51 protein-coding genes, 1 tRNA gene, 2 pseudogenes and 1 riboswitch (1 of these 55 only partly in view) are annotated in these 55,886 nt (G+C 65.5%); of the genes and pseudogenes, 22 read left to right on the forward strand and 32 right to left on the reverse strand.

Translation table 11 applies throughout. The features are described from left to right. Window positions 1–41: 41 nt before the first annotated feature. The 10 genes from ABFX29_RS06580 to ABFX29_RS06625 all read right to left on the reverse strand — a co-directional run bounded on the left by ABFX29_RS06580 (window position 42) and on the right by ABFX29_RS06625 (window position 8,346). Window positions 42–1,025, reverse strand: coding sequence for a nuclear transport factor 2 family protein (locus ABFX29_RS06580; RefSeq protein ID WP_152225932.1), 984 nt, complete (start codon window positions 1,023–1,025; stop codon window positions 42–44). A 78-nt stretch (window positions 1,026–1,103) separates the two neighbouring features. After that, window positions 1,104–2,381, reverse strand: coding sequence for an ABC transporter ATP-binding protein (locus ABFX29_RS06585; RefSeq protein ID WP_152227244.1), 1,278 nt, complete (start codon window positions 2,379–2,381; stop codon window positions 1,104–1,106). Window positions 2,382–2,417: 36 nt separating this feature from the next. After that, a complete protein-coding gene (locus ABFX29_RS06590; protein WP_152225935.1) occupies window positions 2,418–3,260 on the reverse strand; it encodes a carbohydrate ABC transporter permease in 843 nt (280 codons plus the stop codon). After that, on the reverse strand, window positions 3,261–4,223 hold the full coding sequence (locus ABFX29_RS06595) for a carbohydrate ABC transporter permease (protein ID WP_152225937.1): 963 nt from the start codon (window positions 4,221–4,223) through the stop codon (window positions 3,261–3,263). It abuts the gene before it with no gap. Continuing rightward, window positions 4,220–5,506: an extracellular solute-binding protein gene (locus ABFX29_RS06600; protein ID WP_152225939.1), complete on the reverse strand. Its 1,287-nt coding sequence runs from the start codon at window positions 5,504–5,506 to the stop codon at window positions 4,220–4,222. Before ABFX29_RS06600 ends, ABFX29_RS06595 begins: the two co-directional genes overlap by 4 nt. A 191-nt stretch (window positions 5,507–5,697) precedes the next feature. Beyond that, the gene (gene panD / locus ABFX29_RS06605) at window positions 5,698–6,117 is read right to left on the reverse strand and encodes an aspartate 1-decarboxylase (protein ID WP_211372334.1); all 420 of its coding nucleotides are present in this window, start codon (window positions 6,115–6,117) and stop codon (window positions 5,698–5,700) included. A 92-nt stretch (window positions 6,118–6,209) separates the two neighbouring features. Continuing rightward, window positions 6,210–6,283: transfer RNA gene (locus ABFX29_RS06610), tRNA-Gly, on the reverse strand. Window positions 6,284–6,388: 105 nt separating this feature from the next. Continuing rightward, window positions 6,389–6,652: a protealysin inhibitor emfourin gene (locus ABFX29_RS06615; RefSeq protein ID WP_152225941.1), complete on the reverse strand. Its 264-nt coding sequence runs from the start codon at window positions 6,650–6,652 to the stop codon at window positions 6,389–6,391. Beyond that, window positions 6,649–7,689: a M4 family metallopeptidase gene (locus tag ABFX29_RS06620; RefSeq protein WP_152225944.1), complete on the reverse strand. Its 1,041-nt coding sequence runs from the start codon at window positions 7,687–7,689 to the stop codon at window positions 6,649–6,651. The genes ABFX29_RS06615 and ABFX29_RS06620 overlap by 4 nt, the downstream gene beginning before the upstream one ends. A gap of 153 nt (window positions 7,690–7,842) precedes the next feature. Then, window positions 7,843–8,346 carry an SseB family protein gene (locus tag ABFX29_RS06625; RefSeq protein ID WP_152225946.1) on the reverse strand — a complete coding sequence of 168 codons (504 nt, stop codon included), beginning with the start codon at window positions 8,344–8,346 and terminating at the stop codon, window positions 7,843–7,845. 157 nt (window positions 8,347–8,503) lie between these two features. Here ABFX29_RS06625 and kynA point away from each other — a divergent pair, with 157 nt between their 5' ends. From kynA to ABFX29_RS06640, 3 genes are all read left to right on the forward strand, one after another. Continuing rightward, complete coding sequence (gene kynA, locus ABFX29_RS06630; RefSeq protein WP_152225948.1) at window positions 8,504–9,355, forward strand: tryptophan 2,3-dioxygenase; 852 nt, start codon at window positions 8,504–8,506, stop codon at window positions 9,353–9,355. 20 nt (window positions 9,356–9,375) lie between these two features. Then, window positions 9,376–9,951: a dCTP deaminase gene (gene dcd / locus ABFX29_RS06635; protein ID WP_152225951.1), complete on the forward strand. Its 576-nt coding sequence runs from the start codon at window positions 9,376–9,378 to the stop codon at window positions 9,949–9,951. Between the two features lie 66 nt (window positions 9,952–10,017). After that, the gene (locus tag ABFX29_RS06640) at window positions 10,018–10,407 is read left to right on the forward strand and encodes a DUF1801 domain-containing protein (RefSeq protein WP_152225953.1); all 390 of its coding nucleotides are present in this window, start codon (window positions 10,018–10,020) and stop codon (window positions 10,405–10,407) included. A 3-nt stretch (window positions 10,408–10,410) separates the two neighbouring features. Here ABFX29_RS06640 and ABFX29_RS06645 read toward each other — a convergent pair whose 3' ends face one another. Next, entirely contained in the window at window positions 10,411–11,766 is a 1,356-nt protein-coding gene (locus tag ABFX29_RS06645; protein WP_246167359.1) for an MFS transporter, read from the reverse strand. 191 nt (window positions 11,767–11,957) lie between these two features. Here ABFX29_RS06645 and ABFX29_RS06650 point away from each other — a divergent pair, with 191 nt between their 5' ends. From ABFX29_RS06650 to mnhG, 6 genes and pseudogenes are all read left to right on the forward strand, one after another. Continuing rightward, the gene (locus ABFX29_RS06650) at window positions 11,958–14,960 is read left to right on the forward strand and encodes a Na+/H+ antiporter subunit A (RefSeq protein WP_152225957.1); all 3,003 of its coding nucleotides are present in this window, start codon (window positions 11,958–11,960) and stop codon (window positions 14,958–14,960) included. Continuing rightward, window positions 14,957–15,445: a Na(+)/H(+) antiporter subunit C gene (locus ABFX29_RS06655; protein WP_152225959.1), complete on the forward strand. Its 489-nt coding sequence runs from the start codon at window positions 14,957–14,959 to the stop codon at window positions 15,443–15,445. Before ABFX29_RS06650 ends, ABFX29_RS06655 begins: the two co-directional genes overlap by 4 nt. After that, window positions 15,442–17,052 carry a Na+/H+ antiporter subunit D gene (locus tag ABFX29_RS06660; RefSeq protein ID WP_152225961.1) on the forward strand — a complete coding sequence of 537 codons (1,611 nt, stop codon included), beginning with the start codon at window positions 15,442–15,444 and terminating at the stop codon, window positions 17,050–17,052. Before ABFX29_RS06655 ends, ABFX29_RS06660 begins: the two co-directional genes overlap by 4 nt. 14 nt (window positions 17,053–17,066) lie before the next feature. Continuing rightward, window positions 17,067–17,648, forward strand: coding sequence for a Na+/H+ antiporter subunit E (locus ABFX29_RS06665; RefSeq protein WP_152227248.1), 582 nt, complete (start codon window positions 17,067–17,069; stop codon window positions 17,646–17,648). Window positions 17,649–17,674: 26 nt separating this feature from the next. After that, window positions 17,675–17,902 carry an MrpF/PhaF family protein gene (locus ABFX29_RS06670; protein WP_152227250.1) on the forward strand — a complete coding sequence of 76 codons (228 nt, stop codon included), beginning with the start codon at window positions 17,675–17,677 and terminating at the stop codon, window positions 17,900–17,902. 2 nt (window positions 17,903–17,904) lie between these two features. Continuing rightward, window positions 17,905–18,246: pseudogene (mnhG, locus tag ABFX29_RS06675) on the forward strand (monovalent cation/H(+) antiporter subunit G); the annotation flags it as partial. A gap of 290 nt (window positions 18,247–18,536) precedes the next feature. Here mnhG and ABFX29_RS06680 read toward each other — a convergent pair. Further along, window positions 18,537–18,800 (reverse strand): DUF4235 domain-containing protein, encoded by a 264-nt coding sequence (locus ABFX29_RS06680; RefSeq protein WP_152225966.1) that lies wholly within the window; start codon window positions 18,798–18,800, stop codon window positions 18,537–18,539. Between the two features lie 93 nt (window positions 18,801–18,893). Then, window positions 18,894–19,035, forward strand: a riboswitch (TPP riboswitch). Between the two features lie 52 nt (window positions 19,036–19,087). Between ABFX29_RS06680 and ABFX29_RS06685 the strand changes: the two genes are divergently transcribed. Genes ABFX29_RS06685 through ABFX29_RS06695 form a run of 3 tightly spaced genes read left to right on the forward strand, consistent with a single transcriptional unit; the run spans window position 19,088 to window position 22,020 of the window. Beyond that, entirely contained in the window at window positions 19,088–19,690 is a 603-nt protein-coding gene (locus ABFX29_RS06685) for an ECF transporter S component (RefSeq protein ID WP_152225969.1), read from the forward strand. 3 nt (window positions 19,691–19,693) lie between these two features. Beyond that, entirely contained in the window at window positions 19,694–21,205 is a 1,512-nt protein-coding gene (locus ABFX29_RS06690; protein WP_152225971.1) for an ABC transporter ATP-binding protein, read from the forward strand. Next, entirely contained in the window at window positions 21,202–22,020 is an 819-nt protein-coding gene (locus ABFX29_RS06695) for an energy-coupling factor transporter transmembrane component T family protein (RefSeq protein WP_152225973.1), read from the forward strand. Before ABFX29_RS06690 ends, ABFX29_RS06695 begins: the two co-directional genes overlap by 4 nt. A 61-nt stretch (window positions 22,021–22,081) precedes the next feature. Here the strand turns inward: ABFX29_RS06695 and ABFX29_RS06700 are convergent, their stop codons facing one another. Further along, window positions 22,082–22,957 carry an aminodeoxychorismate lyase gene (locus ABFX29_RS06700; RefSeq protein ID WP_152225975.1) on the reverse strand — a complete coding sequence of 292 codons (876 nt, stop codon included), beginning with the start codon at window positions 22,955–22,957 and terminating at the stop codon, window positions 22,082–22,084. Between the two features lie 81 nt (window positions 22,958–23,038). Here ABFX29_RS06700 and cls point away from each other — a divergent pair, with 81 nt between their 5' ends. Next, window positions 23,039–24,505: a cardiolipin synthase gene (gene cls / locus ABFX29_RS06705; protein ID WP_387013517.1), complete on the forward strand. Its 1,467-nt coding sequence runs from the start codon at window positions 23,039–23,041 to the stop codon at window positions 24,503–24,505. A 6-nt stretch (window positions 24,506–24,511) separates the two neighbouring features. Here the strand turns inward: cls and ABFX29_RS06710 are convergent, their stop codons facing one another. From ABFX29_RS06710 to ABFX29_RS06720, 3 genes are read right to left on the reverse strand one after another with little or no spacing between them, the layout of a single operon-like run. After that, entirely contained in the window at window positions 24,512–26,653 is a 2,142-nt protein-coding gene (locus ABFX29_RS06710) for a chorismate-binding protein (RefSeq protein WP_152225977.1), read from the reverse strand. Then, the gene (locus ABFX29_RS06715; RefSeq protein WP_152225980.1) at window positions 26,650–27,159 is read right to left on the reverse strand and encodes a low molecular weight protein-tyrosine-phosphatase; all 510 of its coding nucleotides are present in this window, start codon (window positions 27,157–27,159) and stop codon (window positions 26,650–26,652) included. The genes ABFX29_RS06710 and ABFX29_RS06715 overlap by 4 nt, the downstream gene beginning before the upstream one ends. A gap of 51 nt (window positions 27,160–27,210) precedes the next feature. Then, the gene (locus ABFX29_RS06720; RefSeq protein ID WP_152225982.1) at window positions 27,211–28,014 is read right to left on the reverse strand and encodes a methyltransferase domain-containing protein; all 804 of its coding nucleotides are present in this window, start codon (window positions 28,012–28,014) and stop codon (window positions 27,211–27,213) included. Between the two features lie 174 nt (window positions 28,015–28,188). Between ABFX29_RS06720 and ABFX29_RS06725 the strand changes: the two genes are divergently transcribed. The 5 genes and pseudogenes from ABFX29_RS06725 to ABFX29_RS06745 form a co-directional block, all read left to right on the forward strand. Beyond that, window positions 28,189–28,635 carry a flavodoxin family protein gene (locus tag ABFX29_RS06725; protein WP_152225984.1) on the forward strand — a complete coding sequence of 149 codons (447 nt, stop codon included), beginning with the start codon at window positions 28,189–28,191 and terminating at the stop codon, window positions 28,633–28,635. 190 nt (window positions 28,636–28,825) lie between these two features. Then, entirely contained in the window at window positions 28,826–30,706 is a 1,881-nt protein-coding gene (gene dnaK, locus ABFX29_RS06730) for a molecular chaperone DnaK (protein ID WP_152225986.1), read from the forward strand. Window positions 30,707–30,708: 2 nt separating this feature from the next. Continuing rightward, entirely contained in the window at window positions 30,709–31,326 is a 618-nt protein-coding gene (locus ABFX29_RS06735) for a nucleotide exchange factor GrpE (RefSeq protein WP_152225988.1), read from the forward strand. 98 nt (window positions 31,327–31,424) lie between these two features. Beyond that, complete coding sequence (locus ABFX29_RS06740; RefSeq protein ID WP_211372335.1) at window positions 31,425–32,414, forward strand: DnaJ C-terminal domain-containing protein; 990 nt, start codon at window positions 31,425–31,427, stop codon at window positions 32,412–32,414. A 75-nt stretch (window positions 32,415–32,489) separates the two neighbouring features. Then, a pseudogene (locus ABFX29_RS06745) lies at window positions 32,490–32,876 on the forward strand (heat shock protein transcriptional repressor HspR); the annotation flags it as partial. Window positions 32,877–33,016: 140 nt separating this feature from the next. Here the strand turns inward: ABFX29_RS06745 and ABFX29_RS06750 are convergent. The 6 genes from ABFX29_RS06750 to trmB all read right to left on the reverse strand — a co-directional run bounded on the left by ABFX29_RS06750 (window position 33,017) and on the right by trmB (window position 37,348). Continuing rightward, a complete protein-coding gene (locus ABFX29_RS06750; RefSeq protein WP_152225992.1) occupies window positions 33,017–33,838 on the reverse strand; it encodes an ABC transporter permease in 822 nt (273 codons plus the stop codon). Then, complete coding sequence (locus tag ABFX29_RS06755) at window positions 33,835–34,797, reverse strand: ABC transporter ATP-binding protein (protein ID WP_152225994.1); 963 nt, start codon at window positions 34,795–34,797, stop codon at window positions 33,835–33,837. The genes ABFX29_RS06750 and ABFX29_RS06755 overlap by 4 nt, the downstream gene beginning before the upstream one ends. Window positions 34,798–34,825: 28 nt before the next feature. Beyond that, complete coding sequence (locus tag ABFX29_RS06760) at window positions 34,826–35,122, reverse strand: transcriptional regulator (RefSeq protein ID WP_152225996.1); 297 nt, start codon at window positions 35,120–35,122, stop codon at window positions 34,826–34,828. Next, the gene (locus tag ABFX29_RS06765) at window positions 35,115–35,825 is read right to left on the reverse strand and encodes a hypothetical protein (RefSeq protein WP_246167243.1); all 711 of its coding nucleotides are present in this window, start codon (window positions 35,823–35,825) and stop codon (window positions 35,115–35,117) included. The genes ABFX29_RS06760 and ABFX29_RS06765 overlap by 8 nt, the downstream gene beginning before the upstream one ends. Before the next feature lie 100 nt (window positions 35,826–35,925). Beyond that, window positions 35,926–36,387: a GatB/YqeY domain-containing protein gene (locus tag ABFX29_RS06770; RefSeq protein WP_152225998.1), complete on the reverse strand. Its 462-nt coding sequence runs from the start codon at window positions 36,385–36,387 to the stop codon at window positions 35,926–35,928. 106 nt (window positions 36,388–36,493) lie between these two features. Continuing rightward, window positions 36,494–37,348 (reverse strand): tRNA (guanosine(46)-N7)-methyltransferase TrmB, encoded by an 855-nt coding sequence (gene trmB, locus ABFX29_RS06775; protein ID WP_152226000.1) that lies wholly within the window; start codon window positions 37,346–37,348, stop codon window positions 36,494–36,496. A 275-nt stretch (window positions 37,349–37,623) separates the two neighbouring features. On the opposite strand from trmB, the gene ABFX29_RS06780 reads away from it, so the two are divergent. Continuing rightward, window positions 37,624–39,225, forward strand: a complete 1,602-nt coding sequence (locus ABFX29_RS06780; RefSeq protein ID WP_152226002.1) for a DEAD/DEAH box helicase — start codon at window positions 37,624–37,626, stop codon at window positions 39,223–39,225. Window positions 39,226–39,304: 79 nt separating this feature from the next. On the opposite strand, the gene ABFX29_RS06785 is transcribed toward ABFX29_RS06780, so the two are convergent. From ABFX29_RS06785 to ABFX29_RS06800, 4 genes are read right to left on the reverse strand one after another with little or no spacing between them, the layout of a single operon-like run. After that, window positions 39,305–40,570, reverse strand: a complete 1,266-nt coding sequence (locus ABFX29_RS06785; RefSeq protein ID WP_152226004.1) for a DUF4232 domain-containing protein — start codon at window positions 40,568–40,570, stop codon at window positions 39,305–39,307. Between the two features lie 20 nt (window positions 40,571–40,590). Continuing rightward, the gene (locus tag ABFX29_RS06790; protein ID WP_152226006.1) at window positions 40,591–40,794 is read right to left on the reverse strand and encodes a helix-hairpin-helix domain-containing protein; all 204 of its coding nucleotides are present in this window, start codon (window positions 40,792–40,794) and stop codon (window positions 40,591–40,593) included. Between the two features lie 54 nt (window positions 40,795–40,848). Beyond that, entirely contained in the window at window positions 40,849–41,418 is a 570-nt protein-coding gene (locus tag ABFX29_RS06795; protein WP_152226008.1) for a HutD/Ves family protein, read from the reverse strand. Window positions 41,419–41,420: 2 nt separating this feature from the next. Further along, window positions 41,421–41,891 carry a pyridoxamine 5'-phosphate oxidase family protein gene (locus ABFX29_RS06800; protein WP_152226010.1) on the reverse strand — a complete coding sequence of 157 codons (471 nt, stop codon included), beginning with the start codon at window positions 41,889–41,891 and terminating at the stop codon, window positions 41,421–41,423. 82 nt (window positions 41,892–41,973) lie between these two features. Here ABFX29_RS06800 and ABFX29_RS06805 point away from each other — a divergent pair, with 82 nt between their 5' ends. Beyond that, the gene (locus ABFX29_RS06805) at window positions 41,974–42,417 is read left to right on the forward strand and encodes a YccF domain-containing protein (protein WP_152226012.1); all 444 of its coding nucleotides are present in this window, start codon (window positions 41,974–41,976) and stop codon (window positions 42,415–42,417) included. Here the strand turns inward: ABFX29_RS06805 and ABFX29_RS06810 are convergent. The 5 genes from ABFX29_RS06810 to betT all read right to left on the reverse strand — a co-directional run bounded on the left by ABFX29_RS06810 (window position 42,414) and on the right by betT (window position 51,503). Then, a complete protein-coding gene (locus ABFX29_RS06810; RefSeq protein ID WP_152226014.1) occupies window positions 42,414–44,189 on the reverse strand; it encodes a penicillin-binding transpeptidase domain-containing protein in 1,776 nt (591 codons plus the stop codon). The two genes, ABFX29_RS06805 and ABFX29_RS06810, sit on opposite strands and share 4 nt — an antisense overlap. Window positions 44,190–44,257: 68 nt before the next feature. Then, window positions 44,258–46,213, reverse strand: a complete 1,956-nt coding sequence (locus ABFX29_RS06815) for a penicillin-binding transpeptidase domain-containing protein (RefSeq protein WP_152226016.1) — start codon at window positions 46,211–46,213, stop codon at window positions 44,258–44,260. Window positions 46,214–46,288: 75 nt separating this feature from the next. Then, window positions 46,289–47,902 (reverse strand): GMC family oxidoreductase, encoded by a 1,614-nt coding sequence (locus ABFX29_RS06820; RefSeq protein ID WP_152226018.1) that lies wholly within the window; start codon window positions 47,900–47,902, stop codon window positions 46,289–46,291. 5 nt (window positions 47,903–47,907) lie between these two features. Further along, a complete protein-coding gene (locus tag ABFX29_RS06825) occupies window positions 47,908–49,398 on the reverse strand; it encodes an aldehyde dehydrogenase family protein (protein ID WP_152226020.1) in 1,491 nt (496 codons plus the stop codon). After that, window positions 49,395–51,503 (reverse strand): choline BCCT transporter BetT, encoded by a 2,109-nt coding sequence (gene betT / locus ABFX29_RS06830; protein WP_152226022.1) that lies wholly within the window; start codon window positions 51,501–51,503, stop codon window positions 49,395–49,397. Before betT ends, ABFX29_RS06825 begins: the two co-directional genes overlap by 4 nt. Window positions 51,504–51,826: 323 nt before the next feature. On the opposite strand from betT, the gene ABFX29_RS06835 reads away from it, so the two are divergent. Both ABFX29_RS06835 and clpB read left to right on the forward strand, forming a co-directional pair. Beyond that, a complete protein-coding gene (locus ABFX29_RS06835) occupies window positions 51,827–52,429 on the forward strand; it encodes an SRPBCC domain-containing protein (RefSeq protein ID WP_152226024.1) in 603 nt (200 codons plus the stop codon). A 211-nt stretch (window positions 52,430–52,640) separates the two neighbouring features. Next, window positions 52,641–55,265, forward strand: coding sequence for an ATP-dependent chaperone ClpB (gene clpB / locus ABFX29_RS06840; protein WP_152226026.1), 2,625 nt, complete (start codon window positions 52,641–52,643; stop codon window positions 55,263–55,265). 91 nt (window positions 55,266–55,356) lie between these two features. On the opposite strand, the gene ABFX29_RS06845 is transcribed toward clpB, so the two are convergent. After that, on the reverse strand, window positions 55,357–55,886 hold the final stretch of the coding sequence (locus ABFX29_RS06845) for a septum formation family protein (protein ID WP_152226028.1). 1,447 nt of this gene lie beyond the right edge of the window; the window shows 530 of its 1,977 coding nt (coding positions 1,448–1,977); its start codon lies off the right edge, out of view — the gene reads right to left on this strand; its stop codon occupies window positions 55,357–55,359.

A 55,886-nucleotide genomic window follows, 5' to 3' on the forward strand; every position in this document is an offset into this window, starting at 1 on the left:
GGATACGGGCAGTTTCTGTAATCTCGTTCGTTTGAAGGCAGTTAGTCGATGACCGCGGTCAGCGATACTCCGGTGTCCGTCACGGAGAGCCGGGCGCCAAAGGTGAAGTCCTTCTCCTCGACCAGCGGGCTCTGCGCGCCGGAGAAGAGATCGGTCTGGGTGGCGCTGACGCGGGCCTTGCCTTCCAGCGGTGCCAGCACCCAGTGGCCGTCCGCGGGGGAGATTTCGACCGTGGGGTACTCGAGGATTTCCCAGGTGATCGGGGGTTCCACGCGGTTATTCGTGAGGTGGTAGAACGGGCAGCCCGGGGGCGCAAGGCGGTTCTGTTCGCCGGCACAGTTGTCCAGGAACTCTCGTACACGTGCATCCACGGTCTCCACCAGGTCCTTCGTGGCCTGGCTGCGCAGCGTCAGGTCCACCGACTCCCCGGGCGCAGCAAGGACACCGGACTGCTCAGGCGCCTCAAAGTAGCCGCTGGTGTAGGAGGCGGCCACACGCGAGGGGTAGAACGCGGCGAAGGTGTTAGTGCCCTCAGGCAGCAGGACACGGGTGCCGTTCAGCTGGGCTTCATTCTGGTTGGGTGCGTTGACGCGCACCGTTGGCAGGCTCTGCGGGCGGAAAGTCCACTCGTCAAAGAACATCCAGCGGGAACCGGTCTGCTCCAGTTCGAACGTGGACTGCTGCTCGGCGCCGTCCAGCCGGTAGCTGACTACAACGTTGGTGCGTCCGTCCACGGACGTGGCGACCTCTTCCATGCCCAGCACCTCAAGGCCTTCGGTGGAAGCCCGCAGCGCGTCGGAATCCAGAAGCGCCGCGTTGGCCTGGGGGACCTCCGCGTTGAGGATGCCCAGGGCAAGGGCCCCGTTGCCGTCCTGGAGGGCCTGGAAGTAGTTCTCCACCTGCTTGGCCGGACCGTAGACCTTGGCATTCACAAGCCAGATAACGACGACGGCGGCCGCGACGGAGAGCATGAGGGCAGTGAGCCAGATGGTGACTGCCTTGATTACCGGTGATGATGCCTGCACGCTCTTACGTTACCTGCCGTTGCCGTGCACAACCGACCGAAGGCCCCGGCATGGGGGCCCTTCGGCCAGCTGACCAGCTTAGGAATCGGCGGCGGTGGCTGCCGTCTCCTTGACTTCCTCGCGTGCCATGGCGATCTCTTCGGCCCGCCGTTCGTTGGCTTCTTCCGTGAGTTCCGCCCCCGCTTCGGGGTCCCGTGTGAGGTTCTCACCGGATTCGGGATCGAAGAGGTGGATCTTGCGGGTGTCCAGCCACAACTCGGCCTCGCGTCCGCCGCGCACCCGGCTGGCGGCGTCGAGCGTCACCACGATCTGGGGGCGCAGCTCGTCCGCATCCATATCCTTGGCCAGGTTGTCCAGGAGCTCCCGGACCTCCGGCGTGGGATCGAAGTGGATGTAGCCGTACTGTTCGTTCCCCAGCCATTCGGTGTGGGAGATGTGCGCCTTGAAGGTGGAGCCGTGGGCTTTCTTGTCCCCTTCGACCAGGGACGCGTCCTCGAAGAACTCGGGCCGGATACCCACCATCACGACTTTCTTCCCTGCGGCCTTGGCAGCCTTTGCCTCGGGGACCGTGATGTCTCCCACAGCGGTCTCCAGGACGTTGCCGTCCTTGATAGTGGCAGGAAGGAAGTTCATTGACGGAGAGCCGATGAACCCGGCAACAAAGAGATTGATGGGCTGCTCGTAGAGCTCCCGCGGCGAGGCAACCTGCTGCAGGATTCCCTTCTTCAGCACGGCTACCCGGTCGCCCAGGGTCATGGCTTCGGTCTGGTCATGGGTTACGTAGACGCTGGTGACGCCGAGGCGGCGCTGCATCTGCGAGATCTCCGAGCGCATCTGTCCGCGCAGCTTTGCGTCCAGGTTGGAGAGCGGCTCATCGAAGAGGAAGGCGTCAGCCTGGCGGACGATTGCCCGTCCCATGGCCACCCGCTGCCGCTGCCCGCCGGAAAGGTTGGCAGGCTTGCGGTCCAGGTGCTCGGTCAGCTCCAGCGTGGCAGCGGCCTCATTCACCAGCCGCTTCACCTCGCCGTCGCTGTACTTGCCTTTGTTCAGCCGAAGCGGGAAGGCAATGTTCTCGAACACGGTGAGGTGCGGATACAGGGCATAGTTCTGGAATACCATGGCCAGGTTCCGGTCCCGGGGAGCCTTGTCATTGACTCGCTCCCCGTTGATCAGCAGGTCACCGGAGGTGATGTCCTCCAAGCCCACGATCATTCGAAGCAGGGTCGACTTGCCGCAGCCGGAGGGCCCCACCAGGATGATGAACTCACCGTCGGCAATGTCCAGGCTGACGTCGTTGACGGCCGGGAAACCGTCCCCGTACTTCTTCACGAGATTCTTGAGCGTAATAGATGCCATGCTCATGGCTCCTTTTCTAGTACCGTGCGTCTCGGGCTAGCCCTTGACGGCGCCCTGGGTTAGTCCGGATACGATCTGTCGCTGGAACAGCAGTACGAGTACAACGACCGGGATGGTCACAATGATCGCTGCTGCGGAAATTGCTCCGGTTGGCGCCTCGAACTGTGATGCACCGGTGAAGAATGCCAGCGCAGCCGGAACCGGCCGCGCCGCGGAGGTCGAAGTGAGGGAGATCCCGTACACGAAGTCGTTCCAGGCGATGAAGAACGCAATGATCGCCGTCGTAAAGACGCCGGGTGCGGCAAGCGGAACGATGGCCTTGCGGAACGCCTGCCACGTGGTGGCGCCGTCCACCTGTGCTGCCTGTTCCAGCTCCCACGGAATCTGGCGGAAGAAGGCGGCCAGGGTCCAGATGGAGATGGGCAGGGTGAGGGAGAGGTAGGGGATGATCAGGCCCAGCCAGGTGTCGTAGAGACCGATGTTCCGCCAGAGGTTGAAGAGCGGGGTCACGATGGAGATGACCGGGAAGATCGAGACCCCAAGGGCGGTGGTCAGCACGAGCTTCTTGCCCGGGAAGTCCAGCCGGGCGATTGCGTAGGCGCACAACGTCGCCAGCACGACGGCGATGAACGTGGCGATCAGCGAGATGCCGATGGAGTTCCGCAGCGCGGACAGGAAGAGTTCCTGGGCGTCTCCGACCAGGATCTGTTCGTAGTTCACAGTGGACCAGTTGGTCGGCAGGAAAGTGCCGGACGTCAGGTCGCTGGGAAGCTTGAAGGACGTCGCGAAAATCGATGCGACAGGGAACAGCGCATAGACGATCACCAGGATGGAGATGATGGTCCAGGTTATGCGCCTGCGTATCGGTGACGATTCCATTTAGTTGCCCCCTCGTGCGCCGGTCAGGTCCACCTTGAAGAGTTTGATCGCGATGAAGCAGATCAGGATGACGCAGAGGAACAGCAGGACGGAAACCGCCGAACCCATGCCGATCTCCAGCCTGGTAATGGATGTGCGGTAGGCCAGCAGGGACAGCGTTTCAGTGCCGTACGCACCCTTGGTCATGATGTAGACGTTGTCGAAGATGCGGAACGCGTCGAGTGCGCGGAACAGGACGGCCACCATGATGGCAGCCTTCATGTTCGGCACGATCACCCGGGAGAACCGCTGCCACCAGGTGGCGCCGTCGACTTCGGCCGCTTCCGTGAGCTCACCGGGGACCTGTGCGAGGCCGGCCAGCAGGAGGAGGGAGATGAACGGCGTCGTCTTCCAGATCTCCGAGGCCATGATGACGGTGATGGCGGTGCCGAAGTCAGCGAACCAGTTCAGGTCGGTGCTGATGCCCGGAACCCAGCTGAACCAGTGGTTCACGTACCCGGAGTTGATGTCGAAGGCATAGAACCAGGCAAACGCGGACACCACGGTGATGATGCCGTAGGGCACCAGGATCGCCGTGCGCAGCCAGCCGCGGACGGCCTTCAGTGCGCTGTTCATGACCATGGCCAGGGCGAAGCCGAGGACCAGCTCGATGACCACGGTGACCACCGTGATCAGCAGCGTCACGCCCAGGTCCCGCCAGAAGACTTCATCCGTGAGGATGGTGGCGTAGTTGCTGAGGAAGACGAACTCCCGGTCATCCGGCGCAGTCAGGCGGTACTTGAAGAGCGAGTCCCACAGGGCCAGGAGGATTGGATAGGCGGTCACGGCCAGCATGATGATGAACGCCGGCCCGGCCAGCCAAAAACCCAGACGCCGTTCAGCCTTGGCCCGGTCGCTTAACCCGGGTTTGCGTCCTTTGGGACTGCCGCCGGCGGCGGCACGTGTCTCGACTGACGTACTCATAGCAGCCTCTCTCCCTTCAGGACCTCAAGAATGAACTGCTGGCTGGTTTCCGGGGTGGTGTCCGGATTGACGTCCTGCGGAGGAGTCCAGGTCTGCTGGATACCCGTGGAGATTTCGTTGTAGTACGGAGTCTGCGGCCGGGGTTTGGCCAGATCCAGCGATTCGCGGATCGTCCCTGCCATGGGGAACGTATCCACCACTTCCGGATCGTTGTACGCGTCCGGGTTGGATGGAGGATTGCCGTTCGTTGCGAAGTAGAAGGCCTGGTTCTCCGGGCTGACAATGCACTCGATTGCCTCAAACGCCAGGTCCGGATGCTTGCTCTTGGATCCAACGCCCAGATTGATACCGCCCAGCGGGGGAGCGGTTTCCTCGCCCTCGTTGACCTGCGGGTAGAGGGCCCACCCGATGTCGTCGATCAGGGAAGCAGGCAGGGCGCCTTCCTCGACGGCCGCGTTGGTCGCGGGCCAGACGAAGGGATAGTTGACCATAAAGGCGCCCTGGTCACCCTGGAACTGGATCATCGAGAAGTTCTCGGTCTGGGTCGGAAGACCCGGGCCGCCGAGGCCTTCCTTGCCGATGGTGGAGACGATTTCGGCGGCCTTCTTCCCGGCGTCGGAGTCGATGCCCAGCCGGATCTCATCGGCAGAGGCGTCCGGGTTTTCCACGATCTGCCCGCCGGCTGATTCGATCAAGGCGTTCACCCATACGGTCATGGACTCGGCCCGGGCGCCCTGGACGCTGAGGTACTTGTCCTGGCTGGCAACCGCTTCGATCAGCTGGTCCCAGGTGACTGGCTGGGTCATGTCCAGGCCGGCTGCCTCGGCTACGGACTTGCGGTACCAGAGGATTTGGGTGTTGGCCCAGAACGGGACGGCAACAACCTCGTCCTTCCACGTGGCACCGGCAAGGGCACCTTCAAGGACATTCGCGGTGGTGCGTTCGCGCACATCGTCAGGAATCGGTGCCAGGTAGCCCGGTTCTGCGTATTCAGGGACGTTAGGCGGGTCCAGGCTCATGATGTCCATGCTGGTGTCACCGGCTGCGAGCCGCCGCGCCAGCTGCTCCCGCTGCGACGGGGCGTCGTTGGGAAGCAGCGAAGTCTCAATGGTGTACGCCCCGTTCGAAGCGTCAGTGCACCGCTTCGCGAGTTCGGCCTGGCCGCCGTCGTCCGGGTTGATGTACCACGTCAGGGTCGGCGCAGAACCGGAATCCGAACTGCAGCCTGCCAGCAGAGTGGCACCGACGGCGAGGGCGAACCCCGCAGCTGCAGACTTCCTCATCCGGTGTCTGCCGTGATGTTTTGCACCTTGTGGCATGGGTATATGCCTCCACCTCGTCGTAGGCACGGACTTCAGTGATGTTCCGCGAAAGGAAGCTCAGCAACCTTTCGATCGACCATATGCCCTGCAAGGTGCATTGCGCCACAGTTGTTGCGGGTAAACCCGTGAAACCTCAGGTGGCAAGGGTGAAGCTAGGTGTTCGAAGCCGCGAACGGCGGGCGCTGGGTGCCCGGAGTAAGTGCCTCGGCAGGATCGGTGCCGAGCTCGATAATGCGGTTGCTGCCGTCTACATGGACCACGGCAGGAACATAGGCGCGGGCTTCTTCGGTGCTCATGTCCGCGTAGGTGATCAGGATTACCTTGTCCCCAACGTTGACCAGGTGCGCTGCGGCCCCGTTGATGCCGATGACGCCGGATCCGCGTTCACCGGCGATGGTGTACGTTTCCAGCCGGGATCCGTTGTCTACGTCCACGATGGCAACCAGCTCGCCGGGAAGGATGTCCGCTGCGTCGAGCAGGTCCTCATCCACGGTCACTGAGCCTACGTAGTGGAGATTTGAATGGGTGACGGTGGCCCGGTGGATCTTGGACTTAAACATTTTGCGGTTCATAGCGTGTTCAAGTGTACGCCCGGCCCGGGGCAGCCTTCCGGCAAAGAAAAGCACCTCCGGCGCGGGGCCGGAGGTGCCGCCAAACATCAGATTGGAGCGGGCGACGGGAATCGAACCCGCGTATCGAGCTTGGGAAGCTAGCGCTCTACCATTGAGCTACGCCCGCACTGTGCCGGTGAAGCACCGGCACAACAAACCACTTTACATGTCTTTGGCATCAGCAGCCTAAAGCCGTATCCCGGTACGCCTCGAGTGCCGGGCGCCGGTAATGCTAGGCCCGGCGGGCCTCTTCGCCGTCCCTCGCCCGATCCACCAGTTCCCGCCAGCGCCCCTTGAGGGAAGTTTCAGGAATGGTGACTGCCTGCTGGCCCACGCGGATCTCATACGTGAAGCGGTCTGGACCGTCGGCAGCTTCCTGCGGCGGCTCCTGGAGCAGGGGAAGCCAGCGTTCCTCAGCTTCCTCGGAACTCACCTCGCTGCTCCAGGTGCGCCGCATTCCAGCCATGCCTCCGGTACGCACCACAACCAGTCTCATACCATGACATTAACCTCTTGCCATGCGGCCTGCACAGCGGAACTTTCTTCGCTCCCGGCCCCGTAGCGCTTTTCAGCCGCCGTGATGGTAGCGGCGGCGAAGACCGAAAAGGTGCAGTCCGCCGGGAAATTGGGCTCCGTGATGGTGTCATACCAGACCTGGCCTGCGCGTTCCCAGGCGTAGCCGCCCAGCCGCATCGAGGCGAGGTAGAAGGCATGGTTCGGGATTCCGGAGTTCAGGTGCACGCCGCCGTTGTCCGAGGTGGTTTCCACATAACCGGACATGTCCGCGGGCTGGGGGTCCTTGCCCAGCACGTCGTCGTCGTATGCGGTTCCGGGAGCTGCCAGCGACCTGAGTGCAGAGCCGCTGACCTCCGGCGTGAACAGGCCCTCACCCACTAGCCAGGAGGCTTCGCCGGCGGTTTGTCCCAGCAGTTTCTGCTCCACCAGGCTGCCGAAGACGTCGGAGACGGACTCGTTCAGTGCCCCCGCCTGGTCCTGGTAGACCAGCTTGGCGGTGTACTGGATGACGCCGTGGGTAAGTTCGTGGCCGATCACGGTAAGGGACTTGCTGAACCGTTCAAAGACTTCACCGTCGCCGTCGCCCAGGACCATCTGCGCACCGTCCCAGAAGGCGTTGTCATAGTCGCGGCCGTAGTGCACGGTAGCGAGGAGCGGCTGACCTGCCCCGTCAACGGAGGACCGCCCGTAGGCCTCCTCATACAGGGCGTAGGTGGCACCCAGCCCGTCATAGGTTTCATCCACGGCAGGGTCCCCGCTTGGTCCGGAGCCCTCAGCGCGCACTTCCCTGCCTGGCAGTTCCTGCCGCTGCATGGCATCGAAGACGGTGCGGCGGAGCTTGGGACTGAAGGCGGTCCCGGATGACGGGGCCTTGGCGGTGCGGCCGAGCTGCCTGGTTTCAGCCACGGAGGTGAACTCCATGAGTGTGCGCCGGGCAGCGTCGGCAGCAGCAGCGAGCCGGTCGGGACGTTCAGCGATCCGGGAGAGCAGATACGGCGGAACGATCGAGCAGTTCATTGGGGAAGCTGGGAAACAGGTCACTTTACAGCCCTCCATCTGTAGTGAGTTTCCCCAGAGTAGACGCCGCCACCCCCACGGCAAGGCCGGGGCCGGCAAAACCGGGCCGTCTTGGCCAAAGGGCAACCTAAATGAGCCTGCTGTCCGCCGGAACTAGCCTTCGGAGGGATCCGTTCCTGCCGGCGCCCCACCGCCGAAAGCGGCGACGACGGCCTGGACGCCTTCAGGGCCAAGCTCCAGTCCCAGCGAATTTCCGGGGTTGATGGCCAGGCCGTAGCCCGGAGCGATGCTGCGCAGCGTCGCCTCGCCGGATGCCTTCACCATGATGGGAGCAGTGTCGCGGATGCGCTGCGGAATCCGCTGTGCATCGGTGAAGGTGGCAGCGACGGGGGACGCGCCTTCGGGGGACTTCAGGACCAGTGCCTGGAAACTTGCCGGGTCGTCCTCGACCGTCAGCCGGCCGACGCTGAGCAGTTCGGAATTCCAGATGGCCGTGATGACGTCCTGGTTGCTGATTGTCCCGGCCTGCCCGGAGACGATGGCTTCCTCCAGTGCGGTGGCGGGCTCGGGGGCGCTGGGCCGCGAACCTCCAGCAGTGCCGGTTTCCTGTGTGGTGCCGTCCATGCCGGCGTTGCTGTTCTCGGTGCCGTTGTCCAAGGGGACCTCCTCTGGAGGGTCGGATGCATAAACCGCCAGTCTTCCACAGCCCGGCCGTGGCGCAGAAGCCGTTGGCACGGTGCTGCGGTTACCGTGAAAGCCAGCACGGCAGTACACGGGGCCTGGGCCCCCACGACCAGCCACATATGGAGCAGCGATGAGCGTAGACCGGAATACAAGGGATCTGGAACCGGAAATCGAGCGCGATTTCAGCCGGAAAATGAGCTATGGCTCCTACCTGGGGCTCGATGAGCTGCTCTCCGCCCAGCACCCGGTCAGCGGCCACCATGACGAGATGCTGTTCATCATCCAGCACCAGACCTCGGAACTCTGGCTGAAGCTGGTGCTGCACGAACTGAGGGGCGTCCGTTCGCGGCTGATGGCTGATGACCTGCGCTCGGCCATGAAAGGCATTGCCCGGATCAAGCACATCCAGCGCTCGCTGACCGAGCAGTGGTCCGTGCTGGCAACGCTGACGCCGTCGGAGTACGCCGAGTTCAGGGGCGAACTTGGCGCTTCCTCCGGCTTCCAGTCCTACCAGTACCGTGCGGTGGAGTTCCTGCTCGGAAACAAGAACGCAGCCATGCTGGAGGTGTTCCGTTCAGACCCGCAGGCACAGGCGCTACTCGCGGAGCTGCTTTCGGCCACCAGTGTGTACGACGAGTTCATCGCGGCCCTGTCCCGCCGCGGCTACCGGGTGCCGCAGGACCTGCTGGAGCGGGACGTCACGCAGGCACACGTCTTCAACGCATCCCTGATGGACATATTCCGCCACGTGTATGAGAACCCGGCCGAGAACTGGGACATCTACGAGGCCTGCGAGGAGCTGGTGGACCTGGAGGACAATTTCCAGCTGTGGCGCTTCCGCCACCTGCTGACCGTGCAGCGCACCATCGGCATGAAGCGGGGCACCGGGGGATCCTCCGGTGCGCACTTCCTGCGCAGTGCGCTGGACCTGACGTTTTTCCCCGAGCTCTATGCGGTCCGCACCGAAATCAAGCAGGCATGAGGATGCGCTATTTTTAGAAGGTGCTGATATCTGACCGCGACATTCGAGCCGAAATTGCCGACGAGCGGATCGTCCTTGATCCCTACGACCCGGCCATGGTCCAGCCCTCCAGCGTTGACGTGCGGATCGACCGCTACTTCCGTCTTTTCGACAACCACAAGTACGCGCACATCGATCCCTCCCTGGACCAGCCGGACCTCACCCGACTGGTAGAGGTGGCTCCGGACGAGCCCTTCATCCTGCACCCGGGAGAGTTCGTCCTTGGCTCGACGTATGAGCAGGTCACCCTTCCCGATGACATCGCCGCCCGGCTTGAGGGCAAGTCCTCGCTGGGCCGGCTCGGGCTGCTCACCCACTCGACTGCAGGGTTTATCGACCCCGGCTTCTCCGGCCACGTGACCCTTGAGCTCTCCAACATGGCCACCCTGCCCATCAAACTGTGGCCGGGCTCGAAGATCGGCCAGCTGTGCTTCTTCCGGCTTACCTCCCCGGCTGAGCACGCCTACGGCTCCGGAGCCTACGGAAACCGCTACCAGGGCCAGCGCGGCCCGACGGCGTCGCGCAGCTACCAGAACTTCCACCGCACCAGCATCTAGGGGCCGGAGCGCCGCCGGTGCTCCAATACTGTGGACACCGGCACGGCACGGTGCCAGATTGTGCGCATGGAACCCGCAGAACCAGAAGAGCTGACGGATTACCTCGCAGCCCTGGACCACCCGATGTCCTCCGTGGTGCGGCACCTTCGTGCGGCCATTCTCTCCGTGGATCCCCGGATCCACGAGAACATCAAGTGGGGCGCCCCGAACTTCGCCCTGCGTGATGACTTTGCCACGTTCAGCCTGCGCCGGCCGGAGAACATCCAGGTTGTCCTCCACACCGGCGCCAGGCCGAAGCCCGACCACCGAGAAATCACCGTCACCGACCCGCGCAAAGTGCTTCGGATGGCGGGCCGGAACAGGGGAGTGGTGACCTTCTCCAGCCGGGCGGCCGCCGAAGCGGCCATGGACGACTTCACCGACGTAGTCCGCCAGTGGGTCGCGCAGCTGGAATAGGCGCTAGACCTCCGGCACCACGGCCTTCGGTGTCTTTCCCGGGGCCCGGACCGGCAGCAGGGCCAGCAGTCCCAGCAGCAGCACGAGCAGGATGCCGATGATGCCGTAGCGCTGCGCCCCGAAGATGGCAATGAAGGCAGCGAACAGCGACGGCGCCAGGAAACTCACGGCGCGGCCGGTGGTTGCGTAGAGCCCAAAGAGTTCCGACTCCTCGCCGTCCGGCGCGAGCCGCGCCAGGAACGCCCGGGAAGCGGACTGGGCCGGCCCGACGAAGAGGCACAGTGAGAGGCCAAAGACCCAGAACGTCGTATCCCCGGTCCATTCAAGGCCAAACAGGCTCACATCCTCCGCGCCAAGGACAGCGATGACCGTTCCTGCCAGCAGCAGGCCGGTCAGCGCCCCGACAATCACGGGCTTGGGGCCGATCCGGTCATCGAGGAAGCCGCCGGCGAAGGAGCCTGCTGCGGCAATGACGTTTCCGAAGATGGCGAACATGATCACCTGGGGCAGCTCCCAGCCGAACGTTCCGCCCGCAATGATGCCGCCGAAGGTAAAGACTGCCGCCAAACCGTCGCGGAATACCGCACTCGCCAGCAGGAAAAAGATGGTGTGTGGGCTGGTCTTGTAGATGGCCCTAATCCGGCGGAACAGCAGCCCGTAGGAGGCGAAGAAGCCGATCTTGGCGGCCTTCGTCCGCGGGACCTCTGGGACCGTGAAAAAGATGGGCAGTGAAAAGACCAGGAACCAGGCGGCGGAGAAGAGCGCCACGGCACGGATGTTCTGGCCGTTCTCCGACGTGACGCCGAACCAGCCGACGTCCGGATTGATGAATCCCACCAGCACCAGCGCCAGGGCAGCGATACCGCCCACGTATCCCATGGCCCAGCCGAAGCCGCTGACCCTGCCGATCGTGCCGGGCGTGGAGACCTGCTTGAGCATCGCGAAGTAGTTCACGTTGGCAAACTCGAAGAACACGTTGGCCAGGGCGATCAGCGCAACGCCAAGGAGCAGGAAGTTCTCACTCGGATAGACGAAGAAGCACAGGCCGGTTGCCACGCATACCGCCACTGTGTTCACGCCCAGCCAGAGTTTGCGCCGCCCGCCGGCATCAGAGCGCTGTCCGGCAACCGGAGCCAGCACGGCCACCAGTACGCCGGCAATCGCCAGACCTGCGCCAAGCACCGCCGAAGCGTGATCTTCGCCACCGAACGAATCGGATGTGAGGTAGACGGTGAACACGAAAGTCGTCATGACGGCGTTGAACGCAGCCGACCCCCAGTCCCAGGAAGCCCATGCCCAAACCTCCCGCCGTCGCGCCTTAGCAGGGGCGCCGGAGTGCCCGGGGGTTGCGTGCGTCATCGAAGCCATGCTCCAGATGCTAGCGGGCCAAAGCGCACGGAAGGTGAACGGACGCGGCCCGGTTTGTTCATGAACCGAATGTGACCGGCGCTTATGCCTCCGTTAGAATAAACAAAGCCCCTCGACCCGACGTTGATAACTAAAGCTGTGTTCTGACCTGTAAGGCCCATTAGAGAACCCGGGAGATCTACGTGCTGTTTGTGCTTACCGTTCTATTTGCGGTGGCACTAGTGGCGCCCTTATTCTTCCGCCGAATGGGCAGGTCGGCCTTCTACCTCCTGGCTGCGGTTCCTGCCGGAGCGTTCGTCTGGCTCATGGCTACCTATCCCCGGTACATCGACTCGGACCAGTCCCTGGCATCAGGCGCTCCGAATGCACCGCCGTCGGTCATCATCGGCTGGATCCCGGACCTGCGCGTGGAACTGGCGTTCCGCATGGACGCCCTCTCCGCAGTCCTCGCCATCCTCATCCTGGGCGTCGGCTCCCTGGTCCTGTTCTACTGCGCCCGCTACTTCCGCCCCGAAGACCCCAAGATGGGCAGCTTCGGCGCACAGCTGCTGGCCTTTGCCGCAGCAATGTTCGGTCTCGTGACCGCAGATGACCTGATCCTGCTGTTCATCTTCTGGGAACTGACCACCATCCTGTCCTACCTGCTGATCGGCTACGCCGCGCACCGGCTTTCGGCCCGCCGTGCAGCCCTGCAGGCGCTGATCGTCACCACGTTCGGCGGCCTGGCGATGCTGGTGGGCATGATCATGCTCGGCTCCGCGGCCGGGACCTACCGGATTTCCGAGATCATGGCGATGGCACCGGAGCTGGCGGCCAGCGGCGTCATTGTGGACGTCGCCATCGTGCTGCTGCTGATCGGTGCGGTATCCAAGTCCGCACTGTTCCCCTTCCATTTCTGGCTCCCTGCCGCGATGGCGGCCCCCACCCCGGTCAGCGCCTACCTGCACGCCGCGGCGATGGTGAAGGCCGGCATCTACCTGGTGGCGCGCCTGGCTCCGGGTTTCTGGGAAACCACCTACTGGACCCCGGTCATCACCGTGCTGGGCCTTGCCACCCTGCTCCTGGGCGGCTGGCGCGCCCTGCGCCAGCACGACCTGAAGCTGATGCTTGCCTACGGCACCGTCAGCCAGCTCGGGTTCCTCACCCTGGTAGTGGGCCTGGGCAACCGCGAAGCCGCGCTGGCAGGTCTTGGCCTGCTCGTGGCGCACGGGTTCTTCAAGGCAACGCTGTTCCTGGTGGTGGGCATCATCGACCACCAGGCCGGTACCCGCGACATCCGCAAGCTTTCCGGCGTCGGGCGTTCGGCTCCCATACTGGCCGTTGTCGCGGCCATCGGTGCGGCGTCCATGGCAGGGCTGCCGCCGCTGCTGGGATTCGTGGCCAAGGAATCCGTCTACGAGACCTACGTCCACTTCGCCGAGGAACAGGGCACGCCTACGGCCGTAGTGCTGCTCATCGGCGTGGTTGCCGGTGCCATCCTGACCTTCGCGTACAGCTGCCGGTTTGTGTGGGGCGGCTTTGCCACCAAGGAATCCTGCAAGCCCACGGCGTTCAAGGCCATTCCGTGGCCGTTCCTGGCACCTCCGGCGCTCCTCGCTGCTGCCACCGTTTTCTTCGGCCTCTGGCCCAAGCCGCTGGACACGATCATCAGCCCCTACGCAGACCTTTACCCGCTGGAAGGCGAAGCGACGCACCTGGCGCTCTGGCACGGCCTGACCCTGGCACTGGGCCTCACTGCCCTGACGATCGCGGCCGGCAGCCTGCTGTTCTTCCAGCGCACCCGGATGGAGAAGTTCCAGGCCCGTGTCGCCAGCCCGCTGGATGCCGAGCGGTCCTACCGCGGCCTGATCGGCATCCTCGACGACGCCGCTGTCTGGGTCACCGGCCGTACGCAGCGAGGTTCGCTGACGTTCTACCTCTTTGTCATCCTGAGCATGGCAATCGTTACCCCGCTGAGCGCTGTTTTGCTCCGCAACGCGCCAATGCCGGAGAACTTCTACTGGTTCGATACCCCGCTCCAGGCCGTGGTGGGCGTAGCCGTGGTGATTGGTGCCGTGGGCGCGGCCCGCGCCAACAAGCGGTTCCTGGCCGTGCTTATGGTCAGCGTCAGCGGCTACGGCATCGCCCTCATCTTCGCCCTGCAGGGCGCGCCGGACCTGGCCCTGACCCAGATGCTGGTGGAGACAATCGTCCTGGTGGCCTTTGTCCTGGCACTGCGTTCGCTGCCTGCCCGGCTCTGGAAGCGTGAACCCACCGGCCAGCGGCTGCTCCGTGCTCTGCTGGGAATCAGCTTCGGCGCTGCCATGGTGGTCTTTGCGATGTCCGCAATGGCGTCCCGGGTCGCCGAGCCCATCTCACTGTCCTACCCCGAACTTGCCTACAAGGGCGGCGGCGGACTGAACATCGTCAACGTGACCCTGGTGGACATCCGCGCCTGGGATACCTTCGGCGAAATCTCCGTCCTGGCCATGGCCGCCACCGGCGTCGCATCCCTGATCTTTATCCGCGGCCGCGGCGACAAGCGCCGCCGCGCCAACGAAGTGGCAACCGGTTCAGTGGACCGGGGCCGCGAGCACTTCGCCTCCTCCGAGCGTGAAGCTGCAACCCTGGCGCTGGCCCGCAAGTTCTCCTCCGTGGCACGTGAAGCCTGGCTGGTGGCGGGCCGGACTCTCGCCCCCGAACGCCGCTCCATCATCTTCGAAGTTGTCACCCGCCTGCTGTTCCACTCGGTGATCATCTTCTCCATCTACCTGCTCCTTGCGGGCCACAACACCCCCGGCGGCGGTTTCGCCGGCGGCCTGATGGCCGGACTGGCACTGACCATCCGCTACCTCGCCGGCGGACGCTTCGAGCTTGCCGAAGCAACACCCGTCAGCGCAGGCGCGCTGCTGGGCGGAGGCCTGGGCCTGGCAGCACTCTCCGCAGCTGCACCGCTGTTCTTCGGCGGGCAGGTCCTGCAGAGCGCCATCATCGAATTCACCTGGCCGGTCTTCGGGGACATCAAGTTCGTCACCTCCACCATCTTCGACATTGGCGTGTACCTGGTGGTGGTCGGCCTGGTCCTCGACGTCCTGCGCAGCCTCGGCTCGGAAATTGACGAACGCAGCGAAGGCGGTTCGGACGACGACGATGACCTGGTGGAACCCGAACCCGAAATGCTGGAAACGGAAGGAGTGTCCCGATGAGCGTCAACATCACGCTGCTGCTCATCATGGGCGCACTCTATGCGGCAGGCATCTACCTGGTGCTTGAACGCAGCCTGACCCGGGTTGTCCTGGGCCTTGCCATGATGACGAATGCGACCAACATCCTGCTGCTCGCAACAGGCGGCTACCAGGGACTGGCACCGCTGTTCAACGCCGAAATCCCGCCGGAAGACTACAACGATCCGCTTCCGCAGGCCTTTATCCTCACTTCCATCGTCATCTCCTTCTCAGTGACCGCCTTCATGCTGGGCATCATTTACCGTTCCTGGGTGCTCGGCCGCCAAGACGAGGTCCAGGACGACATTGAGGACCGCCGCGTGGCCAGCCAGAGCAGCTACGACGCGGAAGACGACGCCGATGTCCCCGAGGACACGACTGAGTTCACGCCGGCTGATGAGGCCGAAGAAGCACCCGGTTCGCAGCGCGGACAGGGCACCGGACCAACAGGAGGGGCAAAACGATGAACGCTTCCAGTTTTGCCCCGCTCGCCGTCGTCCTTCCGTTCTTCGGTGCGGCGCTGGCGTTCCTCCTGATCCGGCACCAGCGCTCCCAGCGCATCGTCTCCATCAGCGTGCTCACCCTGACCCTGGTCCTGGAGTGCTTCCTGCTGGGCGCCGTCTGGCAGACCGGTGCGCAGGCGGTCAACCTCGGCGGCTGGATGCCGCCGTTCGGCATCACCATGGTGGTTGACCAGTTCTCCGCGCTGATGCTGGTGGTCTCCACCGCCATCAGCCTCGCCGTGCTGATCTACGCCGCCGGCCAGGGCATGACCGACGGCGATGAAGACGGCCCGATTTCGATCTTCCATCCGACCTACCTGATCCTGGTGGCCGGTGTTTCGAATGCGTTCCTGGCCGGAGACCTCTTCAACCTGTATGTCGGCTTCGAGATCCTGCTGACGGCCAGCTACGTGCTGATGACCCTGGGCGGCACCACACCGCGCATCCGCGCCGGCGTGACCTACGTCGTCGTCAGCGTCATTTCCTCGGTGCTCTTCCTCACTGCCATCGGCATGATCTACGCAGCGACCGGCACCGTGAACATGGCCGACCTGGCAATCAAGCTCGGGGAACTGGACCCTGGCACGCAGATGATGCTGCACCTGATGCTCCTGGTTGCCTTCGGCATCAAAGCTGCAGTGTTCCCGCTGTCCTTCTGGCTTCCGGACTCCTATCCCACGGCTCCCGCGCCGGTCACCGCAGTGTTCGCGGGCCTGCTCACCAAGGTTGGCGTCTACGCCATGGTCCGGACCGAGACCCTGCTGTTCCCCGGAGACCGGATCAACACGCTGCTGATGGTGGTGGCGGGCCTGACCATGCTGGTGGGCATCCTTGGTGCCCTGGCCCAGACCGACATCAAACGTATGCTCTCCTTCACCCTGGTCAGCCACATTGGCTACATGGTCTTTGGCCTGGCGGTGGCCTCGGTTGTAGGCATCGGCGCGGCGGTCTTCTACGTGGTCCACCACATCACCGTCCAGACCAGCCTGTTCCTGGTCACCGGCCTGATCGAACGCCGGGGCGGCACGGCCAACATGGACCGTCTGGGCGGGCTGGCCCGGCTGTCCCCGCTGCTGGCTGTGCTGTACTTCATTCCCGCCATCAACCTGGCCGGCATCCCGCCGTTCTCCGGCTTCCTGGGCAAGCTGGGGCTGATGCAGGCAGGCGTGGACCTCGGAACGCCGCTGGCCTACGTGCTGGTTGCCGCCAGCGTGCTGACCTCGCTCCTCACCCTTCTGGTCATGGCGCGGGTCTGGAACCGCGCCTTCTGGCGGACCCCGGAGGACGCTGTCCATCCGGATCCGATCCTGCTGGCCACTACGACGGACGGCAGCACTGTCCGCGATTCCGGCAACGTCAGCGGACAAAGCAACGGGCGCTTTGGCGGCCGTTCCACGGTAAACCTGCTGCCGAAGTCCATGGTCTACCCCACTGTTGGCCTGGTGGCGCTGGGTGTGTCGCTGACTATCCTGGCGGGTCCGCTGTTCTCACTGAGCGACGACGCAGCGCAGGACCTGCTGGACCGCACGCCCTACATTGAAGCCGTCCTGGGCGAAGGGAGTGCACCGTGACCAAAAAAGCACGCATGCGCAGCCATCCCCGGATTCCGCTGCTGAAGGAACTGCCGCTGATCATCTGGCTGGTCCTGCTCTGGGGCGCCCTTTGGCAGGACTTCAGCCTGGGCAACCTGGTTTTCGGCGCGATCATCGCCTTCGTCGTCACCAACATCTTCTACCTGCCGCCCGTGGACCTGTCCGGCCGGTTCAACCTCCTCTACGCTGCGGGCTTCGGTGCCCGGTTCCTCTGGAAGCTGGTGATCGCCAGCTTCCACGTACTCTGGCTCGCCACGGTCCATGGGCCCCGGATCAAGAACGCCGTCGTGGCTGTGAAGCTTCGCAGCCACTCGGACCTTCTGGTCACGGCCACCGGCCACGCGCTGTCTCTGATCCCCGGCTCGCTGGTGGTGGAAGTGGACCGCTCCACTTCCACGCTCTACCTGCACTGCCTGGGAGTGGACAGCCAGGAAGCCGCGGAGAAGATCCGGGATGACGTGCGTGCCACCGAATCCTGGCTGATTCGGATGATGGGCACCAAGGAAGACCTGGCACTGGTCCGGGCTGAACAGAAAGACCTGAAGGAACTGCGCGCAGGGGAGGTCAGCCGGTGACTGCTGTAATCATCGTTGTCTCGGTCATGCTGGCTGTAGCTGCCGCAGGGGCCATCTTTCGGATTATCCGCGGACCGTCCATCCTTGACCGGGTTCTGGCTGCAGACGTGCTGCTGGCGATTGTCGGCGGTGCCCTGATAGTGGACATGGTCGTTTACCGGAACCTCGACTTCCTTGCCCTGGTGATCGCGATTTCGCTGATCGGCTTCATCGGCTCCGTGACGGTTGCCCGCTTCGTAACGGACCGGAGGTAGCCATGAGCGAGACTGTGATTGACGTGATCGTGGCGGTCCTGCTGCTGGGCGGCGCCACTATGTCCCTGGCCGCGGCAATCGGCCTGACCCGCTTCCCGGACCTGATGAGCCGGATGCACGCTGCCTCCAAGCCCCAGGTGCTTGGCCTGCTGCTCTTCCTGCTGGCCATGGCCGTGGAGTTCCGCAGCTGGGTGCTGCTGCCGGTGCTAGCCCTGTGCTGGATCTTTATGCTGCTCACTGCTCCGGTCTCAGCCCACATGGTGGGCCGCGCCGGGTACCGGACCAAGCACCTGCGTCCAGAGCTGCTGACCATTGATGAGCTGGATGACGTTGTGGAGCGCGCCCAGCAGCTGATGTTCGAGGCCACGGCAGAGAAGCAGGAAGCAGACACAGAGGCGGATCCGAAGGTCGACGACGACCCCGGCCAGGAGCCGGACGGTACCTATTACACCGGGGACCTTAGCGACGAGGACCTGGCGCGGACCCGTGCCGAAGCCGAAGCCGGCAAGCTGCCGCCCGGGCGCAGCCGCGAGGGCTGAGCCGGATTCTCCAAAACACCATCGAGATGACAGAAACTGCCCGTATGAACGCTCATACGGGCAGTTTCTGTTATCTCGATGGTGCTGAGACGGAGCTAGACGACCTCAGGGGTGCGGTTGTAGCGGGCGATTGCGCGCTGCGTGCCGCGGTTGGTCAGCACCCGGATCACTTGGCTGACCGCGCCGGAAACCAGTGCGAAGATGACCGCCGAACGAAGGCTTGCGTCCAGGGCGCCGTCCTTGTCCTTGGGCGGCTCATTACCCGTTGCCTTGGTCCAGGCGAAGTCCAGGATCTTGGCCGAGGCGAGGCCCGCGCCCACGCTGACACCGGTACCCAGCAGTTTCAGGATCAGGTTCATAAGTGCTCCTTGGCGTTGTGCGTTGGTGTTTCTCCCTACGCTACCCGCCGCTGCCGGATTCTTCTCCGCACGGCGTGTACAGTGGACCACGCATACACACGACAGGGGAGCGCCGCTTCCCGGCTCCGGAGGGTATCCGGATGCCGGTTTTCGGGCGCTGAGAGTGCGGACCAAGCCGCAGACCCTCGAACCTGCTCCGGTTAGTACCGGCGAAGGGAGTCGAGATCTCAGGGGTGCACCGCCGCAGGCGGTTTTCCCTCCCCTCCTGAATCCAGGAGGAACCTTCCATGCAAGAAACCACCCGGTCCCTGGCGCCGTCCCGTTCATCGTGGCGCGTCGTGGACATCGTCGTCGCATCCGTCCTTGCCGTAGCCACCGGCGTAGTGTTCTGGGCCTGGTCCCTGGCCTACGGCGGAGTCGCTGCCCTCTTCCTCGCTTTCCCCCCGTTGGGCGGGCTTTACACCGGCGGCTGGCTGATCGCCGGCGTGCTGGGCGGGCTGATCATCCGCAAGCCGGGAGCCGCACTGTACTGCGAGGTCCTTGCCGCCGCCGTCTCCGGCGTGCTGGGTACCCAGTTTGGCCTTTCCGTGCTGCTCTCCGGGGCCATCCAGGGCCTGGGCGCCGAACTGGTGTTCCTGCTCTTCCTGTACCGGAAGTTCACGCTGCCCGTTGCCCTACTGGCGGGCCTTGGGTCCGGCCTGTTCCTCGGGGCGAGCGAATCGATTCTCTACATGCCCGAATGGGCCCTCCAATGGCAGGCGCTGTACACCGTCTTCGCCGGGGTGTCCGGGCTGGTGCTGGCCGGGCTGCTCTCCTGGCTGGCGGTGCGGGCGCTGGCAAAGACCGGGGTGCTTTCAGCCTTCGCGTCCGGACGCACGGCGGACGTGTAGACGATGGCTACAGCCAACCCCGTGGCGGTCGCTGCCCGGGACTGGGGATGGCGGCACGCCGGACGCAAGGCCCAGGCAGTTGCCGGCGTTTCCTTCGATATCAACCCGGGGGAGCGGGTGCTCCTCCTGGGGGCGTCCGGAGCGGGCAAGTCCACGCTGCTGCATGCCCTGGCGGGAGTCCTGGGCGAAGACACCGGCGGGACCGAAAGCGGAACGCTGCGGCTCGACGGCGCCCACCCCCAGGCGGCGCGTGGGCGGGCCGGGCTGCTGCTGCAGGACCCCGACTCGCAGATTGTGCTCTCCCGGGTGGGTGACGAAGTGGCGTTCGGCGCCGAGAACCTCGGAGTTCCCCGCGCGGAGATCTGGGACCGGGTGCACGCGGCGCTGGACGACGTCGGGCTCCGGGTGCCGCTGGAGCACTCGACCGCTGCGCTTTCCGGTGGCCAGAAGCAGCGCCTGGCCCTGGCGTCGATCCTGGCCATGGCCCCCGGCCTGCTGCTGCTGGACGAGCCGACAGCCAACCTGGACCCGGACGGAGTGCTGGAAATCCGGGACTCCGTGGAACGGGTCCTGGACCGGTCCGGCGCCACGCTCATTGTCGTGGAACACCGGGTCTCTGCGTGGGCGCAGCTGGTGGACCGGGTAATAGTGCTCGACGCCGGTGGGGGACTACTGGCGGACGGCCCGCCCCAGGAGGTACTCACGGCCGAACGAACACGTTCCCGCCTCGCTGACGCCGGGGTCTGGCTGCCCGGCGCGGCGGTGAACGTTCCGCCGCCGCTGCCAGCCAGGCCAACCGCCGAGGAACTGCTCGCTGCCGAGAAACTGGACGTGGCACGCACGCCCCGGGGCCCGGCAGTGCTCACCGGGATCGATCTTTCCCTGAAGGCCGGGGACGCCCTGGGGATCACCGGGCCCAACGGCGCCGGAAAATCCACGCTGGCGCTGACCCTGGGCGGACTGCTGCGCCCCCGCGCCGGAAAGCTCACGGCTCGCCCGGCGCTGGCCAGGGAAGCGGGAAGCACCCCGTCCACATGGAAGTCCGCCCAGCTGGTGACCCGGATTGGGACCGTGTTCCAGGAACCGGAGCACCAGTTCCTCACCGGCTCCGTCCGGGAGGAGCTGGCCTTTGGTCCGCGCCGCGCCGGGCGCAGCGAAACGGAAGTCCGGGACATCGTGGAGGAACTGGCGCAGCGGCTGAAGCTGGCCGGGCTGCTCCAGGCAAACCCGTTCACGCTGTCCGGCGGAGAGAAACGCAGGCTGTCCGTGGCCACCATGCTCGCTACCTCGCCGGATATCCTGCTCATGGACGAGCCCACGTTCGGCCAGGACGCCAACACCTGGCGGGAACTCGTCTCGCTGCTCGCGCAGCAGCGCAGGGACGCCGGCTGCGCCGTCGTATCGGTGACCCACGACCGGGAGTTCACTGCGGCGCTGGGCGGCCGAATCCTCCAGGTGCAGGAGGGCCGCGCCAGCCTGCAGCCGGCCGAGCCCGCAGCCGGGGCGGCAGTATGAGCGCCCAGGCCGTGCGGCCCGCCGCTGCAGGAACGGGTCCCGGTCCGCGGCGGTCCCGGCTCAGTGCCGCGAATCCGCTGTCCACCCTTGGCGCCGCCGTCGCGGTCACCATTGCGGTGCTGCTGACCGTGGACTGGATCAGTGCCACTGTGGTCCTGGCCGGGGAACTGGCGCTGCTGCCGCTGCTGCGGATCAATCCCTGGACGCTGGCGAAGCGGATCTGGCCGTTGCTCATCGCTGCGGCCGTGGGCGCCTACGGGACTGCCCTGCTGGCCGAAAAAACCGGAGATGTGCTGCTGGACGCCGGACCGCTGCTGTTCACCACGGACTCGGTGACGGCCGGCATCGCGATTGGGCTGCGCGGCCTGGCCATCGCACTGCCCGGCATTTTCCTGCTCGTCACCGTGGACGCAACCGACCTCGCTGATGCCCTCGCCCAGCGGCTGCGGCTGCCTTCCCGCTTTGTCCTCGGAGCGCTGGCCGCGATGCGCCTGGTGGGACTGCTGGTCCAGGAGTGGCGCACCCTCGGGCTGGCACGGCATGCGCGCGGGGCCGACGCCGCTGCCTCACCGCTGGGAAGATTCCGCAACTTCCTGGGCCAGGGCCTCGCCCTGCTGATCCAGGCGATCCGGCGTGCCACCCGGCTGGCCGTTGCCATGGAAGCCCGGGGCTTCGGCAGCGGCGAACGGACCTGGGCGCGGGCCTCCACGTTCAGCCGGATCGACCTGTGGGTCCTTGCCTACGGGGTCGGGCTGGCCGCTGCGGCGGTATGGGCTGCAGTGGCGGCCGGGACGTTCAACTTCATCCTGTCCTGAACGAGGGCGGGCGCAGCCGGAATGGCTGCGCCCGCCCTGGCTGCATCCCGGTGCAGAACCGCTACAGGACGGTTTCCACCAGGGCAGCCAGTTCATTGGTGAGTTCGCGGGAAACGGGCACCGGGTTGCCGTCGATGGACTTCACCGGGGCGAGGAGGCGGATGCTGGAAATCAGCCACACGCCGTCGGCCTGCATCAGGTGGGCGGGCTCCAGCGGACCGTAGCCCAGCTGCCAGCCTTCCTTCTCTGCCGCAGCGAACAATGCGCTCTGGGTGGTTCCGGGCAGAATGCCGCTTTCAAGCTCCGGGGTGAGCAGCGTCTTCACGCCGTCCTCCACCACGGCCAGCACCACGGTGGAAGTTGGTCCCTCCAGGACCTTGCCGTCGGCGGAAGTGAAGATGACGTCATCGGCGCCGTGCTGTTTGGCGAACCTGATGGCCGCCATGTTTACGGCGTAGGAAAGCGTCTTGGCGCCCAGCAGCAGCCATGGAGCACGCTCTGCTACGGAGGAGTCGTAGCCGCGGTCCAGCAGCAGCACGTCCAGGCCTTCTTCCCGCTGGCGGCCGGTCGACTCGGGAACGGGGGAGGCGGCGACCCACGCCGTCGGGATCCCGGCGCCCTCGGGTCCGCGGGTCAGCATCAGCTTCACCACCGCGGGTACGTCGCCGTGCAGCCGCGCGAATTCAGCCAGCGCCGTCGCTATTGCCGTTTCCCATACCTGCGGCGCAGGGAAGTCCAGCTGCAGGGCCGCGGCGGAGGAAGCCATCCTCTCCAGGTGCATGTCCACTTTCCGGACATGCCCGTCCACAGCCAGCATCGATTCAAAGACTCCGTCGCCGCGGGTGGCCCCGAGGTCCGTTGCCATCAGCTGCGGCTTGGACGCATCCGCGACGCGGCCGGCGGGATATGCGGGATCCAGGAATACCAAAACAGTCATGGAGCAAGCCTAGTTGCCGCAGTGGGCGATCCCGGGCGCTAGGCTGAAGGAACGGTTGGGTGGTCGGAGGGAAAAGCGCACGTGTGGTGGACAGTTACTGCTCCGAATTGGCTTGCGACGAGCCTGACGATCCTTGATTTTGCGATTCGGATCATCGCCCTCGGCGTAGTGCCGGGAAACCGGCGTCCCACCACGGCCATGGCCTGGCTGCTGGCCATCTTCTTCCTGCCGGTGCCCGGGATCATCCTGTTCGCGCTCTTTGGCAACCACCGCCTCTCTGAGCAGCGGGTGGAACGCCAAACCATGATCAACAAGAGGGTCCGTGAGAATACCCGCGAGCTTGAGGCCGAATCCTCCAGTTACTCGGGACCGGAATGGGTACTCTCCGCCGTTGAACTGAACCGGCGGCTCGGCTCGCTGCCCAGCCTCGACGGCAACAAGGTGGAACTCCAGCGTGATTACGAGGAGTCCATCCGCCAAATGACCGAGGCCGTCCGCGGTGCCACCAAGTACGTGCACGTTGAGTTCTACATCATGAGCTACGACGCCGTCACCCGGGAGTTCTTCACCGCACTGCGCGACGCCGCCGAGCGCGGCGTAACCGTGCGCCTTCTGTTCGACCACATTGGCACCCTGCGGGTGAAGGGATACCGGCAGTTTCTCAAGGAGCTCAAGCGCAGCCGAATCCAGTGGCACCCGATGCTGCCCATCCAGCCGTTGCGGGGCCACTGGCGGCGGCCGGACCTGCGCAACCACCGCAAAATCCTGGTCGTGGACGGGGATATCGGTTTCACCGGATCACAGAACCTGGTTGAACCGGGCTACCGCAAACCCGGCAACCACCGGATGGGCCGCAAATGGGTTGAGCTGATGAGCCGGCTCGAGGGCCCGGTGGTCGATGAGATCAACGTGGTGTTCGCAACCGACTGGAACATGGAGACGGACGAGAACCTCGAACAGGAACTGAGCCTGTATGAAGGTACGTCCAAGCCCGGTGAAGTCACCTGCCAGGTGGTCCCGTCCGGTCCGGGTTTCACCACGGAGAACAACCTGCGCCTGTTTACCTCGCTGCTGTACTCCGCTTCCGAGCGCATCTCCATCACCAGCCCCTACTTCGTGCCGGACGATTCGCTGCTCTACGCCATTACGACGGCGGCGCAGCGCGGGGTGCAGGTGGAACTGTTTGTCTCTGAACGAGGCGACCAGTTCCTGGTGGACCACGCCCAGCGTTCCTACTATGAGGCACTGCTGGACGCCGGGATCCGGATCTGGCAGTACCCGGCACCGCTGGTGCTGCACGCCAAGCACTTCACCGTGGACAATGACGTGGCCGTCCTGGGCTCCTCCAACATGGACATGCGCTCCTTCTCGCTGAACCTGGAAGTTTCAATGATGATGTTCGGCGGGGACATCGTGGAGAAGATGCGCAAGATCGAGGACACCTACCGCAGCCTGTCGAAGGAACTGATTCTCGACGAGTGGCGCAACCGCCCGGTGTGGCAGCGCTACGTGGACAACGTTGCACGCCTGACGGCCACCCTGCAGTAGCATCCCTTACCCGGCGGGAACCGCCGAACCCAGCGCACCGAGTACGCCCCTGGACTTGGTCCGGACCTCTTCCCATTCAGTTTCAGGGTCCGACCCGGATGTCACCGCCCCGCCGACGCCTAGGCTGAGTGACGTTCCCCCGGATCCGTCCGGTCGCAGCTCCAGCGTGCGGATCACTACCGAGAGATCGGCGGCGCCGGTCAGTGAAAAGTAGCCGAGCACCCCGGAATAGAACCCGCGGGGAGCGGCCTCGAGCCGATCCAGGATCTCCATGGTGCTGACCTTGGGCGCGCCGGTCATGGATCCGGCGGGAAACGCGGCGGCCACGGCCTCCGCCCGGCTGGCTCCGGGGGCAAGCCGCGCATCGATGGTGCTGACCAGCTGGTGGACCGTGGCATAGCTTTCCACCACGCAGAGCCTGGGGACCGTCACTGTTCCGGGAACGGCCAGCCGGGAGAGATCATTGCGCATCAGGTCAACGATCATGATGTTCTCCGCCCGGTCCTTGGTGCTTTCCAGCAGGTCCCTGCGGAGTCCTTCATCCTCGGCGGGTGTGCTTCCCCGCGGCCGGGTGCCCTTGATGGGTTCAGCGCGAAGGTCCCCGCCGGCGCTGATCCGCAGGAATCGTTCCGGCGAGGTGCCAAGGAGTGCCGTGCCGCCCACCCGCAGCAGCGATGCAAAAGGGGCAGGGCTGCGGCGCCGCATCGCACCGTAGAGCTCCAGCACCTGCTGAGGGGACAAGGGGCCCGGCAGGGAAGCCTCCAGCGCCGTGGTCAGGCAGATTTCGTAGCTGTTGCCTTCCCGGATCTCCTCCTGGGCCCGGCGGACCTTGGCCAGGTATCCTGCACGGCTGTCACGGAAGGTGAAGTTCGGGCTGTCGATTCTGGCGGTGCGGGACACATGGGTGGCACTGGTGCGGGCACCCTCGACGGCGTTCCGCGCCTCCTGGAGCCAGCGGGCACTGGGCGTGCCGGGTTCCGGGACGCCTGCTGCGGCGGCGCTGCCCTGGCCGGTGGCTGCAGCGGACTCTTCCAGGTCCGGATCGTGCAGGAGGAGTAAATGGGCCTGGCCCCGGGCATGGTCCAGCACTACAGCGCGGGCAGCGAAGACAAGAGCGGCGTCCGCTGCGGGAGTCTGGCCCGGGCCTGCCGTCCCCGCGGCTGCAGAACCCGTTTCGCGTTTTAGTCCGTAGCCCAGCGCTCCCATCCAGCCGAGGGCAAATGGGCAGGGGTACGAGTCCGGGACAGGCACCTGAGGCGTGCCCCACTCGGAATCCAGCCAGCGGAAGAACGGGCCGGGGACGTTCACGGTCACCGGGCCCCAGGCCACCCGGGTGTTCCCGGATGAATGGAGGGCATGGCGGCCCAGCGGCCCGCCGACGTCCGCCATGATGCTGAACCTGCTGCGTTCAGGCGGGCTTCCCCCGGCACCGGCGGCACCGGCGTCGGAGCTGTCCAGCCACACGGCGTTGGGGCTGGCGCCGAACAGGGTGGTGAAAAGTGCCTGCGGATCCGGTGCCCCCTGCACCGTGTGGACGGAGACTGCCGGTCCGGGCTGGGGAAGGCCCAGGCCGGGAGCAGGAAGCGGAAGTGACTGCAGTGCGCGCAGCACGTACCGGTGGAGCGGGAAATGGGCGGGACCGCTCGATAGAAGGACTTCTGCTTCATCGGCAACCGGGTCGGCGGCAGCCCAGGCGGCCTCCTGCCGGGCCCACCGGTCCCAGTGCGGCGCGTACGTCTCACCGTCGCGGGCCAGGGCCCGTTCCTTGCGGAGCTCCTGCGGAGCCTGCACCCACACCACGGCATCGAGCAGGGCGCGAGCGGCGCGGTGCCCGGCCCCGACACCTTCAAGGATGACGATCTCGGCCGGTTCGGTCCGCCGCCGCTGGTCATAGCATCCGGCTTCCCAGTCCCAGGCCTGCCAGCTCGCCTCCTGCCCAAGGGCAAGCGGGGCCAGGACTTCGCGGCGGTAGTACTCCATGCCTTCCCGCAGTCCGTCCCACCCCGGATACACGTCTTCCAAGTGGAACACTGCCACGGAGCGGTGGGCTCGCAGGACGGCGGCCAGCTCAAGCGCCAGGCTGGTTTTGCCCGCACCGGAAAACCCGTCGACGCCGATCAGCAGCGGGCGCCCGGCGGCAGCAGTCATCTGCTGCGGTCCGCCAGGGCGGCGCGGACGTGCTCCACCACACCCGGAACGGCAGCCTGGATCAGGGCGTAGGAAGAGTCGAAGTCGGACATGTCCCCGTACCAGGGGTCTTCGATGCCCTGCTCGCTGGCCGGAAGATTCGCGGCGGCAGGATCAAAGCTGCGAAGCATGCGGATTTTGTGCTGGTCTTCGGGCGGCGCTTCGGCCTGCATATGAGTCAGGTGTCCGTAGTCGAGGGCGAGTACCAGATCCCGGGAACCGTACCAGCCGGCCTCGAAGGCGCGTGCCCGGAAACTGTCCACGGCAGGTGCCGGGTAGGCGTGCTTCAGCAGTTCGTCCACGGCGCGGGGGTCCATGGGACGTCCGGCTTCCCAACCCGTCACACCGGCGGAGTCCACTGCGGTCTGCGTTCCAAGCCCGGCTTCGGACAGGGCGCGCTCAATGCTGAACTGTGCCATGGGCGAGCGGCAGATGTTGCCGGTGCACACCGTGATGATTCGGTACATGCTCCCAGCCTACCCAGCACCGTGCGGGCATCCTCCCTCAGCGGCGGCCCGTCACGCCCGGGCCAGCAGTTCCCCGTTGGGCATCAGGAACCAGCCGTCCGGAGAGTCCGCCCAGCGCTTCCAGCCCTCGGCGATCCTGGCCAGGTCTTCCCGCGTTGCAAGGCCCCGTTCCACGGCCTGTTCGGCGTAGGCAGAGTAGAGGACCCGGTCCGCCCAGGCCCCTGCGTGCCAGCGGCGGCGTTCGTCGGTTGCATAGAGCCAATTCGACGACGACGGCTCGAGATCGGTGAACCCCGCCTCCAGTGCCCAGGCAACCAGCCTGCGGCCGGCATCGGGTTCGGCCCGGTTCCCCCGGGCAATTTGCTGGTAGGTGTCCATCCACTCCTGCAGTTCAGGTATCTCCGGGTACCAGCTCATGGCGCGGTAGTCGGCGTCGCGCACTGCCACCAGTCCGCCGGGGCGGGTGACGCGGCGCATTTCATGCAGGGCGGCCACCGGGTCCGTCAGGTGCTGGAGTACCTGGTGGGCGTGGACGACGTCGAACGTGTCGTCCGGGAAATCAAGGTCGTAGACGTTCCCCGGCTGGAACTCCACGTTGTCCGCACCGCGCTCGGCCGCGAGGGCGCGGGCCTGAAGCAGCACGTCCTCCGAGCGGTCCAGCCCGGTGACCAGGCCCGGTGCCGCGAGTGCTGCGAGGTCCAGGGTAATGCTGCCGGGCCCGCATCCAACGTCGAGGACGCGCAGTCCGGGCTGCAGGTGCGGGAGCAGGTAGGCAGCAGAATCCGCGGCACTGCGGGTGGCATGCGCGTTCACTACGCTGCGGTGGTGTCCATGCGAGTACGTGTCCTGAGGCATAGCAGGACGATACGCGGACCTGGCCCCAAAAATCTGCCGCAGCGCGCGCTGCGGGTCATGCTGTGTCATATCGGGCGGAATCCGCTGCCCGGAACGCCGATTCCGGTAACCCCTTGTGCGTACTGCGGCGGCGGTGCCTTCATGGAACCGTCAGGCGCACAGGAAGGAACCCGGATGAAGGCCGTTGTCCTTTATGACTCCGCCTACGGCAATACGCGCCGCATAGCCGAAGCGATCGCCGGTTCCCTTGAAGAGGTGGACGGAGAAGCCGCGCAGGTCCCGGCCTTCCGCCCGGAAACCCTGAGGGAGGGAGACCTGCTGGTAGTGGGCAGTCCGATCAACGGCTGGCGGCCGACCCCCATCATTTCGGCCGCGCTGGAGGCGCTGGGGCCGGACCAGCTTCAGGGAGTGCGTGCGGCTGCCTTCGACACCCGGGTTCGGCTGTTCATCCACGGCGACGCCGCAGGGAAACTCTCCGATGAACTTCGGCGCCGCGGGGCGGAGATAGTTGCCGCGCCGCAGCCCTTCTACGTGAAAGGAACGGAAGGGCCGCTGCTGGCCGGGGAGGTCGAGAAGGCACAGTTTTGGGGGCGTTCCCTGCTCCACGCGGTGGGCGGCTGAGGAGTCCGCACAAGGTTCAAAGAGTTGAGTCGATGGCACTCAACTTTGTTGACAAAAAGCTGTCCCGGAGTAAAGTTGAGTGCAGAACGCTCAATATGCGCTACGGGTGGCGCAGCGGATGCTCCGACTGATTTTTTGCCGAGAGCATCCAAGCAGCGGCCATCGATTTCCAAGGAAAGAGGAAGCAAATATGTCACGTGCAGTAGGTATCGACCTCGGAACCACCAACTCCGTTGTCTCCGTCCTGGAAGGCGGCGAGCCCACCGTTATCGCCAACGCCGAAGGCGGCCGGACCACCCCGTCGGTTGTTGCTTTCGCGAAGTCCGGTGAAGTCCTGGTCGGCGAGATCGCCAAGCGCCAGGCCGTCAACAACATCGACCGCACCATTTCCTCGGTCAAGCGCCACATGGGCACCGACTGGAACGTGGACATCGACGGCAAGAAGTACACCGCCCAGGAAATCTCCGCCCGCATCCTGCAGAAGCTCAAGGCCGACGCCGAGGCATACCTGGGCGAAAAGGTTACCGACGCCGTCGTGACCGTCCCGGCCTACTTCAATGACGCCGAGCGCCAGGCCACCAAGGAAGCCGGCGAGATCGCCGGGCTGAACGTCCTGCGCATCGTCAACGAGCCCACCGCCGCAGCGCTCGCCTACGGCCTGGACAAGGGCAAGGAAGACGAACTCATCCTGGTCTTCGACCTCGGCGGCGGCACCTTCGACGTCTCCCTGCTGGAAGTCGGCAAGGACGAAGACGACTTCTCCACCATCCAGGTCCGCGCCACGGCCGGCGACAACCGCCTCGGCGGCGACGACTGGGACCAGCGGATCGTCGACTACCTGCTGAGCCAGGCAAAGGCCAAGGGTGCCGACCTGTCCAAGGACAAGATTGCCCTCCAGCGCCTGAAGGAAGCAGCCGAGCAGGCCAAGAAGGAACTGTCCTCGGCCACTTCCACCAACATCTCCCTGCAGTACCTCTCGGTGACCCCCGAAGGCCCCGTCCACCTGGACGAGCACCTCTCCCGGGCCAAGTTCCAGGACCTGACCAAGGACCTGCTGGACCGCACCAAGAAGCCGTTCAACGACGTCATCTCCGAAGCCGGCATCAAGGTTTCGGACATCGACCACATCATCCTGGTTGGCGGCTCCACCCGTATGCCGGCCGTCTCCGAGCTGGTCAAGGAACTGGCCGGAGGCCAGGAACCGAACAAGGGCGTGAACCCGGATGAGGTTGTGGCCGTTGGCGCAGCGCTGCAGGCCGGTGTCCTGAAGGGTGAGCGCAAGGACGTGCTGCTGATCGACGTCACCCCGCTGTCCCTGGGCATTGAGACCAAGGGCGGCGTGATGACCAAGCTGATCGAGCGCAACACGGCCATCCCGACCAAGCGCAGCGAAACCTTCACCACGGCGGACGACAACCAGCCTTCGGTTGCCATCCAGGTCTTCCAGGGCGAGCGTGAGTTCACCCGGGACAACAAGCCGCTGGGCACCTTCGAGCTGACCGGCATTGCTCCGGCTCCGCGCGGCGTGCCGCAGGTCGAGGTCACCTTCGACATCGATGCCAACGGCATTGTCCACGTCTCCGCGAAGGACAAGGGCACCGGCGCTGAGCAGTCCATGACCATCACCGGCGGTTCCTCCCTCTCCAAGGAAGACATCGACCGCATGGTCCGCGAAGCCGAAGAGCACGCTGCGGAGGACAAGAAGCGCCGCGAGGCAGCCGACGTCCGCAACTCCGCTGAACAGCTGGCCTACTCGGTGGACAAGCTCCTCACCGACAACGACGACAAGCTGCCCGAGGACGTCAAGTCCGAGGTCAAGGGCGACGTCGATGCGCTGAAGAAGGCTCTGGAAGGCACCGACAACGACGACGAGGTGAAGACCGCGTTCGAGAAGCTGCAGGCCTCCCAGACCAAGCTCGGCGAAGCCATCTACTCCCAGGCCCAGGCAGCCGGTGACCCGGGTGCCGGCGCTGAGGGCGGTTCCGCAGCAGGCGAAGGTGCAGGCGGTTCTGCTGCAGGCGACGAAGACATCGTGGATGCCGAAGTCGTCGATGACGAAGAAAAGAAGTAGCCATGGCTGCTGAGGACGCGAACGGAAACCAGACCCCGGGCAACGAGCCCGAGGAAAACCTGGACCCCCAGTCACAGCAGGCAGGATCCTCCGAGGCGGGCGCCCAGCCCGCCGCGGAGGGCGGCGCCGAGGGCGACGCCCTGTCACAGGCGGAGGAGATCCTGAACAGTGCCGGTGCCGAGGCGCCCGCAGCTGCTGGATCCCCGGAAGCGGCGGAACTGCGCAACGACCTGCTGCGGCTGCAGGCCGAGTACGTGAATTACCGCCGCCGGGTGGAGCGGGACCGCGACGTCGCCCGGGAAATGGCAGTGGTCGGAATGCTCAATTCCCTCCTGCCGGTCCTGGATGACATCGAGGCTGCCCGCCAGCACGGCGACCTCGCGGAGGGGCCCTTCGCCTCGATCGCCGTAAAACTGGAAAACACGCTCAAGGGCTACGGCCTGAGCCGGATCGACGAGACCGGAGTGGAGTTCGATCCGAACATCCACGAAGCACTGATCCAGCAGCAGAGCTCCGATGTCACCTTCGACGCCGTTACGCAGATCCTGCGCACCGGTTACAAGGCGAACGAGCGGGTGCTGCGTGCGGCACAGGTGATTGTCTCCGTTCCGGAGCAGTAGCACTTTACGCCAGGGGCCGCCGAAAGGCGGTCCCTGGCGGCTCCGCACCGGAGCAGGCCTAAGCGTTGTTTATGCAAGACACAGGAAGGGGACACCAATTGGCTAGCCAGGATTGGGTCGACAAGGATTTCTACAAGATTCTGGGTGTTCCCAAGGATGCTTCCGACGCCGACATCAAGAAGTCGTACCGGAAGCTCGCCCGCAAGTACCACCCGGACCAGAACCAGAATGATCCGTCCGCGGAGAAGATGTTCAAGGACGTCTCCGAGGCCTACTCGGTGCTCTCAGACGCCGAGGAACGCCAGCAGTACGACGCCATCCGGGCCATGGGCAGCGGTGCCCGGTTCTCCGCAGGCGGCGGAGGCGGACCCGCCGGCGGCGGCGCGGGATTCGAGGACATCTTCGGCGGACTGTTCAACCAGTCCTCCGGGCGCTCACGCCGCACCACGTACAGCACCGGCGGAAGCAACATCCCGCCGGAGTTCGCCGACCTGTTTGGCGGCGGCGGTTTCGGCGGCGGAGGCTTCGGCTCCGCACCGCCCCAGAAGGGCGCGGACCGCACGGCAAGTACCACCATCTCCTTCGCCGGTTCCATCAACGGAACGGTGATTGGACTGCGCGAACCCAGCGGCGAAGTGGTCGAAGTCCGCGTTCCCGCCGGGGTCAAGGACGGCCAGCGCATCCGGGTGCGCGGCAAGGGGATGCCGGGCGCTGCCGGCAACGGCGACCTTATGGTCACCGTGCACGTCACCCCGCACGACTTTTTTGTCCGGGACGGGAACAACATCCGCATCCACGTTCCCATTACGTTCCCGGAGGCGGCGCTGGGCGCCACCATTGAGGTGCCCACGCTGACCGCGGACAAGGTCAAGCTCAAGGTTCCGGCCGGCACACCGTCCGGCCGCACACTGCGGGTCAAGGGCCGCGGCGTCCACACCTCCAAGGGCAACGGCGACCTGCTGGTGACAGTCGACGTCGCAGTTCCCTCGCATCTGAACAAGGACGCCAAGGCGGCGGTGGAGGCCTTCGCGGACGCGACCAAGGGCGAGGACCCGCGGGCGGGGCTCGCGGCCAAGGCACGCCTTTAGCGCATCAGCCGCGCCCGCCGGGCACGCGGCTAATATAACGGGAACACCAGGGAAACGAAGGGGAGGGCAGTGGGCATCGACGTCAATGCGCCGATCTTCGTGATCTCGGTCGCCGCAGAACTGGCGGACATGCATCCGCAGACGCTCCGCCAGTACGACCGGCTGGGCATCGTCAGCCCCAGCCGGGCACCCGGCCGGTCCCGCCGGTACTCGCAGCGGGACATCGAGATGCTGCGGGAGGTCCAGCGCCTGTCCCAGGAAGGCGTCTCGCTTGAAGGCATCAAGCGCATCATGCAGCTCCAGCAGCAGGTGAACGGTCTCCGGCAGCGCGTGGACCAGCTCTCCGCCGAACTTGACCAGGTCCAGCAGCGCAGCACCGACATGGGGCGGGTGTTCGCGGCCGGCCTCGCCGGCGACGTCGTCACTCTCTCCCGGGGGCAGCGCCCGCCCGCCTCCAAGGCTCCCGAACGCACAGGTCTTGCAGCGCTGGTGGCCCGCAGGCGCCGTGTGATGGCATTGCCGGCAGGCAAGGGTGCCGCGGTCGAGACCGAACTTGGCTATACCGCCGACCGCGGCGACTTTTTCCGCGCCAACTAGGGCAATCAGCGGAAGCGGCGGCCCTGGTCCCTCCGGTTGGCCCAAACCGCCCCCGCGCACAGCAGGACGGTCCAGGCAAGGAAGCACATGACCGACGTCGGTGCCAGTTCCGCACCGGATAACGCCGAGACTGAAATGTCACGTGCCGCCCGTGAGGGCAGGAACTGGGAAAACGCGTTTAGGCCGGGGGAGAAGATGGCCGGGGGAAGCATCATTCCGCCCGCGAAAGCCAGCGGAAAGAAGACCACCTGAGTGAGCGCGATGGCCACTTTCGAGGTGCATAGATAGCCGATCAGCAGGCCCAGGAACAGGAACGGCAGGCCGCAGAGCAGCCACACCGCCACGGACGCCGGTATCCGCCACCAGGACAGGGTTCCGTCCGTGTACAACTGCAGGCCGGCGGTGGTGGTGGCTCCGACCGCCAGAACCGGAATCAGCGCGAAGAAGGCGAACATCATGGCCGTCACGGCGCGTGCCACGGTAGCGGGGAAAGCCCCGACAGGCAGCGTGCGCACATAGCTGCTCCACGGGTTCGCCCGTTCCTCGGCCACACCGATTCCGTAGTTGAACAGGAACGCACTCATCACGCCGAAGACCGCGAGCTGCGCAATCGACATCAGCGATGCCTGTGGGTTGGATGTCACGGCAGTCTGCGGCAGTACAAAGAAGACCAGTGCGAGGGTGGGGAAAACCGTCGAGGACAGCACCGCCACCGGAATCCGCAGTTGTTCGAGCACCTGGGCCCGGGTGTGGATCCGGATCAGGGCGAAGAGCGGTTTGTTGGCGGGGGTTTCAACGTGGCGGGGCACTGCCGCGGTGGCACTCATCGGGCTGCCTTCCTGTCCATGGCGCGGCCCTGCGGGACCGGGTCGCCTCCGGCGGGGGAGTGGGTGAGGGAAATGAATGCTTCTTCCAGGCTCGCGGCGTGGACCTCGAGCCCGCGGAAATCCAGCTGGTCCTGCACCAGCGTGCGCACGGTGGCGTCGGCGTCGTGCGTCAGGACCGTGGTGGCACCGGAGGGTGACAGGTTCACTGACACTGTGTCCGGCAGGGACTCGAAGAACGACGCCGGCAGGGCCGTGTGGAAGGAAACCCGGCTGACGCTGACCCGGCTGCGGATCTCGTCAACCTGGCCGTCTGCCACAACGGCGCCGCTGTTGATGACAACGACTCGGCTGGCCAGGGTCTGGATTTCATCGAGGTAATGGCTGGTGATCAGGAGTGTTCCACCCCCGGCACGGTAATCCGCCAGCCGTTCCCAGAGGTTCTCCCGTGCTTCGACGTCCAGCCCGGTGGTTGGCTCGTCCAGGATCACCAGCCGGGGCCTGCCCACCAGGGCAAGGGCCACCAGCAGGCGGCGCTGCTGCCCGCCGGACAGGCCGCCGCACTGCTTGCCCGCTGCCGGGCCCAGTCCAAACCCGTCCAGCAACTCGGCCGTGGGTATCGGGTTAGCGTAGTGCGAGCCGACGAAGTCCACTGTTTCACGCACCCGCAGGGTGGCGGGTACCGAGGTCGCCTGGGGTGTTGTGCCCAGCTGCTGGCGGGCCTGCGGGTTCCGCGGATCACGGCCGAAGAGTTCGACGCGGCCGGAGTCCGGCTGGCGGAGTCCGCTGAGCAGGTTCAGCAGCGTGGACTTGCCCGCACCGTTGGGTCCCAGCAGGCCGACCGTCTCGCCGGCGGTGACGGTGAAATCAACGCCGTCCAGGGCGGACACCGGACCGTAGCTTTTGCGGACGCCGTAGGCGCCGGAGAGGACTTCGCTGGAAGGACGGGAAGGAAGGGTCATGATGGGGCTCCTGCGGTTGGTGCGGCGGTTAGGCCAGGCCTGAGAGCAAATCCTGGAGGTTCTTGCGGTAGCGGGCGTAGGCAGCTTTCCCCTCGGGTGTGATGCCCACATAGGTGGCGGGCGTGCGGCCTTCGATGGTCTTGGTGACTTCCACGTAGCCGGCGGTTTCAAGCTTCCGCAGGTGGGTGGAGAGGTTGCCGGCTGTCATCTCCAGCATTTTCTGCAGCTTGGTGAAGGCAATCTGGTTGTTCTCGCCGACTTCATTGAGGGTGGTGAGCGCACGCAGGCGGGATTCGGCGTGGATAACGGGGTCCAGTTCAGGCATCTGCCCCGCCGTTCCGCTGCCTGCGGGTGCGCAGGTATTCGACGGCGGATCCGGCCAGCAGGCCGGTGGCGCCCAGGAAAAGGAAGACGGCGAGGAAATGGTCCGGGCCGGAGACCAGCGCGGCAACCGTGACGAGCAGCAGCCAAATGCCCAGGAAGGATTGTGCGCGGTCGTTGAAGGTTGTCCCGCCGGTGATGTAGAGCAGCCCGACGATGAGGATCGCTATGGAGTTGATCAGCAGGCCCCGGAGCCAGAAGTCCTCGACCGCCCTGCCGATGACGGCGCTCAGTCCGCCCATGACGGTAAACCCGAGTGCCCAGGCGGCGCCATACATCCCGCCCTGGAACGCTGACTGTCCGCGCAGGCCCCGGCTGCTGCGGAAGAAGATGGCAATGGTGGAGACGGTGGCGACTGCCAGCGCGGTCCCGAGGACGAGCAGCGCGGCCGGCGGTTCAAGGGGAAGCCAGCCCTGCTGCGTTCCCCACAGTGTGCCGTATCCGATGATCCAGGTGGCGCCCCAGAGCAGATACACCAGGGCGGTGTTGCCGCTCAGGCCCCGGCGGGCGGAACGTTCTGCGTCCTGCACCACTCGAAGTGCTGAGTGCAGGTCAAGGGGCAGCTCTTCCGCGGCCGCGGAGTCCGGGTGTTCCGTGGACTGTTTCGGTGTGGCCGAGAGGTGCGCTCCCGCTTCATGTCTGCTCATGCAAAGTAGTTTGCACTACAAACCACTCCGGCACAAGAGGCCGCCCGTATGCGGTTCTGTTTTACGGACCAGACGGTCCGGGATGCTGCGGCCCGGGCCGTTAGGCGAGCCGCGAACGGACGATGTCGCTGACGGCCTTGCCGTCGAACCGCCCTGCAACCTTCGCAGTAACCGGTTTCATGACCTGTCCCATGGAGCGCATGCTGAGCTCGGTGCCGCCGGCCTTCAGCTCGGCGATGACACTGTCCACGATCGCGGTGACGTCTTCCTCGCTCAGCGCCTCAGGCAGGTACGCCTCGATCACTTCCGCCTCGGCGATTTCCGCGTCAGCGCGGTCCTGCTGGCCGGCCTCCGTGTAGATCCGGGCAGTGTCGCGGCGCTTGGCTGCTTCCTTCTGCAAAAGCGAGACGACCTCCTGGTCCGTCAGCTCGACAGGGGTCTTCCCGGACTTCTCGCGGGTGCCGATTTCGCCCAGGACGTTGCGGACTGTGGTCAGTTCCAGCTTTCGCCCGGCCTTCATGTGGGCGGTCACGTCTGCCTGGAGCTTTTCTTTCAGGGTCATCGCCTGTTCCTTCGCGTTGGTTCCCGCTGCGGTCCGGTACAACCGGACGCCTTCGGGGATGTGGTTAAGCGGTGCTGTCTCAGTACCACCGGGTGCGGCTGCAGAACTAGATGCGACGGTACGTCAGGTCGAAAATGAGGCGGCCGGCCTGGTGCGCCTTGTTCTCGAAGCTGGTGAGGATGCGGCCGTCGAAGCGCGGGGCCCAGCCGCCGCGGGTGTCGGCGTCGTCGGAGGCTTCCTTGCCTTCCAGCCCCTGGGCACGGACCTGGGTTAGCGGACTCTCCGCACCGGAGCGCTCGCCCGGGTGCAGGCTTTCGAACTGCGCAGAGGCGTCCAGGACCTCGCGCATCTGGACGGCGTAGTCGGACCAGTCCGTGGCCAGCCGCCACAGTCCGCCGGGCATTAGTGCCCGGGCAGCGAGTTCGGCGAAGGTGTCCTTGACCATGCGGCGCTTGTGGTGCCGGGTCTTGTGCCAGGGGTCGGGGAAGAAGACCCAGAGTTCGTCAACGGAACCGGCCGGCAGCATGGTGGTGAGGACTTCGGGAGCGTTCGCCTGGACCACCCGCACATTAGTCAGGTTCTTCTGGCCAATGCGCTGCAGTGTCTGGGCAAGGCCGGGAAGGTAGACCTCAACAGCGAGGAAGTTCTTGTCCGGATTCTGTTCCGCCGCGTGCGTGATGGCTTCGCCGAGGCCCGAACCGATCTCGACGACGAGGGGAGCCTTGCGGCCGAAGGCGGCTTCGGCGTCGAACACGTAGTCCGGATCCACTGATGTGTCCGAATGCACGCGGGGGACGTCGATGACGAAAACATCGGAGAGCTCGTCCCAGGCCTGCTGGCGCCGTCCCTGCAGGCGCGAACCCCTGCGGACAAAGGACACCGGGGCCCGGAAATGCAAGGAATCAGGGCTCTCGGACCCGTCGGCAGCGTCGGAAACGGGCAGGGCTGGGTCAGTAGTCATCACTGTTAATGCTAACCGTGTGCCGGCACTTCACTGTGTCCGCCGTAAGCACCCCTAATTAGGTAACTGGGACCGATCCGGTAAACTGGGGGAAGTTGTTGCGACTGCCGCGCCTAAAAGCCGCGTGTGTAAGCAGCGCAACCTGCGTCGATGAACGCTTTCTTTTGTCCCGCCCGTAATCTCACGGGGCGGTGGACACTGTCTGACTTTTCTTCGGCGAACCCTCTGCGCCACACGGCATAGGGGGCCACTTACCGAAAGTTGCCTGTCTTTTCATGACCACTTTTGCTGCCCTTGGCGTACCCAAGGCACTTGTTTCAAACCTCTCCGCCCAGGGAATCGCAGAGCCGTTCCCCATCCAGGTGGAAACCCTTCCTGACACCCTCAAGGGCCGGGATGTACTGGGCCGCGGACGCACCGGCTCCGGCAAGACCCTCGCTTTCTCCCTGCCGCTGGTCACCCGGCTGGCTGAGGCTGAAGCCGCCTACCGCCGCCGGCCGAACCGCCCGCTGGGCCTGGTGCTGGCACCGACCCGTGAACTGGCGACGCAGATCAACAATGTGATCGAGCCGCTCGCTGCCGAGCTGGGCCTGAACACCACCGTGATCTACGGCGGCGTTTCGCAGCAGCGCCAGGAAAAGGCGCTCGGCGCCGGCGTCGACATTGTCATTGCCTGCCCCGGCCGCCTCGAGGACCTGATGAAGCAGAAGGTCATCAGCCTGGAGTCCGTTGAAATCACCGTCCTTGACGAGGCCGATCACATGGCCGACCTCGGCTTCCTCCCGGTTGTGCAGCGACTGCTGGACCGTACGCCGGAAAAGGGCCAGCGCATGCTCTTCTCCGCCACACTGGACAACGGCGTGGACAAGCTGGTCCGCCGCTACCTTTCCAACCCGCTGACCCACTCCGTTGACGAGCCGCAGGCTGCAGTGTCCACCATGGAACACCACGTGCTCCTGGTCCAGGACCAGACCGCCAAGAAGCTGCTGGTCAAGGAACTGGCCTCCGGCCAGGGCCGCCGCATCATGTTCATGCGCACCAAGCACCACGCCCGCAAGATGGCGAAGTTCCTCACGGACAGCGGCATTCCGACGGTTGACCTGCACGGCAACCTCTCGCAGAACGCCCGCGACCGGAACCTGGCGGAGTTCGCCTCAGGCGACGTCCGCGTCCTGGTCGCCACCGACGTCGCCGCCCGCGGCGTCCACGTGAACGACGTCGAGCTGGTTGTCCACATCGATCCGCCCACGGAGCACAAGGCATACCTGCACCGCTCCGGACGTACGGCACGTGCCGGCTCGGACGGAACCGTTGTCACGGTGACCCTGCCCGAGCAGAAGGGCGAGGTGTCCAAGCTGATGAAGGCTGCCGGCGTCGACGTCTCGATCGAGAAGGTCTCCCACAACTCCCCGTCCATCGCCAAGCTCATCGGTGAGCGCGCAGCTGTGGTGGAGCCGCACGTCCGTGCAGCGCAGCTCGCAGCGAAGTCCCCGCAGCAGGGTGCAGGCCGTTCCACCGGCGCCAACGCCCAGCGCAAGCGCGCAGCCCGTTCAGGTTCCGGCACCGGTACCCGCGCAGGCGGCCGCGGCGGTGCAGGCGGCCGCGGACGCGTTTCCGCCGAGCGCACTGCTGCCTCCGAGTCGCCCCGCGCCCAGCGCAGCCCCGAAGGCCGCCGCGGCGCCGCCGCAGCCGCCACTTCGCAGGGCCGCAACCGCCGACCCGCCACCGGCCAGCGCGCCGGCGACGTGGCAGCTTCCGGAACGCACCGCTCCGGCGGAACCCGTGCAGCTGCTCCGGCAGGCAGCGGCCGCCCGGCACGCTCCTCCGGCCCCCGCCGCGCAACCGCCCCGGCATCGAACGAACGCCGCGGCCGCTAACCACAGCGCATAAGAAAGAAAGGCCCTGCACCCGTTATCCGGTGCAGGGCCTTTCTTGTTGGGTCGAGGTGACCCAAGGTCAGGGCATGGGCAGGCTTCCGGGCGGTGGTGCGTCAGGGTCGGCGGGAGTCCAGGAAGTAACCGTCAGGAAGCCTGGTTCCGTCAGGTCAAAGTCCACTTCCAGGCTCTGGCGGAGGGTTCCGGAATAAGGGGCCACCAGCAGCGTGGCCACCCTGCTCATCCCGGCCCCGGCCGTGGCGCGCCAGCCGATGCCCGCTTCGGCGAACTGGCCGGGCTCAAGGGTGAACGGAGCCTGGTCCGTATCCGTGGTCATCATGGACCCGCCGTGAACAGCAGTGATGTCCATGACCCATCCATCGGTCCGGTTGAAGTCCAGGTCAGGATAAGCGTGCACAACACAGCTGCGGCCGCCGGTCACTTCCAGTGTGATGCGGGCAACCCTGCTCCCCAGCCCAGCATCGAAGCCGTCTATGTCCATCCGAACTTCGTCTCCGGTGCACCACGCGGGGTCGGGCTCTTCAAAGGCGTGGCCGAACTCCGGGGCACCGATCACTACGGGGACCGGCGCCGGAACGGATTCCGGCGCGGGCGGCGCTGCGGCCTCCGGTACATACTGCCGCTCTTCCAAAGGGCGGCCGGGCTGCGATGACGCCAGGAGGGCCAGTGCTGCAGCACCTGCCAGCACGGCAGCTGCCAGGGGAACGAAGAACCGGCCTGTGATGCGAAGCCCGGTGCCGGACGGGGCGGGGACGGTTCCCGGCCCGGCATTGCGGGCTGCGGCCAACGCAGGCAGCCATCCCCACAGGAAACCCCAGCAGGTTCCAGCCACCACGGGCGGAACCAGGGAACCGGCGAGGAATTCGGGCTGCTCCGGCGGCCAGCCGAGCAGGAGGCCGCGCAGGCCCAGGAAAACGGAACCTGCCGCGGAAGCGAAAATGACGCACACCCACGCGGCCTGAAACGGGGAAAGCCACGTCCCCGTCCTGCGCTGGGCCAGCCGATGCAGCAGCATCACGGTCAGAGCAGACACCAGGACTGCTCCGGACAGGGCGGCCGCCCACTGGTCTGCCGGCGGCGGACCGGATTCTCCGGCATCAAAACTGAGCTGGACAGTCCGCGGAATGACAACCCAGGCAAGTCCAGGTGTCTGCGGGAGGGCAGCAAGGGCAGAAGCTACTGCTCCGCTCGCCACCCACAGAGCTCCGGTCAGGGCCGCGGCCAGCAGCCTGGTTTGCCGTGCCCGGCTGGTGTCCGCTGCGATGTCCCGGGAGCCGTCCTCATCCCCGGGCGGTTCGCCGGTTTCGCCGCCCCCAAGGTTCACCATCTGCCGAAGTGTACACGGGGCTAGGCAAGGCTGAGCCCGTGCTCGTTCAGCGCCGCTTCAATGATGTCCAAGGCTTTCGGACCCACGCCGTGAAGCTGGGCCAGATCGCCGCGCGGCACTCCGGCAAGCTGCCGGAGGGTGGTGAAACCCGCTGTTCCCAGCCCGCGTGTGGCAGGGGCGCCGATCCTGGGCAGCTCGTTCAACGACGTGGGTGATGTGCTCATGCCTCGATGCTAGGCATCCGGGGCGCAGCGGCCCAGGCCTGCCGGATTCCGCGCTCAGTCCACGGGATAGAAACTGACGACGGCGGCAAAGCCACGGCCGAGCACCTGCGGCTGTTCCGCTCCGCCGGCCACGGTGTCCAGCATTTCGAGCTCCTCGGTGACGTCTCCGCCGTCGAACACCGCCCTGGCCGATCCCTGCAGCAGGACCAGGAACTGGTCCGGTCCGAGGGACGGAGAAATCTTCTTGGACAGTTCCACCACCATCACCGCGGCGCCGTAGCCGTCCCTGTTCACGAGGGTGTTCAGCACCGTGACTTCGCCGGTGGGCAGGGACGCCTGGACGGGAACGTCGCCGGGATAGCGCAGGGGCCGAAGCCGCTCCATGGCATGCTCCGTACCGTCAACATTCAGGAGCAGCAGTTCCCCCTCCACCGGAACGGTGATCCGGTCCGCGCCCGGGAACAGGGTGAATGGTCCGGACTTCTCAACGGTTGCAGCGGACAGGCGCCACGCGGGGCTGCCGGTTGAATCTAACGGTCCGGATGCCAGGTCCTTGGCCCGGCCGGAATTCGACCCCCAGGGACGCGACGGAAGGGATGCGAACCGCACCAGGGAAACCGTCATGCCTACTCGATCAGCGCCTGGCGGCGGCGGGCTTCAAGGACATGCCGCCGTGCTGCGTTGCTGATCAGGAAGCGGCGGCCGGTAGTCTCGGCCGGCACAATCCGGATGAAGTGGTTCTTTTCCCCGGCCTGCCAGGGGAAGAGCTCCAGGTCAGCGGAGTCCAGGACATCTTCGATGGACTCGAGCCGGGACGCCGTGCCTTTGGCAACAACGCTCCACGCGTAGCCCAGGCGGTCGTCGTAACCGTCGACTTCGAATGCCACTGCAGACCCGTTCAGTGCTGCGGCGAGCTTGGTGCCTTCAGCAGTGCGGAAAACCAGGGTTCCGTGGTCCACGGCGAAGTTGATGGGGAAGATTTCGGGATGTCCCTGGACCACCACGGCCAGCCGCCCCACGGACGCTTGGCGGATGTAGTCCCAGCAGTCGCTGGATCCGAGTTCGACGGGTACACCTGCATCATTGGTTGGCGGCATGTCCCCAGTCTAGGCATAAGGGGAGCACAGCCGGTAAGCAGCTGCCCGTGACTCCGCAGGCCAAATGGAGAACAATGGGTCCATGAAGGCAATCCTGAACGTCATCTGGCTCCTGTTCGGCGGTATCTGGCTGGCCTTGGGCTATGTACTGGCCGGAATCGTCTGCTGCCTGCTGATCGTGACCATCCCGTTCGGCATAGCGTCCTTCAGGATCGCCTCCTACGCCCTCTGGCCCTTCGGTCGTACGGTGGTGGACAGCGGCCGGGGAACCGGCGTGCTCGCCACCGTGGGAAACGTGATCTGGGTAATCTTTGCCGGCATCTGGATCGCCTTTGGGCACGTCGCTACGGCCATCCCGATGTTCCTGAGCATCATCGGCATCCCGCTGGGCATCGCAAACCTGAAGATGATCCCCATTTCCCTCACGCCCCTGGGCAAGCGGATCGTGCCGACGTCCGGTTCCGGACTGGTGCCCTACAGCCGCAACGCTCCCTACGGCACGTACCCGGGTCCGTACTACCGCTAGCCCCCAAGGCTCTCCAGGAAGGCTGCCGCCACAGCTGCCGAGTCCGCACTGCTGCCCTGGACGAACACCGCTACGGCAAGGTCACCCTGGATCGCCGTCACCCAGCCGTGATCAGCCTTCTCTCCGCCCGTTCCGGCGGTTCCTTCCGCTGCCAGCACCGGTTTGCCGGCAACTGACTCCAGAGCTCCAAGCGCTTCCCCGGCGCTTCCCCCGGCAACGTTGGCGCGCAGCGCGCTGCGCAGCGATTCGGCTTCTTCCGGGCTGATTGCCGGTGGGCCGTCTGCGCCGGACGACGGCGGGTCCTGGGCCGTGTCCGCTCCGCTGCCGCCGGGTGCCGCCGGGCTGAGGACCAGGACCGGTGAAACCCGTTCCCCCCTGGCCACGGTTGCCGCAGCAACCGCAGCTGCGAGGGGCGAAGCTACGACCTGGCCTCCGGCGTTCACGGAGCCGGCCTGCCGTGTTCCGTCGGAGCTGTCCGGCACTGCCCCGTAGAAAGCCTGCGTTCCCAGACTGGAGCCGACGCCCAGACCCAGGGCTTCTGCGGCAGCGGCCAGCGCCGCGTCGTCGGGCACCTCCGCGCTTCCGGCACGCAGGCGGGCCAGTGCAGTGACGGGCTGGAAGCCGGTGCCCAGGGAATACTCGCCCAGCAGAGCGGTCTGTGCCCCTTCCGTTGCGGGGCCGTTGGCTACGGCCAGGACATTGCCGGTGGAGGGCTGGACGGCAACCAGTGCAGCGCCCGGTGCAGCCGCGAGAACGGCGTCGGCCTTGGCCTGTACCGTCAGGTCCAGTGTGGTCTGCAGCGGCGTTCCGGGCTCAGCGGGTGCTTCGAAGAGCGGCTCGGATGGCACGTTGTCCGCGCCCAGGATCCGTATGCTCACGGCGTCGGCGCCCCGGAGCTGCGCATCGTATTCAAGCTGCAGGCCCGAAAGGCCGGTCAGGTCCCCGGGCGCCATCGGCCCGGTGTCGGCTGTTTCGGCGCTGGCCGGCCCTACGGCCCCCAGCAGGTTCGCCGCGAAACCGGGGCTGGGTCCCAGGACCAGTCTGTCCGCCAGGGCAGCGGCACCGGGAATGGTGGCGATGTCCGACTCGAACGCCGGCGGCACCGTGTCCTGGCGCACCGTGACGGCTTCGACGAATGCGTCCGGCCCGGCCGCCTGGACCTTCGCCGCCAGTGCCTCCGCATCCAGGTTCAGGTAGAGGGAAAGGTAGAAGACAGAGGTGGCGTACTCCTGCCCGCCCAGTACCGACTTGTCCAGGCCCACGCGCCAAACCGGCCAGTGACGCATGAGTACGGACCCGCCTGCGCCCAGCACATCGGCCCGGGGCGGCGGGCTGGCGTCGCGGACCATCCGCTGGCCCGGCAGCAGGTCCGGGTGAACGGTCGTGGAACGGAAACGGGTCTGCCAGTTGCTGTCCCGGCTCCGTTCCAGCGTCACGGTGGTCTCATAGCTGTAGTCCCGGGGGGAAGCATTGACGTCCCACATGTACTTCAGGGTGGCCACTGCTTCATTGGCGGAGACTTCTTCGATCTCCGAGACGGTGACGGTCGGTTTGGTGTTCATGCCGGAAACCTCGTAGGCCAGCATGCCGTTCACCGCTTCGACGGTTGACCCGGCAAACTCGTTTCCGGTGACGTCCAGGCGGGAGAGTCCCTCGGCCAGCGATGCCGCAGATCCCTCCGGTCCCGGGCGTTCTTCAGGAGAGCATCCGGCCAGGGTCAGGCCAAAGAATGAAGCGGCAAGGATGGCGGCCAGCCAGCGGTTCTTCCCCATGCCGGAAGGCTAGCCGCGTGCCGGGAAAAAAGGGACAGGACTGCCCCGAAGTGATGGCCCCGGAGAGCTTATTGGCCGGTTCCGGCCATGCCGTCCAGGAACGCCTTCATGACCGGTCCGCCGGAGGTGGAGCCCAGTTCGCCTTCTTCGATGAACAGCGCGACGGCGAGGTCGCCCTGCAGCGCCACGACCCAGGCGTGGGTGCGCGGCGGAACGTCGCTGCCGAATTCAGCCGTTCCGGTCTTGGCGATGACGGGCTCTCCCGGCACGGAACCCAGGAGCTGCACGCCGCCGTCGGTCACCACTGCGCGCATCATCTCCCTCAGTGCAGCTGCTTCCTGCGCCGTCAGCGGAGTTCCGCCTTCCGCTGACGGCGTCGCGGAAGGTGAAGCGGAGGCCGAGGGCGAAGAGGACCCAGGTGCCGGCGGCTGCTGAACCAGCACCGGGGAGACCAGGCTGCCGTTGCCGATGGAGGCAGCCGCTACGGCCAGCGCGAACGGAGAGACGAGCACCTGTCCCTGCCCGATCATCGAGGCAGCGTGCGCGGTGCCTTCCGCACTGTCCGGGACTGAACCAAAGTAGGCGCCCGTCCCGATCGGGGAATCAACTCCAATGCCCAGGCTCCGGGCCGCCTCGGAGAGGGAAGCCTGCGAAACCTCCCCGCGGGCATTGATGAACGCCGTATTACAGGACTGGGCAAAGGCTTGGATTAGGGGGATCTCGCCCAGGAACTGGGCGGGATAGGTGCTGGCGTTATTGAACTTCCGTCCGTCCACGTTCAGCTCAGCGGGACAGGAGACCGTGGCCTGGGAGGTTTCCCCGGAGCGGAGCATCGCCAGGGTGGTAGCCAGCTTGAACGTGGAACCCGGGGCGTACTGTCCCAGCAGGGCGGTCTGCTGGCCCTGGCTGCCGGGTCCGTTGGCTACGGCGAGGACGTTGCCTGTGGAGGGCTGGATAGCCACCAGCGCGGAGGCGGATGGCTCGTCTTCCAGCACGGATTCGGCCAGGGCCTGGATCGCGGGGTCCAGGGTCGTGTGCAGCTCGCCCGTGCTGCCCGGGTCCTGGAACAGGGGAGCGGAGCGTACGTCATCGGCAGTGGCGGTCACGACGGTCACCGGATCCGAGCCGCGCAGCACGTCGTCGTATTCACGCTGCAGTCCTGACAGGCCCGTGACGTCACCGGGGGAGAGGGCGCCGTCGGAGTTCTCAATCAGCTCCGCAGTGGCCTCCCCGGCGGAACCGAGCAGGGCTCGGGCGAAAGTGCGGGTGGGGGCTAGGGACAGTGTGGAATTCAGGGCAGCGGCACCTGGTATCGCCGCGACTTCGGACTGGAATACCGGCGGAGGGCTGACTGAGTCCTGGCGGAGCGTAATGGCTTCCACGAAGGCCTCCGGTCCGGCTGCGAGGACCTGCTCGGTGAACGGAGCCGGGTCCAGTTCCAGGAAGGCGGCCAGCGCGGCGGCGGAGGCTTCAAGTTCCTCTTCCGGGATCCGGGTCTTGTCGATCCCCACCCGCCACACGGGCCGTTCAGTGACCAGCACCTGGCCGCCGGCCCCGAGGATGTTTCCTCGCGGAGCCGGGGACACCTCCCGGACCAGGTGGTCTTCCGGCGCAAGATCCGGATGGACCGCAGTGGAGGTGAGCCGGACCTGCCACTCATCGCCGTCACCGCGCTGCAGGGCCACGGTGGTGTCGTAGCGGTAGTCATTGTCCGTGGCGTTGACGTCCCAGACATAGTTCAGGGTGGCAACTGCCTCGCCGTCGCCGGTTTCTTCCACCGAGGCCACGCTGACCGAAGGCTTCAGCGGGGCCATTCCCGCGGTCCAATCCGCGAGCCGGGTATTGGCTTCGTCGGCGGTGGATTCCAGGAACACGCTGTCTGAAACGTCCAGTTCCGCCAGGCCCTCCGCGAGCGTTTTCGCTGCTTCTTCCGGGGTGGGACCCTCCTCCGAGGAGCAGGCAGTTAGCGTCAGCCCCAGGACGGCGACGGACAGAACGGAAGCAAGCCAGCGGTTTTTCCCCATCCGCATAGAGTACCGGCGCAGCCAAAAAAGCGGACACAGGCACCCTGCGCCCGTGTCCGCTTCGGGCCCGGACCGCTAGATAGCGGCGACGCCGGCAGGCGCAGCTGAAACAGATCCGGTGCGGGCTTCGCGGACCAGTTCAGCGCAGCGCTCGCCGATCATCATGGTGGTGATGTTCGGGTTCACCGTTGTCAGCTCCGGCATCACTGAAGCGTCCGCCACTCGGAGACCGGTGACGCCCTTGACCCGCAGCTGCGGATCCAGCGGCGACGACGCGTCGTCGGACGCTCCCATCCGGACGGTGCCGGCCGGGTGGTAGACCGTGTTGTGGGTCTTCTTGATGTACTCAGTGATTTCTTCGTCGGTTTGGACATCCTGCCCGGGATAGAGTTCCCGGCCCGCCCAGTCGGCCATGGCCGGCGAGGCAACGATCTCGCGGGCCTTCCTGATCCCGTAGACCATCACGCGCATGTCATGCGGGTCGGTGAAGTACCGCGGGTCCACCATGGGCTTGTCACGGAAGTCCCGGCTGCGCAGCCGCACGGTGCCCCGGGACCGGGCGTGGGTGACGTTTGGAGTCAGGCAGAAGCCGTTCTCCGTGGTGGGGTAGCCCTGGCGCAGGGTATGCATGTCGAAGGGCACCGACCCGTAGTGGAACATCAGGTCCGGCCGGTCCAGGCCATCTTCGGTGGGCGTGAAGATGCCGATTTCCCACCACTGCGTGGAGGACTCGGGCATGGGCTGCTTGGCCTCCCACTGGATGACGCCTTCGGGGTGGTCCTGCAGGTTTTCGCCGACACCGGGGGAGTCAACGCGCACTTCGATCCCATGCTCGGCCAGGTGCGCAGCGGGGCCGATGCCTGAAAGCATCAGCAGCTTGGGGGAATCGATCGCACCGGCGGAGAGGATCACCTCGGTGCGCGCAGTGAGCGCGTGGGTGCGGGCAAACTGCCCGTCCACCACGTCCACGCCGGTGCAGCGGTGATCCGCGTCGAACGTCAGTTCGCGGGCGCGCAGCCCGGTCAGCAGGGTGAAGTTGGGCCGGTCCATGACCGGGTGGATGTAGGAGACCGACGACGACGAACGGGTTCCGTCCGCGCGGCGGTTGATCTGGAAGAAGTTCGCGCCGTTGATGACGGTTTCACCGGTATTGAACTTCACACGGGGAATGCCGGCCTGCTCGCAGGCATCCAGCAGCGCCACACCGCAGGGGTCACTCGGCGGAATGTTCATCAGGTGAACGGGGCCGCTGTCCCCGTGGTGCGGAGCGTCAGGGCCGGCGTCCTCGTTCTTTTCCAGCTGCTTGAACAGGCGGAACGCCATGTCCGAGTTCCAGCCTTCGGCGCCGAACTTTGTTTCCCATTCGTCAATGTCCTCGCGCGGGGCCCAGAAAGCGATGCAGGAGTTGTGGCTGGAGCAGCCGCCCATGACCTTGGCGCGGGCGTGGCGCATAAAGGAGTTGCCGTTCTCCTGCGGCTCGATCGGGTAGTCCCAGTCGTACCCGGATTCCAGCAGTTCCATCCAGCGGTCCAGCTGGAGGATTTCATCCAGCCCGCGGTCATCCGGTCCGGCTTCCACCAGCGCGACGTCGATGGAGGGGTCCTCGCTGAGCCGGGAGGCGACGGCCGCCCCGGCGGAGCCTCCGCCGATGACGATGTAATCGAACTCGGTTTTCTGCAGATCAGTCATGGAACTTAGTTGACCTTTCCGTGGTCGGTGAACCAGCCGGTCACCTGGGGATTGATGTTCTGGTAAATGTGCTTGGCTTCCTGGTACTCACCGAGGCCAGTGGGGCCGAGTTCCCGGCCGACGCCGGAGATGCCGAAGCCTCCCCATTCCGCCTGCGGCAGGTAGGGGTGGAAGTCGTTGATCCAGACGGTGCCGTGGCGCAGCCGGCGGGCAACGCGCTGGGTTTTGCCGGCGTCGGCGGACCAGACGGCACCGGCCAGGCCGTAGGAGGTGTCATTGGCCAGGGCAACGGCTTCGTCTTCGCCGTTGAAGGTCTCAACCGTGACCACCGGGCCAAAGGCTTCATCCAGCAGTGCCGAGCTGCCGCGCTTCACGTTGTCCAGCACGGTGGGGGCATAGTAGTAGCCCTTTTCCAGCTCGCCTGTGCCCCAGGTTCCGCCGCAGCGTACCCGTGCGCCTTCTTCCTGGGCCTTCTTTACGTAGGCGGTGACCTTGTCCCGGTGCGCCTCGGAGATCAGCGGCCCGGTCTCGGCATTTTCATCGAACGGCCCGCCCATGCGGATCTGCTCGGCGCGGCGGACCAGTTCGGCGGTGAAGCGCTCGGCAATCGGCTCTTCGACGATCAGCCGGGCACCCGCGGAGCAGACCTGTCCGGAGTGCACGAAGGCGGCGTTCAGGGCGTTGTCCAGTGCGGCGTCGAAGTCGGCGTCGGCGAAGACAACGTTGGGGTTCTTTCCGCCGAGTTCAAGCGCGACCTTCTTGACCGTTCCAGCCGCAGCCGCGGCGATCGTCTTGCCGGTTGCAACGCCGCCGGTGAAGGAAACCAGGTCCACGTCGGGTGATTCCGCCAGCGGCGCACCCGCCACGGCACCGGCGCCGAGCACCAGGTTGGCCGTGCCGCGCGGCAGGCCCAGGTCCTCGAGGACCTTCATCATCAGGATGGACGTGGACGGCGTGAGCTCCGATGGCTTGAGCACAAAAGTGCAGCCGGCGGCCAGGGCCGGGGCGATCTTCCAGGCCGCCTGCAGCAGCGGGTAGTTCCAGGGGGCGATCAGCCCGCACACGCCAACCGGCTCGTACTCAATGCGGGAGACGACGTCGGGGTTCCCCGCATCCACGATCCGGCCGGCATTTTGGCCCGCGATCTTCCCAAAGTAGGTGAAGCACGCAGCGATGTCGTCCATGTCGATTTCGCTCTCGACCAGCCGCTTGCCGGTGTCCAGCGTCTCGGCCCGGGCGAAGTCGGCCTTGCGGGCCTTCAGCTCCGCGGCGACGCGGAGCAGGAAGTCACCGCGCTCGGGGGCAGGAACCGAAGCCCATTCCCCGCGGTCGAACGCGGACCGGGCTGCGGCAATGGCCTTCCGGGCGTCCTGCGCGGTGGCCTCGGAGACGACGGCGGCCAGCTCGCCGTCGGCGGGGTTGCGGATTTCACGGGTGCCGCCGTCGGATGCGGGCACCCAGGCTCCATCGATGAAAAGGGTTGCGGGCGTACTCATCGTTTCTCCTCCCCGCCGACAAAGTCGGCGTCCCAGTTGTCTTTGGCAACGGGGTCTTCGGTGATTGCGGTGTTTCCGGGCGCCTCACGGTTGAGGTGCAGGAATTCGAGGTGGCGTTCGTAGTGGTCCAGGACGTCGGTGATGAGCTGGTCCTTGGTGTAGCCCATGACGTCATAGCCGTGGCTGCCCTCCAGCGAGAACACCTCCATGCGGAAGTACTTCGTCTCGGCGGAGGCGCTGCGCAGGGCGTAGGAAGGGGTCTCATACTCCACGGGGTAGACCTGGTACTTGAAGGGGCGTTCATCGCCAAGGCCAACGGTCAGGTCAGCGGTCAGGATGCCGTTCCCCGCCTCGGCCTGGCTGAGGGAGACCTCGGCGCCCTTCGCCTCAAGCTCGTCGTGGACTTCGGCGAGGGCAGGGCAGGCCACGGTTTCCACAAAGCGGGCTGCCTGCCGGCGTCCGGGATAGGACATGGCGCGGGTCAGCCGCTGCCGCCAGGTACGTCCGCCGCGCGGGTCGGGGCTTCGGCCGGCGATCATGCTTGGCAGGGATGCCCGGAAGCTTGCCGCCAGGGAGTTCTCCACCCGCAGCGCCTTGTACACGCCGAGCATGATGAACAGCAGCAGGATGGAGAGCGGCAGGCCCATGATGATCGTGGCGTTCTGCAGTGTGGTCACACCGCCAACCATCAGCATGGCGAGGGTCAGCAGGCCGGTAATCACAGCCCAGAAGACGCGCATCCACTTCGGGGCATCCGAATCGGCGTCCTTGAGGTGGGACGTGAAGTTGGCCATCACCAGGGCACCGGAGTCCGCCGAGGTCACGTAGAAAAGCAGTCCGGTGAAGGTTGCGATCGCTGCGGTGGCCGGCAGCCAGGGGAACTGTTCCAGCAGCCCGTAGAAGGCCCGCTCCGGCTGGTTCATGGCCACGTCGCCAAACGCTGCGTTGCCGCCCATGACCAGCTCCAGGGCGCTGTTGCCGAAGATGGAGATCCACAGCAGGATGAACGCGAACGGCACGATCATGACGCCGAGCACGAACTGGCGGATGGTGCGGCCGCGGGAGATGCGGGCAAGGAACAGGCCCACGAACGGGGCCCAGGCGACCCACCAGGCCCAGAAGAACAGGGTCCAGCCGGAGAGCCATTCATCGGGGCGGTCATAGGCCATGGTGTCCAGGGTCATTGCCGGGAAGCGGCTGAGCACGTCGCCGATGTTCTGGACGATCCCGTCGAGCAGGAAACTGGTTTTGCCGGCGATGAGGATAAAGACCATCAGCCCCAGGGCGAGGATGACGTTGAGTTCGGAGAGCCTGCGGATGCCCTTTTCGACGCCGGAGACAACCGAGACGGTTGCCATGAGCACGGACAGGGCGATCAGGGCGATCTGCACGGTGAGGTTCTCGGGCAGCCCGAACATAAAGCTCAGGCCGTAGTTGAGCTGAACGACGCCGATGCCCAGCGAGGTGGCGATGCCGAAGATGGTGCCCAGCAGGGCAGCGATGTCCACGCCGTGCCCCAGCGGGCCGTCGATCTTCTTTCCGAAGATCGGATAGAGCGCCGAACGGATGCTCAACGGAAGGTTGTGGCGGTAGGCGAAGTAGCCAAGGGCCAGGCCCATAAGCGCGTACAGTGCCCAGCCGGTGATGCCGTAGTGGAACAGTGTCCACACGAGTGCCTGGCGTGCGGCTTCAGCGGTGGAGCCGTCACCGGTGGGAGGCGCGAGGTACTGGGTGACCGGTTCGGAAACCGAGAAGAACATCAGGTCGATGCCAATGCCCGCAGCAAAGAGCATGGCTCCCCAGGTAAACAGGCCGAACTGCGGTTTGGAGTGGTCTGGTCCGAGTTTGGTCCTGCCGATGTTGGAGAGGGCTATGACGAGGACAAACACCACCACCATGGTGACAACGAGGAAGTAGTACCAGCCCATGTTGGTGGAAACCCAGCCAACCATGGCTCCGATGACTTCTTCGGCGCTGTCGGTGGAGATCATGGCCCAGAGGGCGATGGCCGTGATTCCCACGGCGGAGCCGGTAAAAACAACCTTGTTTGTCCGGGTTTTCTCCACGGCCGCGGGCGGCGCTTCGGATTCTGCAGTCTTGGTCATGACATCCTTCAAGGCTGTGCGAATAAAAAGTAAGGTCCCTTAGTCGTGGCATTCAGCCTAGCAAGCACCCTTATGGCGGGCGGATTTTTGTGACCTGGCTCAAATGCCGCGCCAGCACTGCCAGCGTGGAAGCTGCAGGCTCCGCCGGGGAAACCCGGCCTTGGGCCCTGTCCGGGCAGGCACTGTCCTGCTAACCTCCAAAGAGGGTGCGGAATACGTGGCACTCCTCACATTTACCGGTTCCGGGGAAGTCCGGCCGGACCGCTGGATCGATCCGGAAGCCTCCTTTGGGACCGTGATGACGGCAAGCTAAGGGAGCGGGAATGTCCGAGTTGGACGTGTTGCTAGCTGAAACCGAACGGTCTTTTGGCCTCCGCCAGATCCAGGCCGGCCACGCACGGATGCTGGTCATAGGGCGCGATCTGCAACAGCCCATTGGGGAAGTCTGGAGCGCACTCACAGAGCCGTCCCGTGTGGGGGCCTACTTCGCCGAGCCCCGCGGCGACCTTCGGCGGGGAGGCGAGTATGAAATGGAGGGGTTCTCCACCGGAACCATCCTGAGGTGTGATGCACCGCGCATGCTGACAGTCTCCTGGCTGCCGCCGCACGGCAATCCCGGCGAGCTGGAATTCCACCTGGCAGATGTCGATGGTTCCACTCGGGTGGAGCTGCTGTATGCCTCGGTGCGGAAGAAGTTTGCGGTAATCGATCCTGACCTTGCGGCCTGGGCAGCAGGGCCGGGGTGGGAGTTTTTCCTGGATCGCCTTGATGCGTACTTGCAGGGGCGGGAGCTTGGTCCGGCAGCACCCAGCTGGGCGCAGATGGAAGGAGCGGAAAAGGAGTTGTACCAGGCGCGCAATACGGAATGGGAGCGAGTTAGGGAAGAGTTTGAGCGGCAGCACACACCGTTGCCAAGCCCTGAATAATCGCAGGTCAGAGCGCGGTTCTTGGCTGTGGAAAACTTTACAGCCGGGGTTGAGTGAAGTACACTCAAGTTAGTTGAGTACGGTTGGATGAAGCAAGCGGGCCGGGGTATTCGGACAGAAGCACCTGGGCCGCACAGCCCGTAACAGCGGGGTGAAGCTTGCGTCCGCCGGGAGCTTGAACGGTTTACCAGAGCCTGAGAAGGAGCCCGCCGTGGAAACCAAATTCACCAACAAGAGCCAGGAAGCGCTCCAGGCCGCAGCCATGAACGCGTCCACCGCCGGCAATCCCCAGATTGAGCCCGCGCACCTGCTGAAGGCACTCATGGACCAGCGCCAGGGTGTTGCAGTTGCGCTTCTCAAGGCGGCCGGTGCCAACCCCGACGCGGTCAGTGTCGCCGCCAGTAATGCCATCCACGACCTTCCCTCAAGCTCCGGCTCGTCCGTCCAGCAGCCGCAGTTTTCGCGTCCGCTTCTGCAGGTCATCAATACTGCGCAGCAGGAGGCCGCCCAGCTTGGAGACGCCTATGTATCCACCGAGCACCTGCTGCTGGCGCTTTCGGTGGACAACGGTCCCGCCGGCAAGGCCCTGCGGGACAACAATGCCGGCCATGATGCCCTGGCCGGAGCCCTTCCCAGTGTGCGAGGAGACCGCAAAGTGACCAATGCCGATCCGGAGAATACCCTGCAGGCGCTGGAGAAGTTCAGCACCGACCTCACCGAGATGGCCCGGGCCGGCAAACTGGATCCCGTGATCGGACGGGACTCGGAGATCCGCCGCGTGATCCAGGTCCTGAGCCGGCGTACCAAGAACAACCCCGTCCTTATCGGTGAACCCGGTGTGGGTAAGACGGCAGTGGTTGAGGGCCTCGCCCAGCGCATTGTTGCCGGGGACGTCCCGGAGAGCCTCAGCGGCAAGACGCTGCTTTCGCTCGACCTTGGCTCCATGGTTGCCGGTGCCAAATACCGCGGCGAATTCGAGGAACGCTTCAAGGCAGTCCTTGAGGAAATCTCCAACTCCGAAGGCCAGATCGTCACCTTCATTGATGAACTCCACACCGTCGTCGGTGCCGGTGCCGCTGAAGGGTCGATGGATGCCGGCAACATGCTCAAGCCAATGCTGGCCCGCGGCGAACTGCGGCTCATCGGCGCCACCACCCTGAACGAATACCGGGAGAACATTGAGAAGGACGCCGCGCTTGAGCGCCGTTTCCAGCAGGTGTTTGTCGGAGAACCAAGTGTCCCGGACACCATCGGCATCCTGCGCGGGCTGAAGGAGCGGTACGAAGCCCACCACAAGGTTGCCATTGCAGACTCCGCCCTTGTCGCAGCCGCAAATCTGTCCAACCGCTACATCACCGGCCGCCAGCTCCCGGACAAGGCGATCGACTTGGTCGATGAGGCGGCCTCCCGGCTGCGGATGGAGATTGACTCCGCTCCGGAGGAAATCGATGAACTGCGCCGCGCCGTCGACCGCCTGACCATGGAAGAGCTGGCCATCAGCGGCGAAACAGACGAGGCATCGCTGGAGCGGCTGGAAATCCTGCGGGAGGACATGGCAAACAAGAAGGAGCAGCTTGCCGCCCTGAATGCCCGCTGGGAAGCCGAGAAGGCCGGGCTGAACCGGGTGGGGGATATCAAGGCCCGCATCGACGAACTGCGGTCCCTGGCAGAGAAGGCACAGCGCGACGGCGACCTCACGGAAGCCTCCCGCATCCTTTACGGCGAGATTCCGGCCATGCAGAAGGAGCTCGACGCCGCGCAGGAAGCCGAGGAGGACAAGTACGGCGACGGCGCCCGTGAACTGATGGTGTCGGAGGAAGTCACCGCGGACGACATCGCCGAGGTGGTCTCGTCCTGGACCGGCATTCCCGCGGGCCGCATGCTGCAGGGCGAATCACAGAAACTCCTGGACATGGAATCCGTCATTGGTTCGCGGCTGATTGGCCAGACCAAGGCTGTTGCTGCGGTCTCGGACGCGGTTCGGCGTTCGCGTGCCGGGGTTGCCGACCCGGACCGCCCCACCGGTTCCTTCCTCTTCCTGGGCCCCACCGGCGTCGGAAAGACCGAGCTGGCCAAGGCCCTCGCCGAGTTCATCTTCGACGACGAACGGGCCATGGTCCGGTTGGATATGAGCGAGTATGCAGAGAAGCACACGGTCTCCCGCCTGGTTGGTGCCCCTCCGGGATACGTGGGCTACGAGGAAGGCGGCCAGCTCACGGAAGCAGTCCGGCGGCGTCCGTACTCGGTGATCCTGCTGGATGAGGTGGAAAAGGCGCACCCGGATGTGTTCGACATCCTGCTGCAGGTCCTCGACGACGGCAGGCTTACGGACGGGCAGGGCCGCACCGTGGACTTCCGGAACGTGATCCTGATCCTCACCTCCAACCTGGGCTCGCAGTTCCTGGTGGACCCCGGTCTTACCGAGGAGCAGAAGCATGAGTCCGTGATGTCCATGGTCAATGCCAACTTCAAGCCCGAGTTCCTGAACCGACTGGACGACGTGATCCTCTTCGATCCGCTGAACCTGGAAGAGCTTTCGGAGATTGTGGACCTCCAGGTCCGGGCGTTGGCAGCACGGCTGCGGGACCGCCGGCTCACACTGGATGTCACCGATGCCGCCCGCGAATGGCTTGCGCTGACCGGATACGATCCGGCCTACGGAGCCCGTCCGCTCCGCCGCCTGGTGCAGCGCGAGATTGGGGACAAGCTGGCGAAGGGCATCCTCGCCGGACGGATATCCGACGGAGACACCGTGCTGGTTGACCGTCCGGAAGTCATGGGCGATGAACTGGCAGAGCCGGGGCTGAGCGTCCAGGCAGCAGCGCCCGTCGGCTAGTTCTGCAGCGAGGGCAGCGCAGTAAACCGCAGCAAATGAGGGAGGCCCGCCAACGCGGGCCTCCCTCATTTGCTGCCTTATTGCTGCTGCCTTATGGCTGAACGATGAGCGACTCCGTCAGCTCTTCGCTTGGTGCCACTACAAAACAGTCCACCCGCCGGTCACCGGTGTTCCAGGAGCTCTGTGTGGGGACTGCCCGGTTGAGTTCCAGGTCGGTGTACTTCGAGGCTGCATCGGTGTAGATGACGGAGGAACAAACTTCCTCCGCCTTTGCGGCCAGTGCATCAGTGCCGGGGAAAGTATCGGAATCGGAGTAGGACGAGGTCGCGACCAGCTGGGCGTTGTGTGCGGTTTCGCAGGTTACAACGGTGACCTCGGCATTCACGCTTTGGAAGTCCTTCAGGCAGGCGCCTGACTCCAGCTCGACCGGGGACACAGAATCTTCCAGGACACCCTCACCCCGGTTGCTGTCCGCAATGACCGTGGCGAGCCAGATGCCCAGCAGCACCACAATAAGGATCGATCCCAGCAGCACCAGGGTGCGGGTGGTCTTGCTCGGCCCCTTGCCGCGTGCCGCTGCTTCCTCGGCTTCACGGGTCCGCCGTGCCCGGCGCGAGTCGG

It is taken from the genome of Arthrobacter gandavensis, assembly GCF_039528575.1.
GTDB classification, from domain to species: domain Bacteria; phylum Actinomycetota; class Actinomycetes; order Actinomycetales; family Micrococcaceae; genus Arthrobacter_B; species Arthrobacter_B citreus_B.

Bases quoted from the DNA above. Each gene is read 5' to 3' on its own strand.
- ABFX29_RS06815 (WP_152226016.1), bottom strand. From the start codon at position 46,213: ATGGGGAAAAACCGCTGGCTTGCTTCCGTTCTGTCCGTCGCCGTCCTG.
- ABFX29_RS06750 (WP_152225992.1), bottom strand. From the start codon at position 33,838: ATGAGTGCCACCGCGGCAGTGCCCCGCCACGTTGAAACCCCCGCCAAC.
- ABFX29_RS06765 (WP_246167243.1), bottom strand. From the start codon at position 35,825: ATGAGCAGACATGAAGCGGGAGCGCACCTCTCGGCCACACCGAAACAG.
- ABFX29_RS06735 (WP_152225988.1), top strand. From the start codon at position 30,709: ATGGCTGCTGAGGACGCGAACGGAAACCAGACCCCGGGCAACGAGCCC.
- kynA (WP_152225948.1), top strand. From the start codon at position 8,504: ATGAGCGTAGACCGGAATACAAGGGATCTGGAACCGGAAATCGAGCGC.
- ABFX29_RS06660 (WP_152225961.1), top strand. From the start codon at position 15,442: ATGAACGCTTCCAGTTTTGCCCCGCTCGCCGTCGTCCTTCCGTTCTTC.
- ABFX29_RS06760 (WP_152225996.1), bottom strand. From the start codon at position 35,122: ATGCCTGAACTGGACCCCGTTATCCACGCCGAATCCCGCCTGCGTGCG.
- ABFX29_RS06725 (WP_152225984.1), top strand. From the start codon at position 28,189: ATGAAGGCCGTTGTCCTTTATGACTCCGCCTACGGCAATACGCGCCGC.
- ABFX29_RS06695 (WP_152225973.1), top strand. From the start codon at position 21,202: ATGAGCGCCCAGGCCGTGCGGCCCGCCGCTGCAGGAACGGGTCCCGGT.
- ABFX29_RS06600 (WP_152225939.1), bottom strand. From the start codon at position 5,506: ATGAGGAAGTCTGCAGCTGCGGGGTTCGCCCTCGCCGTCGGTGCCACT.
- ABFX29_RS06595 (WP_152225937.1), bottom strand. From the start codon at position 4,223: ATGAGTACGTCAGTCGAGACACGTGCCGCCGCCGGCGGCAGTCCCAAA.
- ABFX29_RS06755 (WP_152225994.1), bottom strand. From the start codon at position 34,797: ATGACCCTTCCTTCCCGTCCTTCCAGCGAAGTCCTCTCCGGCGCCTAC.
- ABFX29_RS06685 (WP_152225969.1), top strand. From the start codon at position 19,088: ATGCAAGAAACCACCCGGTCCCTGGCGCCGTCCCGTTCATCGTGGCGC.
- ABFX29_RS06825 (WP_152226020.1), bottom strand. From the start codon at position 49,398: ATGAGTACGCCCGCAACCCTTTTCATCGATGGAGCCTGGGTGCCCGCA.
- ABFX29_RS06585 (WP_152227244.1), bottom strand. From the start codon at position 2,381: ATGGCATCTATTACGCTCAAGAATCTCGTGAAGAAGTACGGGGACGGT.
- ABFX29_RS06720 (WP_152225982.1), bottom strand. From the start codon at position 28,014: ATGCCTCAGGACACGTACTCGCATGGACACCACCGCAGCGTAGTGAAC.
- ABFX29_RS06590 (WP_152225935.1), bottom strand. From the start codon at position 3,260: ATGGAATCGTCACCGATACGCAGGCGCATAACCTGGACCATCATCTCC.
- ABFX29_RS06710 (WP_152225977.1), bottom strand. From the start codon at position 26,653: ATGACTGCTGCCGCCGGGCGCCCGCTGCTGATCGGCGTCGACGGGTTT.
- ABFX29_RS06680 (WP_152225966.1), bottom strand. From the start codon at position 18,800: ATGAACCTGATCCTGAAACTGCTGGGTACCGGTGTCAGCGTGGGCGCG.
- ABFX29_RS06620 (WP_152225944.1), bottom strand. From the start codon at position 7,689: ATGAACTGCTCGATCGTTCCGCCGTATCTGCTCTCCCGGATCGCTGAA.
- ABFX29_RS06700 (WP_152225975.1), bottom strand. From the start codon at position 22,957: ATGACTGTTTTGGTATTCCTGGATCCCGCATATCCCGCCGGCCGCGTC.
- dnaK (WP_152225986.1), top strand. From the start codon at position 28,826: ATGTCACGTGCAGTAGGTATCGACCTCGGAACCACCAACTCCGTTGTC.
- ABFX29_RS06835 (WP_152226024.1), top strand. From the start codon at position 51,827: ATGTCCGAGTTGGACGTGTTGCTAGCTGAAACCGAACGGTCTTTTGGC.
- ABFX29_RS06820 (WP_152226018.1), bottom strand. From the start codon at position 47,902: ATGACTGATCTGCAGAAAACCGAGTTCGATTACATCGTCATCGGCGGA.
- trmB (WP_152226000.1), bottom strand. From the start codon at position 37,348: ATGACTACTGACCCAGCCCTGCCCGTTTCCGACGCTGCCGACGGGTCC.
- betT (WP_152226022.1), bottom strand. From the start codon at position 51,503: ATGACCAAGACTGCAGAATCCGAAGCGCCGCCCGCGGCCGTGGAGAAA.
- panD (WP_211372334.1), bottom strand. From the start codon at position 6,117: ATGAACCGCAAAATGTTTAAGTCCAAGATCCACCGGGCCACCGTCACC.
- ABFX29_RS06805 (WP_152226012.1), top strand. From the start codon at position 41,974: ATGAAGGCAATCCTGAACGTCATCTGGCTCCTGTTCGGCGGTATCTGG.
- ABFX29_RS06655 (WP_152225959.1), top strand. From the start codon at position 14,957: ATGAGCGTCAACATCACGCTGCTGCTCATCATGGGCGCACTCTATGCG.
- ABFX29_RS06810 (WP_152226014.1), bottom strand. From the start codon at position 44,189: ATGGGGAAGAACCGCTGGCTGGCCGCCATCCTTGCCGCTTCATTCTTT.
- ABFX29_RS06715 (WP_152225980.1), bottom strand. From the start codon at position 27,159: ATGTACCGAATCATCACGGTGTGCACCGGCAACATCTGCCGCTCGCCC.
- ABFX29_RS06665 (WP_152227248.1), top strand. From the start codon at position 17,067: ATGCGCAGCCATCCCCGGATTCCGCTGCTGAAGGAACTGCCGCTGATC.
- ABFX29_RS06670 (WP_152227250.1), top strand. From the start codon at position 17,675: ATGCTGGCTGTAGCTGCCGCAGGGGCCATCTTTCGGATTATCCGCGGA.
- ABFX29_RS06800 (WP_152226010.1), bottom strand. From the start codon at position 41,891: ATGCCGCCAACCAATGATGCAGGTGTACCCGTCGAACTCGGATCCAGC.
- ABFX29_RS06645 (WP_246167359.1), bottom strand. From the start codon at position 11,766: ATGACGCACGCAACCCCCGGGCACTCCGGCGCCCCTGCTAAGGCGCGA.
- ABFX29_RS06795 (WP_152226008.1), bottom strand. From the start codon at position 41,418: ATGACGGTTTCCCTGGTGCGGTTCGCATCCCTTCCGTCGCGTCCCTGG.
- ABFX29_RS06780 (WP_152226002.1), top strand. From the start codon at position 37,624: ATGACCACTTTTGCTGCCCTTGGCGTACCCAAGGCACTTGTTTCAAAC.
- ABFX29_RS06615 (WP_152225941.1), bottom strand. From the start codon at position 6,652: ATGAGACTGGTTGTGGTGCGTACCGGAGGCATGGCTGGAATGCGGCGC.
- ABFX29_RS06785 (WP_152226004.1), bottom strand. From the start codon at position 40,570: ATGGTGAACCTTGGGGGCGGCGAAACCGGCGAACCGCCCGGGGATGAG.
- ABFX29_RS06770 (WP_152225998.1), bottom strand. From the start codon at position 36,387: ATGACCCTGAAAGAAAAGCTCCAGGCAGACGTGACCGCCCACATGAAG.
- ABFX29_RS06690 (WP_152225971.1), top strand. From the start codon at position 19,694: ATGGCTACAGCCAACCCCGTGGCGGTCGCTGCCCGGGACTGGGGATGG.
- ABFX29_RS06640 (WP_152225953.1), top strand. From the start codon at position 10,018: ATGGAACCCGCAGAACCAGAAGAGCTGACGGATTACCTCGCAGCCCTG.
- ABFX29_RS06790 (WP_152226006.1), bottom strand. From the start codon at position 40,794: ATGAGCACATCACCCACGTCGTTGAACGAGCTGCCCAGGATCGGCGCC.